Genomic DNA, 55374 nt, shown 5'->3' with positions numbered 1-55374 from the left:
CGACAGCGGTGGCAGCAGTGGTGGCGATGGTCGTCGCGGGAGCGGGCGCCCTGGCGCCCGTGCCCGGCACGGCAGGGGCTGCCCAGGCGGCCGCCGGTCCGTGCGCGGCGTGGATGGACCGCGGCAAGACCGCGGACCAGCGCGCCGACGCCCTGGTGGCGGCGATGGACCTGCCGCAGAAGCTCCACATGCTCACCTTCGACGACCCGCCGTGGTTCCTCTACTACGGCACGGCCGGCCACGTCGGCGCGACGCCGGAGCTGTGCATCCCCGACCTTGTCCTCAGCGACGCCGGGTCCGGCGTGGCGGGCCTGCAGATCGCGACCACGACGTTCCCCTCCGGCGTCGCGCAGGCCTCCACCTGGGACCCCGTGCTTCAGCGTCGGCTCGGCCGCGCGATCGGCAAGGAGGCGCACCAGAAGGGCATCAACGTGATGCTCGCGCCCGGGATGAACATCGCGCGGACGTCGTTCGGCGGCCGCAACTTCGAGTACTTCGGCGAGGACCCGCACCTCGCGGCGCGCACCGCGGTCTCGGTGATCAGGGGCATCCAGGACAACCCGGTGCTGGCCGATGCCAAGCACTTCGCGGTCAACAATCAGGAGACCGACCGGATGACCGTGGACGCACGCGTCGGCGAGCGGGCGATGCGGGAGATCTACCTTCCCGCGTTCGAGGCCGCGGTCAAGGAGGCCCGGGTCGGCTCGGTCATGTGCGCCTACAACCGCGTCAACGGTCCCTACGCCTGCCAGAACGACGCGCTCCTCACCAAGGTGCTCCGCGACGACTGGGGCTTCGACGGGTTCGTGGTCTCCGACTGGGGCGCGGTGCACTCCACCGCCCGCTCGGCGATGGCCGGGCTGGACCTGGAGATGAACGCCGTCGAGAGCCCGCTGCCGACCGGCGGCATCTACGGCGCGGGCAACCGGTTCTTCGGCGCCGACCATCTCCGCGCCGCGCTCCGCAGCGGTGCGCTGACGCGCGCGCGACTGGACGACATGGTCCGCAACATCGTGCGACCGATGTTCGAGCACGGGCTCTTCGACCGGCCGGTGCGCCCCGGTCTGCTGCCGTTCATCCGGGACGTCAGCTCGCCGGCCCACCTCTCCCTCGCCCGCCGGGTGGCTGCCGAGGGCACTGTCCTGCTCAAGAACCGCAGCGCCCTGCTCCCGCTCGACCGGGCCGGCGGGCGCACCAGCGCCGTGATCGGCTGGGCCGCCAACCCGGTCGGCGCGGCCAACGCCACAGCTGGGGGCGGCTCGTCGCACGGCTCGGGCCTGCCGCCGCGCGTCGTCTCGCCGCTGCAAGGCATCCTCGCGCAGGCGGCACGGAACGGTGACCGCGTCGTGTACGTCGAGGGCTCGACCGGCCTCGACGCCCGGCTCGCGGCCGCGGCGGCCGACGTGGCGGTCGTCGTCGCCACCGACGGCGCGACCGAGGGCTCCGACCGGCCGGACCTCGGCCTGCGGCCCAGCGTGTGCCTCACGGTCTTCTGCAGCGCGATCCCCATCGAGCAGGAGCGGATGATCGAGGCGGCCACCGCCGCCAACCCGCGGACCGTCGTCGTCCTCGACGTCGGCGGCCCGGTGCGGATGCCGTGGCTGGCGAAGGCCGGCGCCGTCCTGGTCCCGTGGTACGGCGGCCTCGAGCACGGCAACGCCCTGGCCGACGTGCTCTACGGCGTCCGCGAGCCCGGCGGCCGGCTGCCCCAGACCTTCCCGACCGCCGAGCGGCAGGTGCCGTTCACGCGGGCGCAGTACCCCGGCAAGGCCGGCCGGGCGACGTACTCCGAGGGCCTGCTGGTCGGCTACCGCTGGTTCGACGCCAAGCGGAAGGAGCCGATGTTCCCCTTCGGCTACGGCCTCGGCTACACGCGCTTCCGCTACTCCGGCCTCGCCGTGCGTCGCGACGGCGCCGGCGCGGTCGTCTCGTTCCGGGTGACCAACACCGGCGGGCGGGCCGGCGCCGACGTCCCGCAGGTGTACGTCGCCGCACCGGCCGGCCGCGGGGAGCCGCCGCGCCAGCTCAAGGGGTTCCGCAAGGTGCGCCTGGCCGCGGGCCGGTCGACGCAGGTGCGGGTGCGCCTGGACCGCCGCGCGTTCGCCCGCTGGGACAGCCGCCGCGACCGGTGGGCGGTCGACCCGGGCCGCTACGGCGTGCTCGTCGGGCCGCACTCCCGCGACCTCCGCCTGCGCGACTCGGTGCGGATGGGCTGAGGCCGCGACTACCCTCGCCAGGGACTCGGGACCGGAGGTGGTCGGCGTGGCTCGTCGCTGGACGGGACGGACGTGGGTGGCGGCGGTGGCCGCCGTGCTGGTGGTGACGCTGGTCGTGGTGGTGTGGGTGCGCGACCACCGTCGCGACGAGGAGTGGGCGCACGGCGGCGACGACGTGCAGGTCGGCGCCCAGGTGGCGGCCGCCCGCGGCCGGGCCTTCGCGGACGCGGTGGAGGCGGCCGGCGGACCGCGGCGGCCGGCCCTGCCGGGGCCGCAGGGCGTCGCCGTGCGGGTGGAGTGGTCGGGCTCGCCCGACCCCGACGGCTGGTACGAGTTCATCCTCCTCGACGGCCGCCTCGAGCCGGCCCGCCCGGTCCCGGCGGACAGCGCCTGGGCGCCGGGGGAGGAGACGGGTGCGAACTGGTCGGGTGCCTACGACGCGCTGGCCGAGCACTACCCGTGGCTGGCCCTGACGGCCGACCGGCGCGTGCCGGGTGGCTGGACCTCGGACGCCGACGCGCTCGGGCTCCGGGCTCGGACCATCGGCGCCGGCACGCTCGTCTACCGCCTGCCCCGGGCCGCGCTGCCCACATCGGCACCGGAGCGCGACCTGCGTCTGGCGATGGTCCACGTCGACGCCGACGGCGAGGTCAGGTGGGCGAAGGAGGTCCCGCTCGAGCCCCTGCCCGCGACAGCCGCTCCGCCGTCCGCCTGACCTCGTCGCGCAGCTCCCGCGGGCCGACCACCTCGAAGTCCGCACCGAACCGGGTCACGAGCGCGACCAGTCCGGCCCAGGACCACGACCCGACGACGAGTCGGCAGCGGTCGGGGCCGAGCGCCTCGACCATGCCGTCGGAGGCGAACGGGACGACCTCCGCTGCCGGGAGCGCGAGCACCACCTCGCCGCGACACGGCCAGTCCCCGGCGGAGCCCGTCGACCCGCGGAGCCGCCCGGTCAGGTACGTCGCCACGTCGGCGTCGCCGGGCAGGTCACGCGGCGTGAAGCGCGGGCCGGTCGGGGTGCGCGGCGCGATGCGGTCGACGCGGAAGACCCGCCAGTCGTCGCGGTCGAGGTCGAAGCCGACGAGGTACCACCGGCCCGCCCGCGTCACCACGTGGTGCGGCTCGACCCGGCGGGGCGGGGCGTCGGGGTCGCGCGGGCCGTCCGCACCGGCGTCGACCGGGCGGTGGTCGAACCGCAGCACCTCGCGGTCGCGCACCGCCGTGGTCAGCACGGCGATCACCGCAGGGTCCGCTGCGTCTCCCGAGGGGCGGCCCACCGTCGACACCTGCACCGCGTCGACCCGGTGCCGCAGCCGCGAGGGCATCACCTGCCGGACGGTCGCGAGCGCCCGGGCGGCGTCGTCCGCGACGGCCGCGCCGGACGCGGTGGCGGTCTGCAGCGCGACCGCGAGCGCGACCGCCTGCCCGTCGTCGAGCAGGAGCGGCGGCAGGTCGGGGCCGGCGCCGAGCCGGTAGCCGCCGTCGGGCCCGCGCGCCGTCTCGATCCGGTAGCCGAGGTCGCGCAGCCGCTCGACGTCACGGCGTACCGTCCGCTCGCTCACCTCCAGCCGCCGCGCCAGCGCCGGGCCCGGCCAGTCCCGGCGCGCCTGGAGCAGGGACAGGAGCGAGAGCAGCCGGCCGGTGGTGGACACGAGGACAGCCTGGTGCACGGAGCGGACAGGACCTGACCTGATCGACCGGTTGAGTCGCGTCGTGGCGGACCGACCGGCCCGCCAGCATCCTCGAAGGAGAACCCATGTCGATCAGCACCACCACCCACGTCAACCTGCGCGGCGAGGCCCGGGCCGCGCTGGAGCTCTACCGCTCGGTCTTCGGCGGCGAGCTGACTGTCGTGACCTACCGCGACGCCTCCGCCGTGCAGGACGAGGCGGAGGCCGACCGGGTCATGTGGGGCCAGGTGGTCTCCGACGCCGGCTTCCGTGTGATGGCGTACGACGTCCCGTCCGCGCTGCCGTGGGAGCAGGGCCAGGGGTCCTACTTCGTGTCCGTCCGCGGCGACGACGTCGACGAGGTCACCGGCTACTGGGAGCGGCTCGCCGAGCACGGGACCGTCGTGGTGCCGCTCGCGCCGGCGGGCTGGGCGCGGCTCTACGGCATGGTCCGCGACCCGTTCGGCGTCACGTGGGTGCTCGACGTCGCGGCGACATACCAGCCCGCCTGAGCCGTCCCCGGCCGGTCTCCTACGCTCCGGCCCATGGATGCGGTGGTCTACCGGACGTACGGCGAGCGGCCGACCGTCGAGGACGTGGCGGAGCCGGCCTGCCCGGCCGACGGGGTCGTGGTGCAGGTGACCGCGACCGGCGTGTGCCGGTCGGACTGGCACGCCTGGCAGGGCCACGACCCCGTGCCGCTGCCGATGGTGCCGGGCCACGAGCTCGCCGGCACGGTCGCGGAGGTCGGGCCGCAGGTCCGCGGCTGGTCGGTCGGCGACCGCGTGACCGTGCCGTTCGTCGTCGCGTGCGGACGCTGCGCGTGGTGCGCGGCGGGGGAGCACCAGGTGTGCCCGGACCAGCAGCAGCCGGGGTTCACGTACGCCGGGTCGTGGGCCGAGCGGGTCGCCGTGCCGGCCGCGGACACCAACCTGGTCCGGGTGCCCGACGAGCTGGACCTCGCGGCGGCCGCGGCGCTCGGGTGCCGGTTCGCGACGTCGTACCGCGCCCTGCGGGCGCACGGCGACCTGCGCGCCGGTCAGCACCTCGCCGTGCACGGCTGCGGCGGCGTCGGCCTCTCGGCGGTGATGATCGGCGTCGCGCTGGGCGCATCGGTCGTGGCGACCGACCTCGACCCCGCAGCCCGGGAGGCCGCCCGGGCGCTCGGGGCCGAGGTGGTCGACCCGGCCGCGGTCCCGGTCGCCGACGCCGTCCGCGGCCTCACCGGGGGCGGGGCGCACGTCTCGATCGACGCCGTCGGGTCGCCGACGACCGCGGCGGCCTCGGTCCGCTCGCTGCGCCGCCGTGGCCGGCACGTGCAGGTCGGCCTCCTGCTCGGCGAGCACGCCGCGCCGCCGCTGCCGATGGACGTCGTGGTCGCCCAGGAGCTCGCGGTGCTGGGCTCGCACGGGATGTCGGCGGCGGAGTACCCCGCCATGCTCGACCTCGTCACCGCCGGCACGCTCGACCCCGCCGCGCTCGTCACCCGCCGGATCGGCCTGGCCGAGGCCCCCGACGCGCTCGCGGCGCTGGGCACGCCGGGCGCGGCCGGGCCGGGCATCACGGTCATCCTGCCCGGGGGTGTCCCCGGCGCCGTCTAGGGTGCCGCCGTGGCAGTGGACACCTCGACCTCGATGATCTCCGCGCGCGGCCTGCGCAAGTCCTTCGGCGACTTCGAGGCGGTGCGCGGGATCGACGTCGACGTGCGCCGTGGCGAGGCGTTCGGCTTCCTCGGCCCGAACGGCGCGGGCAAGTCCTCGACGATGCGGATGGTCGCCGCCGTCTCGCCGGTCAGCGGCGGCGAGCTGCGGATCCTCGGCATGGACCCGGCCGTCGACGGGCCGGCGATCCGCAGCAGGCTCGGGGTCTGCCCGCAGGAGGACACCCTCGACACCGAGCTGAACGTCCGCGACAACCTCTACATCTACGGCCGCTACTTCGGGATGCCGAAGAAGGAGGTGCGCGAGCGGGTCGACGAGCTGCTGGAGTTCGTGCAGCTGACCGACAAGGCCGACGCGAAGGTCGAGGACCTCTCCGGCGGCATGAAGCGCCGGCTCACCATCGCCCGCTCGCTGGTCAACCGCCCCGACCTGCTGCTCCTCGACGAGCCGACGACCGGCCTGGACCCGCAGGCCCGGCACGTGCTGTGGGACCGGCTGTTCCGGCTCAAGCAGGCCGGCGTCACGCTCGTCATCACCACGCACTACATGGACGAGGCCGAGCAGCTCTGCGACCGGCTGGTCGTCATGGACAAGGGCCGGATCGCGGCCGAGGGGTCGCCGCTGGACCTGATCCGCGAGCACTCCACCCGGGAGGTGGCCGAGCTGCGGTTCGGCGTCGCGGCCGAGGGCGGCTCGCACGAGGCGGTCGCGGAGAAGGTCGCGGACCTCGGCGAACGGGTCGAGGTGCTGCCCGACCGGTTGCTCGTCTACAGCGCCGACGGTGAGGAGGTCGTGGCGAAGACGCTCGAGCGCGGGCTGCGGCCAGTGGCGACGCTGGTGCGACGCTCCACGCTGGAGGACGTGTTCCTGCGGCTCACCGGCCGGACGTTGGTGGACTGAGGTGCCCGTGACGCCCCGGACCGACCCCGACGCCCGCGGCGACCTGCCGCTGTGGACCGGCATCGCGCGGCAGGCCGACTACTGGTGGACGGTCTACAAGCGCACCTGGCGCTCCTCGGTGGTCAGCTCGTTCCTCGCCCCGCTGTTCTACGTCGTCGCGATGGGCGTCATCCTCGGCGGCTTCATCGAGGGCGACCCCGACCAGCTCGAGGGCGCCTCGTCGTACCTCGCCTTCGTCGTCCCCGGCCTCATCGCCGCCCACGCCATGCAGACCGCCGTGGGGGAGACGACGTACCCCGTCATGGGGTTGATCAAGTGGCAGAAGGTCTACGACTCGATGCTCGCGACCCCGCTCCAGGTCGGCCACCTCGTCGGGGCGACGCTCGGCTTCGTGTTGTTCCGGCTGGTCACGACGTGCGCGGTCTTCACCGCGGTGCTGGCGCCGTTCGGCGTCTACGAGTCGTGGTGGGGGCCGTTCCTCGCCTTCCTCGCCCAGGTGCTGACCGGCATGGCCTTCGCCGGGCTCGTCTACGGCTTCACGGCGCGGCTGCAGTCGGAGTCGGCGTTCGGGCTCCTCTTCCGGCTCGGCGTCTTCCCGCTGTTCCTCTTCTCCGGCGCGTTCTTCCCCGTCGACAACCTCGGCGCCGTCGGGTCGTGGGTCGCCCGGCTCACGCCGCTGTGGCACGGGGTGAACCTCTCGCGGATGCTCGCCCTCGACAACGTCACCTGGTGGCTGGCCGGCGTGAACGTCGCCGTGCTGCTCGTGCTGTGCGTCCTCGGGTGGTCCTGGTCGGTCACCGGGCTGCGGAAGCGGCTGGTCTCGTGAGCGACGTCTTCACCCCGCGCGAGCCGCTCCCGCCGCCGACCGCCTGGCAGGCGCTGCGGCTGCTCGTCCTGCGCAACTACATCGTCTACCGCGAGCACTGGAAGCTCTTCCTCACCGGTTTCCTCGAGCCGGTCTTCTACCTGTTCTCCATCGGCATCGGCGTCGGCCAGCTCATCGACTCCTTCACCTTCAACGGCCAGGAGGTGCCGTACGCCGCGTTCGTCGCGCCCGCGATGCTCGCCGCGTCCGCGTTCAACGGCGCGCTGCTGGACAGCACCTACAACGTCTTCTTCAAGCTGAAGTACGACAAGCTCTACGACCAGGTCCTCGCGACCCCGCTGACCACCTCCGACATCGCCCGCTCCGAGATCGTCTGGGGCCAGCTGCGCGGCGGCAGCTACTCCGCGGCGTTCCTGCTCGTCATGCTCGCGATGGGGCTCATCGACTCCTGGTGGGCGCTGCTCGCGCTGCCGGCCGCGCTGCTCATCGGCTTCGCGTTCAGCGCGGTGTGCATGGCCCTGACGACCTTCATGAAGAGCTGGCAGGACTTCGACAAGATCACCCTCGTCCAGGTGCCGCTGTTCCTCTTCTCGGCCACGTTCTTCCCGATCACCGCGTTCGACGGCTGGCTGCGCTGGGTGGTCGAGTGCACGCCGCTCTACCGCGGGGTCGTGCTGTGCCGCGAGCTCACCACCGGCGCGCTGTCGTGGTCCTCGGCCGTCTCGGTGGTCTACCTCGTCGTCATGGGGCTCGTCGGGCTGTACGTCGTCCGCCGCCGGCTGGACTCGCTGCTGCTCACCTGACCTCGCCCGGGTCGGTCGACGGGTGGTCGGGTCGGCCCGGGTCGTGGCGGCGACTACGGCGCAAATTGCGCGGTTGTGTCGCGGTCGACGGTGGTCGAGGCGCTGCTCCGGCGCAATTGCGCGGTTGTGTCGCGCGGGTGGCCCCGACCCCGCCGGTCAGAGCCGGCACTGCCAGAGCTCGGTGTCGATCCAGCGGTCGTGCTTGCGGCCGACCTCGCGGAGCACGCCGACCGGCTCGAAGCCGCTGCGGCGGTGCAGGGCCTGGCTGGCGGGGTTGGGCAGCGCGACGACGGCGAGGACGGTGCGGATGCCGTCGGCGCGGAGCAGGTCGAGCAGGCGCGCGTAGAGGGTCGTGCCGACGCCGCGCCCCTGGGCGGCCGGGTCGAGGTGGACCGACGCCTCGCGGGTGCGGGCGTAGGCGGGTCGCGGGCGGTACGGCGACGACGCGGCGTACCCGAGCACGACGCCGGCCTCCTCCGCCACGAGCAGGTGGTCGCCCGGGCCGAGGGCGGCCAGTCGCTGCTCCCAGTACGCCGTGCCCTGCGGCTCGAGGTCGAACGTCGCGACGCCGCTCAGCACCTGGTGGTCATAGATCGATCGCGGCGACCGCCGGCAGGTCGGCGGCGACGGCGGGACGGACCAGGACGGGCGCGGGCATGGCGGCATCCTGACGGACGACGGCAGGAAGTCGGCGGCGGGCGGCCGGCACGCACGGGAGGATGCGGGCATGACCACACCCAGCCCCGCACCCGAGGCACCCGAGGCACCTGACGCACCGGAGCCGGACAGCAAGGACTGGACGTGGGTGCTGGCGCGACCCTGCCCCGACTGCGGGTACGACGCCGCCTCGATCGACCGCGGGCGGCTCGGCGCGCTGGTGCGCGAGGACGCCGTCGCGTGGGAGCAGGTGCTGGCCGGGCCGGGGACCACCGAGCGGCCCGACCCCGCGACCTGGTCGCCCACCGAGTACGCCTGCCACGTCCGCGACGTGCACCGCGTCTTCGCCGAGCGCGTCGCACTCATGCTGGCGGAGGAGACGCCGACCTTCGAGAACTGGGACCAGGACGCCACCGCCGCGGCGGACCGCTACGACCTCCAGCGGCCCGAGGCGGTCCTGCCGCAGCTGGTCGGGGCCGCGGAGCGGGTCGCGGCGGCGTACGACGCCGTCCCCGACGACGCCTGGGAGCGCCGAGGGCTGCGCAGCAACGGCAGCGCGTTCACGGTCGACACGCTGGCGCGCTACCACCTGCACGACCTGGTCCACCACCGATGGGACGTCAGGTTGAGCCGCCGGTGAGAATGGGTGCATGCGACACACCGAGTTCTGGGCGCGGCTCGAGCGCGCGGTGGGACGCGGCTACTACGAGGTGTGGGCCGACCAGTTCGTGATGTCCGAGCTCGGCGGCCGGACCGCCCGCGAGGCGCTCGACGCGGGCGTCTCGCCCAAGCAGGTCTGGGCCGCGGTCTGGTCCGCGCTGGAGCTCCCCGCCACCGAGAGGTGACCGACGCGTGACCGAGAAGTGAGCCCGCGCGCGTCCCATCGCCCCGGACCGGGCACCGTGGCGCCATGACCCGCGCAGACGTCGCCGTGATCGGCGGCACCGGCTTCTACTCGTTCCTCGACGACCCCGAGGAGGTGGCCGTCGAGACGCCCTACGGCGCGCCGTCCTCGCCCCTGGCGGTCGGGACCGTCGCGGGCCGGCGGGTGGCGTTCCTGCCCCGGCACGGGGCGGACCACGCCCACCCGCCGCACGGCATCAACTACCGCGCCAACGCCTGGGCGCTGCGCTCGCTCGGCGTGCGCCAGGTGCTCGCCCCCTGCGCGGTCGGCGGCCTGCGCGACACCGTCGCGCCCGGCGACGTCGTGGTGCCCGACCAGCTCGTGGACCGGACCCACCGGCGGATCGGCAGCTTCGTGGAGTCCGGTGCGGTGCACCTGCCCTTCGCCGACCCCTACTGCGGGCGGCTGCGGGAGACGGTGGTGAGCGCCGGCGACGGGATCGCCGACGGCGGCACGATGGTGGTCGTCGAGGGGCCGCGGTTCTCCACCCGCGCCGAGTCGCAGCACTACGCTGCGCAGGGCTGGGACCTGATCAACATGACCGGCGCGCCCGAGGCGGCGCTCGCCCGGGAGATGCGGCAGTGCTACGCCGCGATCGCGCTGGTCACCGACATGGACGCCGGCGTCGAGCACGGGTCGGGCGTCGGCCAGGAGGAGGTCTTCGCGCGGTTCCGCGAGAACCTCGAGCGCCTCAAGGGCCTGCTCGCCGACGTCGTCGCCGCGCTGCCCGACCCCGATGGCTGCTCGTGCAGCGGCTGGGCCGACGGCATCAACCTGACCTACGAGGTGCCGTGATGCGGGTCCTGCTCACCGGCTCGGCCGGGTTCATCGGCGCAGCGATCGGCCGACAGCTCGAGGAGCGCGGCGACGAAGTCGTGCGCGTCGACGTCATGCTCGACAACGCGCACGGGTCGGCCGAGCCGCCGGCCGGCACCCACGCCCTGGACGTGCGGGACGCGGGGGACTGGCCCGACCTGCTCGACGGGATCGACGTCGTCTGCCACCAGGCCGCGCTCGTCGGGGCCGGCGTCACGGTCGCCGACCTGCCGCACTACGCCGCCCACAACGACCTCGGCACCGCCGCGCTGCTCGCCGCCATGCACGAGGCGGGCATCGACCGGCTCGTGCTCGCCTCCTCGATGGTCGTCTACGGCGAGGGTCGCTACGCCTGCCCCGAGCACGGCGACCAGGTGCCGCCGCCACGCCGCCGCGAGGCGCTCGACGCCGGCGACTTCGAGAACCACTGCGCCACCTGCGGCCGTCCGCTGTCCTGGGAGACCGTCGACGAGTCCGCGCGCCTGGACCCGCGCAGCACGTACGCCGCCAGCAAGCTCGCCCAGGAGCACTACTCCGCCGCGTGGGTCCGGCAGGCCGACGCGGCCGCCGTGGCCCTGCGCTACCACAACGTCTACGGGCCCGGCATGCCGCGGGACACGCCGTACTCCGGCGTCGCGGCGATGTTCCGCTCCTCCCTCGAGCGCGGGGAGGCGCCGCAGGTCTTCGAGGACGGCGGCCAGGTCCGCGACTTCGTCCATGTCGACGACGTCGCGCGCGCCAACCTCGCCGCGATCGACGCCGTGGCCGGCGCGGCCGGCGGCTCCTTCGCGGCGTACAACGTCTGCTCCGGCGAGCCGGTCACCATCCTCGACGTCGCCCGGCTGGTCGCCGACGGCACGGGCGAGGCCTCCGGCCGGCGGATCGAGCCCGAGGTCACCGGCGGCTACCGCCTCGGCGACGTGCGGCACGTCGTCGCCTCGCCCGAGCGCGCCCGCGCCGAGCTCGGCTTCAGCGCCCAGGTGCGTCCCCAGGACGGCCTGCCGGCGTTCGCGACGGCTCCGTTGCGGGCGTAGCAGTCTGCCGGCGGAGGGCTGCAGGGGTCACCGGTCAACCGGTGACCCCTGCACATATCGGGGTAGATCTCCCCCGATATGTGCAGGACTGCCCCGAGATGTCTTCCGGGGAGCGGTCACCAGCTCGTGTAGAGCAGGTGCTGCACGACCAGCGCGAAGACCAGCTGCAGCCCGAGCCCCCAGCGCCGCCACCGCTCGGGAAGCAGCGCGGTCGTCAGCATCAGCCACGGCACGAACGGCAGCCAGATCCGCTCGACCTCGGCCTTGCTCATCCGCGACAGGTCGGCCGCGGCGATCGCCAGGAGGGCGGCACCCGCGAGCAGCACGACGACCCGCTCGTGCCGGAACGCGTCGCGGCCCAGCAACGCGAGGCCGGAGCCCAGCAGGGGGCCGGTGCAGACGAGCAGGGCGGCGAGGTTGCCCCACATCCAGTACGCCGCCGGGCGGTCGGCTGCGATGCCCTCCCAGTAGCGGTCGTGGAGCACCGGGTAGGCCTCCCACCACGCGAACCCGGCCGCCGCGAACCCCAGCACCACCACCAGTGCCGCGCCCGCCGCCACCGGTAGCGGCTGCCACGCGCGGCCGAGCACCAGCACCGCGACCGCGAGGAACCCGAGCAGCCCGAGCCCGTAGGACAGCATCACGCAGCAACCGAGCAGCAGCCCGGCCAGCGCCGACCAGGCGACCCCGGCGCGAGTCGAGCCGCCCGAGCCGCCCGAGCCGCGCCAGCGGGTCGCGCCCAGCGCCAGGCACAGCAGCCCGGCGGCCGCAACGGCGCCGAAGAGCGCGTCGGCCGAGACCGCCATGAAGACCGCGGCCGGCGCCAGCACGAGGAACGGCGCAGCCCGCCGGGCCGCCGCCTCCGCGCCGAGCACGCGCAGGGTCGCGAGCACCAGGGGAGCGGTGGTGGCGGCGAGCACCACGACGACCAGGGCCGCGGCCAGGTCGCCGCCGAGCCCGACCCGCACCAGCCCGACGAAGAACAGCAGCGCCAGCGGCGGGTGGCCGGCGACGTGGGTGGGCCAGTTGTCGGGCGCCGCGGAGTAGGGGATCCGGTCGACGTAGGTGCGCAGCAGCTCGCCGACGTCGTCGACCTCGCGGGCGGTCGGGAGGTACTCCACGTCGCTGCCCAGCACCCGGGTCAGCCCCGACTCGCCGTCCACCAGCGCGAGCGCGAGCATCCACCCCAGCCCCGCGGCGTACGCCGTGACGAGCAGGCGGCGCCACGGCAGCCGCTCGGCCAGCCCGGCGGCGTACCGCCACCCGAGCAGCGCCAGCACGACCGCGGGCAGGGTGCCCGGGCCGGCCCACTTCGGCTCCCACAGGCCGTGCAGCGGCGGGATCGCGAGGTCCGACATCGAGCGCGGTGCGCGGGGCCAGACCTGCCAGTCGGCGAATTGGGGTACTGCGAAGGCGACGGCGACCAGCAGCGCCGCGGCGAGCAGGCCGAGGCCGGCGCGGCGGGTCGCGGTCATGACCAGACCTTACGGAGTGCGTGTGACAGACGGTGCGACAGAGGGCGGCCCGCCCACGGTCGGCGGCAGCCCGGTGTGCGACCTCGTGCTGCCCTGCCGCGACGAAGCACCGGCCCTGGCCGCGCTGCTGCCGCGGGTCCCGTCGGAGTTCGCCGTGGTCGTGGTGGACAACGGCTCCACCGACGGCACCGCCGACGTCGCCCGCCGGCTGGGGGCGCGGGTCGTGACCGAGCCGGTGCCGGGGTACGGGGCGGCCGTGCACTCCGGCCTGCTCGCCGCCACCCGCGACCACGTGGCGTTCATGGACGGCGACGGCTCCTTCGACCCCGAGGAGCTGCTGCCGCTGCTCGAGGACGTGCGGTCGGGGCGGTACGACATGGCGGTCGGCCGCCGCCGTCCCGTGCGCCGCGGCGTGTGGCCGTGGCACGCGCGCGCCGGCAACGCGCTGATCCTGGCCTGGCTGCGCCGCCGCATCCACACCGACGTCCACGACATCGCACCCATCCGGGTCTCGCGCCGCGACGAACTCCTCGCGTTGGACATCCAGGACCGCCGCTTCGGCTACCCCGTCGAGCTGCTGCAGAAGGTGGCGCTCGCGGGCTGGCGCGTGTCCGAGCGCGACGTCTCCTACCACCCCCGCGCCGAGGGCACGCGCTCGAAGGTGTCCGGCTCGGTGCGGGGCACCGTGCGCGCCGCACGGGACTTCTGGAAGGTGCTGGACAGATGACCCGCGTCCTCGTCGTCGCCAAGGCGCCCGTGCCCGGGCTGGTCAAGACGCGGCTGGCCCGCGACATCGGCCCGGAGCGAGCCGCGGAGGTCGCGGCCGCGTCGCTGCTCGACACGCTGGCGGCCTGTGCTGACGCCGTCGGGCCGCAGCAGTGCCACCTCTCGCTCGCCGGTGACCTCGACGACGCCGTGCACGGTGAGCGGATCCGGCGCCGGCTGGCGGGCTGGTGGGTCACCCAGCAGGTCGGCGACGGCTTCGCCGAGCGGCTCGCGCACGCGCACGCCGAGGGGCCGGGACCGGTCGTGCAGGTCGGCATGGACACCCCGCAGGTCACCCCCGCCCTGCTCCTGGACGTCGCTGCCGGGCTGGCCGAGCACCCGGGCGTCCTCGGCCCGGCCGAGGACGGCGGCTGGTGGGTGCTGGCGCTCCGCGACCCCGCGGTCGCCCGGGTGCTGGCCGGTGTCGAGATGTCCACGCCGTCGACGTACGACGACACGCGGGCCGCGCTGGCAGACGCCGGAGTGCCGGTGGGGAGCGCGCCGGTGCTGCGCGACGTCGACACGCTCGCCGACGCGGAGGCGGTCGCCGGCGCGGCGCCGGAGACGCACTTCACCCACACCTGGCGGGCGGTGACCGCATGACCCTCTCCGACAAGCCCCTCACCACGGAGTCGTTCTCGACCGTGTTCTCCTCCGCCCTGCGCGGCCAGCCCTGCGCGGTGGTCGGGCTGAGCGACGTGCCCGAGCCGCTGCCGGTCGCGTCGTGGACCGCCGAGGCCGACGCCGACGACCTCGCGATCCTGGCCCACTGCGACGGCCCGACCCTCGACATCGGCTGCGGGCCCGGTCGGCTGGCCGCGGCCCTCGCCGGCCTCGGGCACGTCGTGCTCGGCATCGACGTCGTCCACGAGGCCGTCGGGCAGACCCGCGAGCGCGGCGTCGACGCCCTCCGCCGCGACGTGCTCGCCGACAAGCTCCCGGGGGAGGGCCTGTGGCGCACCGCGCTGCTGGCGGACGGCAACATCGGCATCGGCGGCGACCCGGAGGCGCTGCTCGCCCGCGCCGCAGGGCTGCTCGGTCCGGGCGGTCGCGTCGTGGTGGAGCTGGCTCCGCCCGGGGTCCGGCGGAGCTCGGCCTGGGCTCGTCTCCAGTGCGACGACGCGCTCAGCCGGCCCTTCCGCTGGGCGGTGCTGGGCATCGACGACATCGAGCCCGTCGCCGGGGCCGTCGGTCTGGACGTCCACGAGACCGCCGAGCACGGAGGCCGCTGGGTGGCGGTGCTGACGCCTCGACGGCCATCCGCGTCGTCGGCGCCGTGAGGGCGCCAGCACCCGAGGACTTCACCTCGCGGCTGCACGGCCCGGCGCTCGCCGCCCGGGTCGGCCCGGCCCTCGGTGTCTGCTTCGGCATCTGCTTCCTCACCGGACTGCTCAGCCACTACGCCCAGCAGCCCTCCCAGCCCGTGCCGTTCCCGCCCGGTCCCGCGTGGGGCTACCGGTTCACCCAGGGCCTGCACGTCGTCACCGGTACGGTCGCGGTGCCGCTGCTGCTGGTGAAGCTGTGGACGGTCTACCCCCGGCTCTTCGACCGGCCGGCGCGGCTCGACGTCCGGCACCTGCTCGTGACCGCGCTCGAGCGGCTCTCGGTGCTCGTGCTGGTCGCCTCCGCGGTCTTCATGCTGGCGACCGGGCTGGCGAACTCCGCCCAGTGGTACCCCTGGTCCTTCTCCTTCCGCACCACCCACTACGCCGTCGCCTGGGTGGCCGCCGGCTCGCTCGTGCTGCACGTCGGCATCAAGCTGGCGATCGTGCGCGACGAGCTGCGCCGGCCGCTCGAGCACGAGGCGCGCCCATCGGTCCTGACCCGGCGCGGCCTGCTCCGCTCGACCTGGCTGGCCGCCGGCGTCGCCGCTCTCGCCACCGCCGGGCAGGCCGTCCCGTGGCTGCGGGAGGTCTCGGTGCTCGGCGTCCGCTCCGGCGACGGACCGCAGGGGCTGCCGGTCAACAAGTCCGCCGCGGCCGCTGGGGTCACGGCGTCCGCGACCGCGCCCGGCTGGGCGCTCACCGTCACCCACGGCGACCGGTCGGTGCGGCTGACCCGCGAGGACCTGCTGGCGCTCGAGCAGCGCACCGAGGACCTGCCGATCGCCTGCGTCGAGGGGTGGAGCGCGTCGGGCACCTGGACCGGCGTGCGGGTGCGCGACCTGCTCGACCGGGTCGGCGCGCCGCGGGGGAGCGACGTGGTCGTCCGGTCGCTCCAGGAGTCCGGCCCGTTCCGCACCACGGTCCTCCAGGCCGGCTTCGCCGACGACGACCGCACGCTGGTCGCGCTGGCGCTCGGCGGCGAGCCGTTGGCCCTCGACCACGGCTACCCCGCCCGGTTGATCGCCCCGAACCGCCCCGGGGTCCTCCAGACCAAGTGGCTCGACCGGCTGGAGGTGTCGGCGTGACCGCGCGGGTCGCGCTCGGCGCGCTAGGCGTCGCGCTGACGGCGTACGGCGGGTGGTTGCTGGTGACCCGGGAGTCCGACCTGCTCGACGTCGCCACCTGGCTGGTCGCGGGGGCGGTCCTGCACGACGCGGTGCTGGTGCCGACGGTGCTCGTGCTCGGCGTGGTCGCGACCCGGTGGCTGCCGTGGGCGGCGCGCGGGCCGGCCGCCGCCGGGCTGGTCGTGCTCGGCTCGGTCACGCTGCTCGCGGTGCCGGTGCTGGGGCGGTTCGGCGCGCGGGCGGACAACCCCACGCTGCTCGACCGCGACTACACCGCCGGGTGGCTCGTGCTGGCGGGGCTGGTGCTGGCGGGGGTGGTCACTGCGACGCTGGTGCGCAGCCGGTTGGGGGCGCGGCGTGTCGAGCGGGGTTCGAACACGCGTTCGGGCTAGGTTGTGTGCACAGGCACGACGCGGAGCGAGGCCGTCCACAGCTCGCGACACGCTGACCAGGCGTTGTCGGTGGCTCGCTCTAGCGTCGGAGACGTGCCTGCAACCCGACGAGAGACGAGGAAGACCCCCATGGCTGGTGGAGACAACCGCGACAAGGCGCTGGACACCGCGCTCGCCAACATCGAGCGGCAGTTCGGCAAGGGCTCGGTGATGCGGCTCGGCGACGAGACGCGCGCCCCGCTCGAGGTGATCCCGACCGGGGCCATCGCCCTGGACGTCGCCCTCGGCCTCGGCGGCCTGCCGCGCGGCCGTGTGGTGGAGATCTACGGCCCGGAGTCCTCCGGCAAGACGACCGTCGCCCTGCACGCGGTGGCCAGCGCCCAGCGCGCCGGCGGCATCGTGGCGTTCATCGACGCCGAGCACGCGCTCGACCCGGAGTACGCCAAGAACCTCGGCGTCGACACCGACGCCCTGCTCGTCTCCCAGCCCGACTCCGGTGAGCAGGCGCTGGAGATCGCCGACATGCTGATCCGCTCGGGCGCGCTCGACCTGATCGTCATCGACTCGGTGGCCGCGCTCGTGCCCCGCGCCGAGATCGAGGGCGAGATGGGCGACAGCCACGTCGGCCTGCAGGCCCGCCTGATGAGCCAGGCGCTCCGGAAGATGACCGGTGCGCTCAACAACTCCAAGACCACCGCGATCTTCATCAACCAGCTGCGCGAGAAGATCGGCGTGATGTTCGGCTCGCCGGAGACCACGACCGGTGGTCGCGCGCTGAAGTTCTACTCCTCGGTCCGCCTCGACGTGCGTCGCATCGAGACCCTCAAGGACGGCACCGACATGGTCGGCAACCGGACCCGGGTCAAGGTCGTGAAGAACAAGGTCGCCCCGCCGTTCAAGCAGGCCGAGTTCGACATCATGTACGGCAAGGGGATCAGCCGCGAGGGTGGCCTCATCGACGTCGGCGTCGAGGCGGGCCTGGTCCGCAAGGCCGGCGCTTGGTACACCTACGAGGGCGACCAGCTCGGCCAGGGCAAGGAGAACGCGCGGAACTTCCTGCGCGACAACCCCGACCTCGCCAACGAGCTGGAGAAGAAGATCCTCGAGAAGCTCGGTGTCGGCCCGACCGTCGACGCCGAGGCCGACCTCCCGGCCGCGCCGGTGGGCGTCGAGGACTTCTGAGCGGGACGCTGAGGAGGGCTGGTGCCCGACTTCCGCGACGACCGGCCACCCCCGTCGTGGCTCGGTGACGTCTCCGACGGGGTGGACGCGTGGACCCAGCGCGCGTCCGCCCCGGAATCCCGGCCCGTCGACTCCCGGCCGTTCGAGGAGGTCGCGCGGCGACCGTCTCGAGACCCGGCGAGCAAGCGGGCCAGGCGCACCACCGGCACCCGCCGCGGCCGCGGCCGCCGCGACCCGGACGGGCCACCGCCCGAGGACCCCGTAGCCGCCGGCCCGCCAGCCGACCCGGAGGCGGTGGCCCGCAAGATCCTGCTCGACCAGCTGACCGGCCAGGCCCGCTCCCGCCAGCAGCTGGCCGACAAGCTCGAGGCCAAGGACGTGCCGGCCGACCTCGCGAACCGGCTGCTCGACCGGTTCGAGGAGGTCGGGCTGATCGACGACGAGGCCTTCGCCCGGTCCTGGATCGCCAGCCGCGGCTCGGCGGGCTCCGGCGGCGGCCGCCTGCTGGCCAAGCGCGCCCTGGCGCAGGAGCTGCGCCGCAAGGGCGTGGCCGACGAGGTCGCCCGCGAGGCGCTGGACGACATCGACCCGGCCGACGAGGAGGCCGCGGCGCGCGCGCTGGTCCGCCGCAAGCTCCGCTCGCTGGCCCGCGTCGACGACGTCACCGCCACCCGACGGCTGGTCGGCATGCTCGCCCGCAAGGGGTACGGCGGCGGGCTGGCCTACGCCGTCGTCCGCGACGAGCTCGCGCAAGCCGGCCGCGACGAGCCGGACGAGCTGCCCGACCTCGACTGACCGGCCGGCCGGCGATCGGGCCGGAAGCCGAACGGGCCGGGCACCGGCCGATGCCGGGTGCCCGGCCCGTCAGGCCGGTGTTGCTGCTGGGGGCCGGTCTGGTGACCAGACGCCGCTCAGTAGCGGTAGGTCGTGCCCTTGATCTTGGTGGCGGCGAAGCCCTTGCTGCCCTTGAAGGTGATCTGCCAACGGAACTTCGCGCCGCGGCGACCCGGCGCCGGCAGGACGACGCGGAAGCGGCCCTTGTTGCTCGAGGCGGCGGTGCGGAACTTCTTCCACTTCTTGCCGACCTTCTTCTTCACGATGATCTTGACCTTCGCCTTCGGGCTGAGCTTGCCCTCGAAGCCGGTCTTGCGGCCGCTGATGCCGTTGATGTCGACGTCGCGCTGGGCCTTCACCGAGCTCTGGGCCGACGCCGGGGCGTACTCGGCGTTGCCGGCGTAGAGCACCCGGTAGGAACCCGTGCCGAGGACCTTGACGGTCTTGTAGAGGTAGGCGGAGGTCGAGGTCGCGATGGTCTTCCAGGTCTTGTTGCCCTTCAGCTTGCGCTGGACGGTCAGGCCGCCGTCGTAGACCTGCTCGCCGGCGGCGTCGGCGACGTTGATGGACAGCGAGATGGTGTCGCTCTTGTAGACCGCGGCACCCTTCCCGGAGTACTTGTTCACGTGAAGCCAGGAGCGGCCCTCGGAGCCGCTGACGATCTGGGTGGCGGTCGCCGCCGCTGCGGGAGCGGAGGTGGCGACGACGGCGGCGGTCGGAGCGATGAGGCCGGTCGTGACGACGGCGGCGAGGAGGCGACGTACGCGCAAGGCGGTGTCCTGTTCTGTTCTTCGTGTCGTGGGTGGGGGCGGCGTCCCGAGCCGCTCGCCACTCCTACCTCCGCCCCGCGCCCCCCAAACCCCACCAGCCCGCCTGGTCCCACGACGGCCGCTGTCGTCTACGCTGCGCCGGTGCTGCCCGTGGTTCCGGTGACCCGCTACGTCACGCCGCTGCGTGAGGGCGGGAGCCTGCCGGGGATCGTGGAGGCCGAGGACCTCGGCACCTACGTCATCAAGTTCCGCGGCGCCGGCCAGGGCGTCCGGGTGCTCGTCGCCGAGGTCGTCGTGGCCGAGCTCGCCCGCCGGATCGGCCTGCGGACGCCGCGCCTGGTCGTGCTCGACCTCGACGCGGAGATCGCGCGGTACGAGGCCGACGAGGAGGTGCAGGACCTGCTCGTGGCGAGCGTCGGCCTGAACCTCGGGGTCGACTTCCTGCCCGGCTCGTTCGGCTTCGACGGCGAGGTGGGCGGGGCCGGCGGCGACGACGCGGCGAAGGTGCTCTGGCTCGACGCGTTCTGCGCGAACGTCGACCGCAGCTGGCGCAACCCCAACCTCCTCGTCTGGCACGGCGAGCTGTGGGTGATCGACCACGGTGCGTCACTGTACTTCCACCACGGCTGGCCGGGCGGGGCGCTGGAGAAGGACGGCGCGGCCGAGCGGTTCGCCGCACAGCCGTGGCGGATGGACGACCACGTGCTGGCCGCGCACGCCGACCGGCTGCCCGCCGCCGACGCCGAGATCGCGGGGCTGCTCGGCCCCGACGACCTGCCCGAGGTGCTCGCGCTGGTGCCGGACGCCTGGCTCGAGCCGGTGCCGGGGGCGGAGACGCCCGAGCAGGTGCGGGCGGCGTACGTCGCGTTCCTGTCCGCCCGGCTGGGCACGCGCGCGTGGCTGCCCGGCGCCGGGGGAGCGGCCCGATGAGCCGGCTCGCCTACCAGTACGTCGTCCTGCGCTGCGTCCCGCGCGTGGACCGCGAGGAGTTCCTCAACGTCGGGGTCGTCGTCTACTGCCAGGCCGCCGACTTCCTCCAGGTCGCCTGGCAGGTCGACGACGACCGGTTGCGGGCGCTGGACCCGCGCATCGACGTGGCCCAGGTGCGGGACGCCCTGCGGTTCGTCGAGGGCGTCTGCGCCGGGGACGAGCGCGGGGGAGCGGCAGCCGGCCACCCGATCGGCCAACGGTTCGGCTTCCTCAAGGCGCCCAAGAGCACGGTGATCCAGCCGGGACCGGTGCACGGTGGCGTCACCCCCGACCCCGACCAGCAGCTCGCGCACCTGCTGGGCTGCCTCGTCGGCTGAGGGCAGGCTCCCGTGCTCAGTCACCTGCGCATCGAGATCGAGCGCGGCGTGCCGAACTACCCCGAGGTCCACCTGCTCGTGGACGGGGAGCGCGTGCTCGAGGTGGACGGCAACAGCGCGGCCAACGACCCCGCCGACATCCTGGACACCGGCGCGCTGGTGCCGACCGACCCGCCGACGCGGGTGGCGTTCTACGGCTGCGGCTGCGGCACGTTCGGCTGCTCGGTGGTCGCCGGGCTGGTACGCCGGCGGGGCGACACGATCAGCTGGAGCGACTTCCGCACCATCACCGGCGCCTACCACTCCGCCCTGCCGGAGCCCGGGGACCGGCCCGACCCGCTGGGTCCGGTCGCGGCGTTCCCCGATGCCGACGTCTTCCACCGCTCCCACGACCTGCCGACGATCCGGTTCGATGCCGGTCAGTACCTCGCTGCGGTCGAGGCCGCGACCGCGGACCGGTCCTGGGAGACACGGCCCCGGGCGGTCCTGCGCCACCTGCGCGCGCTCCGCCCGGACCTCCACGCCTACGCGCCGAGGGCCGGCGACGCGGTCCACCTGTCCTTCCACGCGGGAAGCATGATGGACGGGGTCGACGTGCCGGTCCCGGCCGGCCCGCCCGAGCAGCTCGCGGCGGCGCTCGTCGGGCTCCTCGAGGCGGGGATCCACCCGCGGCGCATCGCCGTGCCCGGGGTCTGGACAGCGGCCCACCACTGACGGGCCTCTGCGGTCCTTCTCACCCGGGGTGTGGCGTGGGAGGGTGCAGGCGTGCTCAGGACCCTCGTCGCGGCCGCCGCGACCACCGCTCTTCTCGCCGTGGCAGCGAGCCCCGCCCACGCCGCGCGGATCGAGATCGACGACCCGAAGGGCGACACGCCGGGCGGCAAGCGGCTCGACGTCGTCGGCGTGCGGATCCACAACGAGGACGACCGCGTCGTCGTGCGGGTCGCCTTCGCTGCGGAGCGCAACGGGGACCTCATCGTCAGCATCGACCCCCGCGGCGCGCGCGGCCTGCGCCTCGTCGCCGAGAAGCGTGGTGAGCCGGGAGGTGACGGCACGATCGACCAGTACCTCGTGCCCGGCGCCTTCACCGACACCACCACGGGGCCGAGCCCGGTCACCTGCACCAGCTACCGCCTGCGGTGGAACGGGGACGTCGCCCGGATGGTCATGCCGTCGGACTGCCTGCACGACGGCGACTACGGCGCGATCCGCGTGGCCGTGCTGACCGAGAACGGCGCGGGCGACTCCGACTACGCACCGGGCGACCGGGGCGCGACCCGGTGGATCGCCCGCGGCTGACCCGCGCGGGAGGGGCTGCGCGGGCGGTTCCCTGCTAGGCGAGCTCCAGACCGCCGGTGAGGGCGGCCCAGGCCCGCTCCAGCTCGGCGAGGTACGGCCGGTGGTCGAGGTCCTGGGCCCGCAGCCAGTCGTCGTCGGCGAAGGTGGAGGCGTACCGCTCGGAGCGGTCGCACATCAGCGTGACGACGCTGCCGGCGCCCTGGGTGGTGCGGACCTCGAGCGCGAGCTGGAGCGCGCCGTAGAGGTTGGTCCCCGTCGACGGTCCCGCCTGCATCCCGAACCGCTCGGCGAGGAAGCGCATCCCCGCCGCCGACGCCGCGTCCGGCACGCCCAGCATCCGGTCGACCACCCCCGGCACGAACGACGGCTCCACGCGCGGGCGCCCGATGCCCTCGACCCGGGAGCCCACGGCTGCGGCGGCGCCGGCCGGATCCCCGGCGTACGACGGCAGGAACGCCGACCCCTCCGGGTCGACCACCGCGACCTGCGTGGGCAACCCGCGGTAGCGGACGTAGCGACCGATCGTCGCGCTGGTGCCGCCGGTGCCTGCCCCGACGACGATCCAGTCCGGGACCGGACGCTCCTCGCGGGCGAGCTGGGAGAAGATCGACTCCGCGATGTTGTTGTTGCCGCGCCAGTCGGTGGCCCGCTCGGCGTTGGTGAACTGGTCGAGGTAGTGCCCGCCGCACTCCTCGGCGAGCCGCTGCGCGGTGGCGTACACCTCGCCCGCGTCGTCGACGAGCTCGCAACGGCCGCCCTCGCGCTCGATCAGCGCGATCTTCCCGGGGCTGGTCGTCCGGGTCATGACGGCGACGAAGGGCAGTCCGAGCAGGCGGGCGAAGTACGCCTCGCTGATCGCGGTCGACCCGCTCGAGGCGTCGACGAGCGTGGTGCGCGGGCCGATGTCACCGTTGCACAGGCCGTAGAGCACCAGCGACCGCGCGAGCCGGTGCTTGAGGCTGCCGGTCGGGTGGGTCGACTCGTCCTTGAGGTAGACCCCGACCGGTGCGCTCGCGGGCGCCGGCAGCCGCAGCAGGTGCGTGTCGGCGCTGCGGTGCGCGTCGGCGTCGAGCCGTCCGACCGCCCAGCTGACCCAGGCCCGCGCGGAGGTGTCGCAGCGGACGACGCTGTGCAGTCCTGGCAGACCGGGCAGCCCGGTCAGGGAGGGGGTGCCGGCCGGCGGGGTGGCGTCCATGTCCCGAAGGGTAGGGCCGACCCCGGCCGGTCAGGTCAGACGGGGACGAGCTCGACGGCGCCGACGGCGTACCGAGCGAGGACCGTGCGGGCGACCTCGGGGTGGGCGCCGAGCGGCTCGGAGACAGCGACGGCGCCGGCCTCGAGGGCGAGCTCGGAGACCCGGTCCGGCAGGAAGCCGGGCGCGAGGAAGAGCGACGCGACCGCGATGTGGCGGCGGCCCTCGGCCCGGAACGCGCGGACGGCCTCGCCGGCGGCCGGCGGGGCGGCCGAGGCGAAGGCGGCCGTGACCGGCAGCTTGTGGTGCGCGCCCCAGAGCCGGGCCAGGCGGGCGACCGACTGGTTGGCCAGCGCGTCGGAGGTGCCGGCGGCGGCCAGGACGAGCGCGTCGAGCTCGCGGACCCGGGCGGCGCGGAGCGCGTCGCGCATCCGCTCGTCGAGCACCTCGAGGAAGCGCGGCTCGAGCCCGAGCACGTCGGTGGCGCGGACCTTGAGGCCGGGGTGCCGCTCGGTGACCTCCGCGATCGCGCGGGGGACGTCGACGGTCGCGTGGTAGGCCTCGGTGAGCAGCAGCGGCACGACGACGATCTCGTCGTGGCCGGCGCGGACGAGCTTGTCGACGACCTTGCCGAACGTCGGCTTCGACAGCTCGAGGAACGCCGGCTCGATCCGCAGGTCCGGGCGCATGGCGCGGACCTCGCCGACGAGGGCGGTGATGGTGGCGGCGGAGCGCGGGTCGCGGCTGCCGTGGGCCAGCGCGACGAGGGCGGGAGCGGTCATGACGACGGCCTCCTTCGAGACGGTGCGGCGACGGGGGAACGACCGACCACGCTGTCGGGGGTCCGGGAGTTGAGGGAGCGGCGGCGGGTGGTCACGTGTGGATCCCGCACTCGGTCTTGGTGGTGCCGGCCCAGCGGCCGCTGCGCGGGTCCTCGCCGGGCGCGACCCGGCGGGTGCACGGGGCGCAGCCGATGGAGGGGTAGCCGTCGTAGACGAGCGGGTTGACGAGCACGCCGTTCTCGGCGATGTAGCGGTCCATCTGCTCGTCGCTCCAGCGTGCGAGGGGGGAGACCTTGACCTTGCCCTTCCTGGCGTCCCACCCGATGACCGGCGCGATCACCCGGTTGTGGGTCTCCGCGCGGCGCAGGCCGGTCGCCCAGGCGTCGTACCCACTCAACGCGTCGGCCAGGGGCTGGACCTTGCGCAGCTTGCAGCACAGGTCCGGGTCGGTCCGGTAGAGGTCCTCGCCGTGCGCCGCGTCCTGCTCGGCCACGCTCTGCACCGGCGTGATGGTCAGCAGGTTGACGTCCATCGTCGCTGCGACCGCGTCCCGGGTGCCGATGGTCTCGACGAAGTGGTAGCCGGTGTCGAGGAAGACCACGTCGATCCCGGGCACCACGGTCGAGGCCAGGTGCGCGAGCGCGGCGTCGCCCATCGAGGAGGTGATGCAGAACCGCTCGCCGAAGGTCGCGGCGGCCCACTCGATGATCACCTCGGCCGGCGCCAGCTCCAGCTCGGCGCCCCAGTGGGAGACCAGCTCGCGCAGCTCCTCGGGCGTGCGGCCCTCGGTCTGGATGCCGCGCGAGTTGCGGGCCGTGGTGGTCGTGACGCTCACGAGACCACCCCCGGGGTGCCGGGGCGGACCAGGCCGAGCATCCTCAGCGAGAAGGCGCGCAGGCAGCCACGGCACTCCCAGGTGCCGTGCGGGCTGCTGACCTCGCCGGTCTCGGAGACGACCTCGTGCGGGCGCAGGTCCTCCTCGCCGCAGAACGGGCAGTGGTACGGCGTTCCTGCGCGCTCGCTCATGACGCGCTCGCCGCCAGCTGGCGCTCGCCGCGCAGCAGCTCCTCGTCGGCGCGGTGCACCCAGGCCGAGAAGGTCTCGCCCTCGGTGCGGTCCGCGAGGAAGTTGGTGACCACCACGGTGATGTAGTCGTCCAGCCCGGCGCTGGTGACCTTGTGCGCCCGCAGCTTGCGGCCGAAGTTGGCCTCGAGCCCGGTCGCGCCACCGAGGTGCACCTGGAAGCCCTCGACCTGCTCGCCGTCGTGCATCACCAGCTGGCCCTTGAGCCCGATGTCGCCGACCTGGGTCCGCGCGCAGGCGTTGGGGCAGCCGTTGACGTTGACGGTGATCGGCGTGTCCAGCTCCGGGAAGCGCTCCTCGAGGGAGTCGACGAGACGGCGCGCGCGCTCCTTGGTGTCGACGATCGCGAGCTTGCAGAACTCGATGCCGGTGCAAGCCATCGTGTTGCGCCGCCAGTTCGACGGCCGGGCCGACAGCCCGATGACGTCGAGCGCCTCGACGACCTGCTCGACCGCGGCCGGCTCGACGCCGATCAGCACGATCTTCTGGTACGGCGTCAGGCGGGCGCCCGCGATGCCGTGCGCGTCCATCAGGTCGGCCAGCTGCGCGAGCATCGTGCCGGAGACCCGGCCGGCGGTGGGCGCGACGCCGACGTACTTCTTGCCGTCCTTCTGGTCGTGCACGCCGATGTGGTCGCGGTGGCCGACCGGCGAGACGGGCGACGGGTTGGAGACGAGCTCACGCTGGAGGTACTCGGTCTCGAGCACCTCGCGGAACTTCTCCACGCCCCAGTCGGCGACGAGGAACTTCAGCCGCGCCCGCGAGCGGAGCCGGCGGTAGCCGTAGTCGCGGAAGATCGAGGCCACGCCCTCCCACACGTCCGGCACGTCGTCGAGGGGGATCCACACGCCGAGCTTCTGCGCGAGCATCGGGTTGGTCGAGAGGCCGCCGCCGACCCAGAGGTCGAAGCCAGGACCGTGCTCGGGGTGGACGGTGCCGACGAAGGAGACGTCGTTGGTCTCCGGGGACACGTCGTGCGAGGGGTGGCCGGTCACGGCGGTCTTGAACTTGCGCGGCAGGTTCGAGAAGTCGGGGTTGCCGATGTAGCGGCGGAAGATCTCGTCGAGGGCGGGGGAGCCGTCGATGATCTCGTCGGTGGCGACGCCGGCGACCGGCGAGCCGAGGAACGGCCGCGGCGAGTCGCCGCAGGCCTCGAGCGAGCTCAGGCCGGCCTCGTCCAGCCGGTCCCAGATCGTCGGGACGTCCTCGACCCGGATCCAGTGGTACTGGATGTTGGCGCGGTCGGTGACGTCGGCGGTGTCGCGGGCGAAGTCCTGGCCGATGGTGCCGAGCGCGCGGACGGCGGCGGGGGAGAGGAGCTTGCCGTCGGAGCGGACGCGCAGCATGAAGTAGCGGTCGTCCAGCTCCTCCTCGGGCACCGTCGCGGTCTTGCCGCCGTCGAAGCCCGGCGCACGCTGGGTGTAGAGCCCCATCCAGCGGAAGCGGCCGCGGAGGTCGGCAGGGTCGATCGAGTCGAAGCCGCGCTTGGCGTAGATGTTGATGATCCGCCCGCGGACGTTCAGCGGGTTGTCGTCCTTCTTGGACTGCTCGTTCTTGTTGAGCGGCTCCCGGTAGCCCAGGGCCCACTGGCCCTCACCGCGCTTCGGTCGGGGCTTGGGCGCAGGGCGGGCGGGGGTCTCGGTCACGGGTGTGTCCTTCGCGCTGGGGTGCGGCGCGGCCCTCGGAGGGCGGCGCGGCGGGAGGTCTGCGGGCTTCGGTGTCGTCAGCGCTGGCGACACATCGAGCTGCGCGTGCGGCCGAGGTCCACGTGGCGGCGGACCACGAGGAAGGCGTGCGTTGCAGCGGAGACCATGTCAAGGAGTCTCAGTGGCCGGACGGGCGTCCCACAAGGCGAGTTCTCATGATGTGAGATGCGTGTCCATGATGTGGTCACGCGACCGCGGCGTTCCGCGGGCGCCGCCGGCAGGTGCGGCCCACGTCACATCCCGCAGGTGTGCCCGCCGGCGCGGTCGCCGCCGGCGTACCTCACTAGGGTGGACCTCATGAGCGACGACTCCCGCCTGACCAGCAGCGCGTACTCGCAGGCCCTCGAGGTCATCGCGGCGGTCGAGCCGCGGATCGCCGAGGCCACCCGGCAGGAGCTCGCAGACCAGCGGGCCTCGCTGAAGCTGATCGCCAGCGAGAACTACGCCTCGCCGGCCGTGCTGATGACGATGGGCACCTGGTTCAGCGACAAGTACGCCGAGGGCACGGTCGGCCACCGCTTCTACGCCGGCTGCCAGAACGTCGACACCGTCGAGTCGCTCGCCGCCGAGCACGCCCGCGAGCTGTTCGGCGCGGAGTACGCCTACGTCCAGCCGCACTCCGGCATCGACGCCAACCTGGTCGCCTTCTGGTCGATCCTCGCTCACCGGGTCGAGTCTCCGGCGCTGCAGAAGCTCGGTGCCAAGAACGTCAGCGAGCTGACCGAGGCCGACTGGGAGTCGCTGCGCAAGGAGCTCGGCAACCAGCGGCTGCTCGGCATGTCGCTCGACGCCGGCGGCCACCTCACCCACGGCTTCCGCCCGAACATCAGCGGCAAGATGTTCCACCAGCAGCAGTACGGCACCGACCCGGAGACCGGCCTGCTGGACTACGACGCGGTCGCCGCGAAGGCTCGCGAGTTCAAGCCGCTCGTGCTGGTCGCCGGCTACTCGGCGTACCCCCGTCGCGTGGACTTCGCCAAGATGCGCGAGATCGCCGACGAGGTCGGCGCGACGCTGATGGTCGACATGGCCCACTTCGCCGGCCTCGTCGCCGGCAAGGTCTTCACCGGCAACGAGGACCCGGTGCCGCACGCCCACGTCGTCACCACGACCACCCACAAGTCGCTGCGCGGCCCGCGCGGCGGCATGGTGCTCGCGACCGAGGAGTACGCCCCGAGCGTCGATCGCGGCTGCCCGATGGTGCTCGGCGGCCCGCTCTCCCACGTGATGGCCGCCAAGGCCGTCGCGCTGGCCGAGGCCCGCCAGGACTCGTTCCGCACCTACGCCCAGCAGGTCGCTGACAACGCCAAGTCGCTCGCCGAGGGGTTCCTGACCCGCGGCGCGAACCTCGTCACCGGCGGCACCGACAACCACCTCGTCCTGCTCGACGTCTCCTCCTTCGGCCTCACCGGCCGCCAGGCCGAGTCGGCGCTGCTCGACGCCGGCGTGGTCACCAACCGCAACTCGGTGCCGAACGACCCGAACGGCGCCTGGTACACCTCCGGCATCCGCCTCGGCACGCCCGCGCTGACCACCCGCGGCTTCGGCCACGACGAGTTCGACCGCGTCGCCGAGCTCATCGTCGACGTGCTCGGCAACACCCAGCCGGGCACCACCAAGGCCGGCGGCCCGTCGAAGGCGTCCTACGCCCTCGGCGACGGCGTGGCCGACAAGGTCAAGGCCGCCTCCGCCGAGATGCTCGACAAGCACCCGCTCTACCCGGGGCTCGAGCTGTCCTGACCCGGGTACAGCCGGGGCCGGCCGGCGGGCGCGACACGACCCGCAGCGACCTCCGACGAAACCGCGACCCGGGGGCCGCTAGACCAACCCGACGGCGGCCGCCATCACCGGCACGACCAGCACGATGAGGACCGCGCCGAGGACGTCGAAGGAGACGCCGGTGCGGATCATCGTGGTGATGGGGACGGTGCCGGAGCCGTAGACGATGGCGTTCTGCGGCGTCGAGACCGGCAGCATGAAGCCGAACGACGCCGCGAACGTCGCCGCCAGGGCGGGCACCAACGGGTTGACGTCGGCGGCCATCGCGATCGGGATGATGATCGGCACGACCACCGCCGCGGACGCGGTGTTGCTGGTCGTCTCCGAGACGATGATCGCGAGCACGACCGCGAAGACCGTGATCAGCAGGACGCTGGAGAGGCCGAGCAGGTCGGACGCTCCGGTGCCGAGGGTCTCGGCGAGGCCGGTGGACTCCAGGAGGCTGCCGAAGACGATGCCGGTGCCGAAGAGCACGACGGTGCCCCAGTCGATCTTGGCCGCGTCGCTCCACCGCAGGGTGAACTCGCGCTCCTCCCACTTGGTCGGGAGCAGGAAGAGCAGCGAGGCGCCGAGGATCGCGACGATGCCCTCGTCGAGCCGGCCGCTGACGGTCTCGTAGGTGCTCGACTCGGTGCCGGTCACCAGCGCCACCACGCCGGGCAGGACCCACAGGGTCACGGTGACGGCGAAGGCGATGAGCGTGTTGCGCTCGGCCACCGAGAACCTCCCGAGCGCCGCCTTCTCCTCGCGGACGTAGTCGGCCACGCCCTCCAGCCGCCGGGTCTCGGGCCGGTTGAGCAGCAGGATCACCACCGCGAGCGCCACGAACATGAGCGCGCAGATCGGCAGCGCCATGAGGACCCAGTCGAGGAACGAGATCCGCTCGCCGGTCGCCTCCTCGATCAGGCCGCGCCCGATGAGGTTCGGCGGCGAGCCGACCGGGGTGAGCAGGCCGCCGACGCTGGCGCCGTACGCCAGCATGAGCATGAGCGCGGCACCGACCCGCAGCCGCAGCGGGTCGAAGTCCTCGGCGACCTCGCCGCGCGACTGCAGCAGCTTCGCGATGACCGCCAGGATGCCGATGGCGGTCGGCAGCAGCATCGCCACCGTCGCGGTGTTGGAGACGAACGCCGACAGCAGGCACGTGATCGCGCCGAACGCGACCACCACCCGCACCGTCGAGCTGCCGACGCCACGCAGGTTGAGCACGAACATCGCGAACCGCCGCGCCAGCCCGTGCTTGAGCATCGCCTGGGCGAGGATGAACGCGCCGATGAACGTGAAGACCGTCGAGGACCCGAACGGCACCAACGCCTCGTCGGCGCTGACGACGCCCAGCATGACGATCGCCGCGATGCCGATGAACCCGCCGACGGGGATCGGCACCGGCTCGGTCACCCACAGGACGATGACGCCGAGCAGCACCGCCGCCAGTGTGTGCTGCTGGTCCTCCAGCCCGACCGGCAGCAGCAGGAAGACGATCGTCACGAGCGGCGCGAGCACCAGGCCGGTCGTGCGGCGGACCTTCTCGAACCGCTCCTCACGCTCGGAGAGCTGCTGCTCGCCGAGGCTGCGGTACGTCGCGTTGTCGAGGAAGGCGCGGTCGACGTCGGTGCGTCCCGTCCCGCCGGCTCGCCCGCCGGCTCCCTCTCGGGCTTGCTCCCCGGCTTGCTCGCCGGGTCGTCCCTGATCTGTCGTCATCGCGCACCTCCGGACCGGGAGGCCGGACGGTGTGGTCGCGGCCACATTTCGGGTGCCCGCCGCGGGGCGGCGGCTAACGCGCGGTCGCGGAACGGGTCAGACGACCGGCGTGGTCCGCTCGACGATCGCGCGGAGGTCGCCACCGGCGAGCGCGCCGTAGGTGCCGTCGTACGACGAGCCGAGGCGGGAGGCGCAGAAGACGTCGGCGACCTCGGGCGGGCCGAAGCGGACGAGCAGCGAGCCCTGGAGGACCGCGGCCATCCGGCCGGCGAGCCGGCGGGCGCCGACCTCGAGCTGTGCCGGGTCACCCATCAGCGAGCCGAGCATCGCCAGCACGTCGTCGATGGCGCGGTCGAGGCGGGCGTCGCCACCGCGGGCGCGGCCGACCTCGGTGATCCAGGCGTCGAGCACCTCCGGCTCGCGGCCGAGCGCGCGCAGGACGTCGAGGGCGTTGACGTTGCCCGAGCCCTCCCAGACCGAGTTCAGCGGGGCCTCGCGGTAGAGCAGCGGCATGACCGACTCCTCGACGTACCCGTTGCCGCCGAGGCACTCCAGCGCCTCGCCGACCATGGCGGGGGTGCGCTTGCAGACCCAGAACTTCGCGAGCGGCAGCGCGATCCGGCGCAGCGCCGCCTCGTGCGGGTCGTGCAGCCGGTCGACGGCGGTCGCGAGGCGGAGGGCCAGTGCGGTAGCGGCCTCGGACTCGACGGCGAGGTCGGCCAGGACGTTCTGCATCAGCGGCTTCTCGGCGAGCGTCGAGCCGAAGGCCGAGCGGTGGGCGGCGTGCCAGGACGCCTCGGAGACCGCGCGGCGCATCAGGCCGGTCGAGCCGAGCACGCAGTCGAGGCGGGTGGCTGCGACCATCTCGATGATGGTGCGCACACCGCGGCCCTCGTCGCCGAGGCGGTGCGCGACGGTGCCGTCCATCTCCAGCTCGGAGGAGGCGTTGGAGCGGTTGCCGAGCTTGTCCTTGAGCCGGACGACGTCGAGCTGGTTGCGGGTGCCGTCGGCGAGCACGCGCGGCACGACGAAGCAGGTGACGCCTCCGTCGGTCTGGGCCAGCACGAGGAAGACGTCGTTCATCGGCGCGGAGGTGAACCACTTGTGGCCGTGCAGCGTGTAGGTGCCGTCGGTCGCGGTCGGGCGCGCCTGGGTGATGTTGGCGCGGACGTCGGACCCGCCCTGCTTCTCGGTCATCCCCATGCCGGCCAGGGCGCCGAGCTTCTCGGCCGGGTTGCGGACGCCGGGGTCGTACGTCGTGGACGCGAGCAGCGGCGTCCACTCCTTGGCGATCGCGTCGTCGGCGCGGAGCGCCGGCACGGCGGCGTACGTCATCGAGATCGGGCAGCCGTGGCCCGGCTCGGTGTGCGACCAGGCCATGAAGCCGGCCGCGCGGCGCAGGTGCGCGTGCTCCGCGCCGGCGTCCTGCTGCTCCCACGGCGCCGCGCCGAGGCCGTGGCCCACCGCACGCTTCATCAGCCAGTGCCACGAGGGGTGGAAGACGACCTCGTCGATCCGGTTGCCGTAGCGGTCGTACGGCGTCAGCCGCGGGGAGTGCTCGTTGGCGAGCTGGCCGTGCTCGCGGGCCTCGGCCGAGCCGGCCTCGGCGCCGAGCGCGACCAGGTCCTCGAGGACCTCCGGCGAGCCGTGACGCAGGACCGCCTCGGCGAGCGCCCGGTCGGCCGTGACGACGTTGTGACCGACCAGCGGCGGCGCCTGGTTCGTGGTGACCCGGATCTCGGTGCGCATGCGGATACCGTAAGACCATGAGCCCGGCGTCCGGGCCTCGGTCGGCGGGGCAGCGGGAGGGTCGGGGTCGACCTGACCCGATGGCCGCCGTGGTCGCCTGGCTGACCCGGGTCCGGCACACGGTGTGGCGCCTGATCGTCACCACGGTCGGTGCCTGCATGCGCTATCGCGTCACGGGTCTCGCGGCCGAGGGCGCGTTCTTCGCGGTGCTGTCGGTGCCGCCGCTGATCTTCGCGATGGCGGGCGCGATCGGCTACGTCACCGAGCAGTTCAGCCCGACGCAGGTCGAGGACGTGCGCCAGGCGGTCATCGACCTGTCCTCGCGGCTGCTCACCGACCGCGCCGTCGACGGCGTGATCGTGCCGACGATGAACGACGTGCTGCGCGGCGGCCGGTTCGACGTGATCTCGCTGGGCTTCGTGCTGGCGCTGTGGTCGGGCTCGCGGGCGCTCAACGTCTTCGTCGACACCATCACGATCATGCACGGGCTCGGCGGCCACCGCGGGATCATCAAGACCCGCGCGCTGTCGTTCGTCCTCTACGTGCTGGCGCTGATCACCGGCATGTTCTCGATCCCGCTGATGGTGGCCGGTCCGTCCCTGGTGCGCGACGCGCTGCCGGACTCCCTGGACTTCCTGCTGTCCTTCTACTGGCCGGTCGTCTCGATCGTCTGCATCTGCTTCCTGGCCACGCTCTACCACGTGTCGGTGCCGGTGCGGACGAACTGGAGCTTCAACCTGCCCGGCGCGACGTTCTCGCTCGTCGCCTGGATCCTCGGGTCCTACGTGCTGCGCTGGGTGCTCACCGTCACCGCGGCGGACTCCAAGTCGATCTACGGCCCGCTGGCGGCGCCGATCGCGGTGCTGCTGTGGCTCTACATCGTGGCGATCGCCGTGCTCATCGGTGCGGCCGTGAACGCGGCGTTCGACACCGTCTTCCCGCAGAACGCCACCACGCGGGCGCGCCTGGAGCTCGTGGCCCGGCTGCGTCACCTGGGTGGGAAGGACCGGTAGGTTCCTCGCGTGCCGAGCGACATGGACCCGAACTCCGGGCAACCCCTGCCGGTGCAGGGCCGGGGCCTGGTCTCGCTCCCGGAGCGGGTGCGCTCGCCGTGGTGGGAGCTCGGCCGCCGGCTGCTGGCCGCTCTCGCGATCCTCGTCGGCACGGTGCTGCTGGTCTACCTCGACCGCAAGGGCTACCGCGACGGCAACGACCCCACGAACACCATCAGCCTGACCGACGCGATCTACTACACGACGGTCACCCTGTCGACGACCGGGTACGGCGACATCGCACCGGTCACCGACGGAGCGCGGCTGATCAACGCCTTCGTCATCACCCCCGCCCGCATCGCGTTCCTGGTGCTGCTCATCGGCACCACCCTGGAGGTCCTCGCCTCGCAGGGCCGCGAGATGTTCCGCGTCGCCCGTTGGAGGAAGCACATGGGTCACCACGTCGTCGTCGTCGGCTACGGCACGAAGGGGCGCAGCGCCGTCGACACGCTCGTCAACAACGGGCTGACCCGGGAGAGCATCGTCGTCGTCGACCCGAGCCCGGTCGCGCTGCAGGACGCCCACGCCGACGGCCTCGCGGTCGTCACCGGTGACGCGACCCGCCGCGACGTGCTGAGGCGGGCAGGCGCGGCGGAGGCCGACCAGGTCATCATCACCAGCGACAGCGACGCCTCGAACGTGCTGGCCACGCTCACGGTGCGCCAGCTCAACCCGGACTGCTGGATCGTGGTGTCGGCCCGCGAGCACGAGAACGCGCCGCTGATGAAGCAGTCCGGCGCGAACTCCGTCATCACCTCCTCCGACGCGGTCGGCCGGCTGCTCGGACTCTCGTCGCTCTCGCCCTCGCTCGGCTCGGTGATGGAGGACCTGCTCACCTACGGCGAGGGGCTCGAGGTGGCCGAGCGCGACCTGCTCGTCAACGAGGTCGGCAAGCAGCCTCAGTCCCTGCCGGACCAGGTCATCGCCGTCGTGCGCGACGAGAAGGTCCACCGCTACTTCGACCCGGTCGTCACCCTGCTCGCCCGCGGCGACCGGCTGATCGTCGTCCGGCCCGCCAAGGAGCTGCCGTGGGCGCCGCGCCCGGGCACGCACAACGAGGACGTCGCCGAGGGCGACTGAGCGAGCGCACCTGGTCGAGCACCTGGTCGAACACGTGTTCGATCCTGGCCTATCATTCCGGCATGTCCGGACCGTCGCGCCACTGCTGGGTCGCCGACGGCTCCGGCGGCGGTGCGAAGCGGCCCGGACTGCTCGTCGAGTGGCGGCAGACGCCGTCGGGGTGGGAGGGCCGGGTCGTGTACGGCGCCCTGCTCCGCCCGGGCGTCTGGGGCCTGGTCGAGGAGTGGCTGCCGTCGGCCCGGCTGACACCGCTGTGAGCGGCCGCTCCCCGGGAGCGACACGGGGAGGACGGGAGCGAACGGGAACGAAAGAGCCGAGCCGCTGGCGTCTCGGGTCACCAGCGGCTCGGCAGGACCGAGACTAGCGCGCGTCGCCGCCGATCGTCCCGAGAACCGCGAAAACGTCCGGTCGGTCCCGCGGCATGGCCCGACCGGGCCATGGGGGCTCCGTCCGGACACCCGTGGGCGCTGCCGGTGCCGCGCCGACACGATGGGAGCGCTGCTCCGGTGGTTCATGGGGAGGGCGGGGCCGTGGGTCCCGGAACGCCATCATCACGTGAATGGCGTCCCGGGCGACCCGCCTCGGTCCAGACCACCCGCACCGTGTGGCGTACGCCGCGGCAGGACGGCGTACCCCTCCTGGTTGCGCGTCGTTGGTCCCGGCAGCACACCAGCTCCCGGCACGGAAAACGGGAGTGCGCGAGCTCCTGCTCCGCGGTGCTGGGCGTCGGGGAGGGAGCTCAACCACCTCCGCGTCATCGTTGGAGATGGGCCGACCCGGGAACGCCGCTGCTCCCGGGTCGGTTCCGTTTCGCCCGGACGCCCGACGGGCACTGCGCCGGCATGGCCACCTACAACTCCGACCTCCAGGCTGCCGTCGACGCGACCTCCATCGCCAAGGACTCCGGCGTGAGCGAAGACCTCGCGACCTACCTGCGCGAGCAGCTCGCCGAGCGGGAGATCGAGACCTCCGACGACGAGTGGATCGCGCGGACCGTCGCGGCGATCGAGAAGGACCCGAACTACATGATCGAGGACGAGCCCTCCGACTTCGAGTCGACCGACATCCCGCAGGACGAGTGAGCGCGGCGGGCCCCCGGGCCCGCGAGCACGTGGACGAACGCCCCGACGCCGTGACGGCGCCGGGGCGTTCTGCGTGTGCCGCTGGCGCAGACCTCGACCGGGTGGTGAGCGGGCCGGGCTACGTCCCGGTCGTCGTGGCCGTCTCCGGCGCGCCCACGGCACGCCCGTGGCGGTCGCAGGACGCGCCTGTCGATAGCCTGCGGGCGCCGTGAACGGCCGGTGACCACCACGAGGCCGCGCCGTGACCGGTGGGTGTCGTGTTGGCGGCGCTCCGATGGCCACCAGCTCGTCGATCCTGGGAGTACACGATGTTCAGCCGAGCCCGTCGTCGCAGGTCCCCACAGGTCGCGCCCGCGCGACCGGTCCACGTCAACGGGATGGTCGAGGCGTTCACCGAGGACGACGTGCGCGGGTGGGTGTCGGTCCCGGCCGACAGCCCGCCCACCGAGGTCGAGCTGCGGCTGGGCTCGATGACGGTGAGCAGGACGACGGCCACGCCGGACGGCGCGCTGTCGGCGAACCGGAAGAACGCCAAGCTCTCGCCCACGCCCTCGCTGCCTCCGCCGAAGGGGGACCGGCGCCACAGCAGGCAGCAGATCCGCACGTTCACCTTCGCGATCACCCAGCTGTGGGAGTACGCCCCCCAGGGGACCCCGCTGCGTGTCGTGACCGGTTCGCAGGTCCTCCCCATCCACGGGCACGGCATGTTCCTCCGGGCTCCCCGGTCCGGGGGGAGGACGCCGCAGGACCTGCAGCAGCGCTTCGACGAGGGACATGTCCTGGGGCGCACGGGCCTGGTGCAGGTCGCCAAGGGCCTCGACCAGGGATGGCAGTCCGCCGTCGCCTCGCTCTACGAGTCCATGCGCGCCGTGCTCGCCGACGAGTTCGGCTACGAGCTCTTCATCACCTACGGGACGTTGCTGGGGGCCGTCCGCGAGGGCGGCTTCCTCGCGCACGACAACGACTACGACGCAAGCTTCGTGAGCTCGGCGACCACCGGTCCCGAGGCGGCGGACGAGATGGTGCGGATCGCGAAGGTGCTGATCGCGCGGGGGTACCGCGTGGGCGCGATGGGCGGCGGGCTGCACGTGGTCGACCCGGCCCGTCCCGACCACCGCATCGACATCTTCCACGTCTACTTCGACGCCGACGGCGTGCTGCAGCACCCGTTCGGCTATGCGGGCAGCACGCAGGTCACCGCCGCGGACTGGAAGGGCACCCGCGAGATCGAGCTCGCCGGGCGCACGGCGCTGGTCCCGGTCTGCGCGGAGGAGCTGCTCGCCACCTTCTACGGCGACGACTGGCGTCTGCCCAAGACGGGCTTCTCGTGGAACGTCGAGAAGCGCGGCAACGACCGGACCGGCGTGATGAGCCCGCGTCGGGTCACCGACGTCTACTGGGCCGACTACTACGCCCACCACGGCCACGCCGAGGCGTCGTCGTTCGCCCGCTTCGTGCACGACCGCCTGGGCCCGGAGCCGGTCACCGTGGTCGACATCGGCTGCGGCGACGGCCGGGACTCGATCTACTTCGCCTCGCAGGGGCGGGAGGTCCTCGGCCTGGACCGGGCCGGCGTCGCGATCGACCATGCGCGGGAGAAGGCGAGCCAGGCGGGCCTGGACCGGGCGCGCTTCGAGGTGTGCGACCTCGCCGACGGGGCCGCGCTCGCCGAGGTGCTCGGCGAGGAGGGTGGTCGTCCCCGGGTCTTCTACAGCCGCTTCCTGCTCCACGCGATCGACGCCCGGACGCAGGACGCGCTCCTGGACGCGGTCGGCGCCCGTTCCCGCTCGGGCGACTCGTTCGTCGCCGAGTTCCGCACCGACAAGGACGAGAAGCTCGCAAAGGCCCACCCCCAGCACTTCCGCCGCTACCAGAGCGCTGCGGACCTGCTGGCCGACCTGCGCGGGCGGGGCTGGGTGGTCGACTACGGCCTCGAGTCGTCCGGCCTGGCGCCGTGGGGCGACGAGGACCCCGTCCTGTGCCGGGTGGTCGCTCGTCGGCCCTGACGGACCACGACCACGAGGCGGTGGTCTCGCGGTCGCGGTGGCGGTGCTCGACGGGAGCGCCGCCGCCGGCCGGGGGAGCGGGAGCTCCTCCCGGAGAACCAGCGAACCCCCTGGCCGAGAAGGCCAGGGGGTTCGATCTGGTGGGCGATACTGGGTTTGAACCAGTGACCTCTTCCGTGTCAAGGAAGCGCGCTACCACTGCGCCAATCGCCCAAGTCTGCAGTTTGTGCTCGAGGTGGGTACGGGATTTGAACCCGTGTAGACGGATTTGCAGTCCGTTGCCTCGCCTCTCGGCCAACCCACCGTGCTGGTCCTTCCATGGAAGGACCGGTGGAAAGACCTCTGCGAGCGGACGACGAGGCTCGAACTCGCGACCTCAACCTTGGCAAGGTTGCGCTCTACCAACTGAGCTACGTCCGCTTGCTTCCGGCCGGGGCCGGCGTGCGAGAAGAACATTAGCCGAACGCCAGGGGGGCGCAAAATCGGGGTCCGGTCGGCGTTTCGGAGAGGCTTCCGAGGCGGTCCCGCCTCCCTAGAGTGGCGTCATGCACGCCTGGATGGACGGCCGTCTCCTGCCCGACGCGAGCGCTCCGGCGGTGGGGGTGAGCGACCACGGCTTCACCGTCGGGGACGGGGTGTTCGAGGCGGTGAAGGTCGTCGAGGGGCAGCCGTTCGCGCTCGGCCGCCACCTCGAGCGGCTCGAGCGCAGCGCTGCCGGGCTGGGCCTCCCGGCACTCGACAGCGACGCGGTACGCCGTGGGGTCGACGCCGTGCTGGGCGTCGAGCACCTGCCGCTCGGCCGGCTGCGCATCACCTACACGGGCGGGCCGGCCCCGCTGGGCTCCGGTCGCGGCGACGCGCAGCCGACGCTGGTCGTCGTCGCCGACGGCATGGGGCCGGCCGAGCCGGCGACCCGCGTCGCCACCGTTCCCTGGCCCCGCAACGAGCGGGGGGCCCTCGCCGGCCTCAAGACGACGTCGTACGCCGAGAACGTGGTGGCGCTCGCCGAGGCCAAGCGTCGCGGGGCGAGCGAGGCGGTCTTCGCCAACCTGGCCGGCAACCTGTGCGAGGGCACCGGCTCGAACGTCTTCTACGTCGTGGAGGGCGAGCTGCGGACCCCGACGCTCGCGAGCGGCTGCCTGGCCGGCGTCACCCGCGGGCTGGTGCTCGAGTGGTTCGGCGGCCGGGAGGTCGACGAGCCGATCGGCGTCATCGAGCACGCGAGCGAGGTCTTCCTCGTCTCGACCACCCGCGACGTCCAGGCAGTCAGCCACTGGGACGACCGCGAGCTCCCGGCGCCCGGCCCCGTCACCACCGACGCCGCCCGCGTGTGGCGCGAGCGCGAGCCGGAGCTGCTCGGCGCCTGATCCCGAGCGCGGCGGCGGGTCGGTCGTGTGCCTGTGGACGCGTGCGCGCGCGTGCGGAGGCACACGACCCCGGGACCGGGGTGCAGCCGGGGCGCCGGTTGGGAGCGCGCCCGCGGCATGGGCTACAGTTTCGGCCGCACCGCAGGGTGCGAGACGGGCGATTGGCGCAGTGGTAGCGCGCTTCGTTCACACCGAAGAGGTCACTGGTTCGAACCCAGTATCGCCCACCGTCACCGAGGACCCCGGCCCGCGACAGCGGTGCCGGGGTCTTCTGCTTCCCGGGCACGGACCGGCTGCACGAGCACCGATATCGGCGCGAGGCGGCGGGCGAGCGGTCGATAGCATCGAGCGTCCGGCCGGACGGCCGGGATCCCCAACCCTCCAGGAGAGATCGTGTCCGACATGAGAGTCGTCCTCGTCCACGCCGAGGCGCGTGAGGACCGGACGACCACGACGGGCACCAAGGCCTGGGAGCTCTTCGCGGAGAACCCGAGCGTCATCGCCGCGCGGGTCAACGGCGAGCTGCGCGACCTCTCGCACGAGCTTGCCGACGGCGACGAGGTCGAGGGCGTCGCGATCGACAGCCCCGACGGGCTCGACGTGCTGCGCCACTCCACCGCGCACGTGATGGCGCAGGCCGTGCAGGAGCTGTTCCCGGAGGCCAGGCTCGGCATCGGTCCGCCGGTGACCGACGGCTTCTACTACGACTTCGACGTCGAGACTCCGTTCGTGCCGGAGGACCTCGACAAGATCGAGTCCCGGATGCGCAAGATCATCAAGGAGGGCCAGAAGTTCTCGCGCCGCGTCACCACCGACGCGGACGCGATCAACGAGCTGGCCGACGAGCCCTACAAGATCGAGCTGATCGGGCTCAAGGGCTCCGGCAAGTCCGACGACGCAGCCGAGGGGGCCAGCGTCGAGGTCGGGGCGGGCGAGCTGACGATCTACGACAACATCCGCCGCAACGGCGACGTCGCGTGGAGCGACCTGTGCCGCGGCCCGCACCTGCCGACCACCAAGCGGATCCCGGCGTTCAAGCTGATGCGCACCGCCGCGGCGTACTGGCGCGGCGACGAGAAGAACAAGCAGCTCCAGCGCGTCTACGGCACCGCCTGGCCCTCGAAGGAGGACCTCGAGGCCTACCTCCACCGCCTCGAGGAGGCCGAGCGCCGCGATCACCGCAAGCTCGGCCGTGACCTCGACCTGTTCAGCTTCCCCGACGAGCTCGGCTCCGGCCTGCCGGTCTTCCACCCCAAGGGTGGCGTGATCAAGCGGGAGATGGAGGACTACGTCCGCCGCCGGCACATCGAGGAGGGCTTCGAGTACGTCGGCACCCCGCACATCAGCAAGGACGGGCTGTTCCACACCTCGGGCCACCTGCCGTACTACGCCGACACGATGTTCCCGCCGATGGAGCTCGAGGGCGCGAAGTACCAGCTCAAGGCGATGAACTGCCCGATGCACAACCTCATCTACGCCTCGCGCGGCCGGTCCTACCGCGAGCTGCCGCTGCGGCTCTTCGAGTTCGGCCACGTCTACCGCTACGAGAAGTCCGGCGTCGTGCACGGCCTGACCCGCGTCCGCGGCTTCGCCCAGGACGACTCGCACTCCTACGTCACCCCCGACCAGGCGGCCGGCGAGATCAAGCACCTGCTCGACTTCGTGCTCGGCCTGCTGCGCGACTTCGGCCTCGACGACTTCTACCTGGAGATGTCGACGCGCGACGACTCCAAGCCCGACAAGTTCATCGGCTCCGACGAGCAGTGGGAGACCGCGACCCGTGTGCTGCGCGAGGTCTGCGAGGAGTCCGGTCTCGAGCTCGTTCCCGACCCGGGCGGCGCGGCGTTCTACGGCCCCAAGGTGTCGGTGCAGGCGCGCGACGCGATCGGCCGCACCTGGCAGATGTCGACGATCCAGTACGACTTCAACCAGCCGCACCGCTTCGGGCTGGAGTACAACGGAGCGGACGGCCAGAAGCACGAGCCGGTGATGATCCACTCGGCGAAGTTCGGTTCCATCGAGCGGTTCCTCGGCGTGCTCGTCGAGCACTACGCCGGCGCGTTCCCCCCGTGGCTCGCCCCGGTCCAGGTCCAGGCGATCCCGATCGCCGAGCGGCATGAGGACTACCTGTGGGACGTCGCCAAGCGGATGCGCACCGAGGGCCTGCGCGTCGAGGTCGACGACTCCACCGACCGGATGCAGAAGAAGATCCGCAACGCGCAGCTGCAGAAGGTGCCGTTCATGATGATCGCCGGCGATGACGACCTCGCCGCCGGCGCGGTCTCGTTCCGCTACCGCGACGGCCGCCAGGACAACGGCGTGCCGATCGAGGAGGCCATCGCCCGCGTCCGCGAGGCCGTCGCCGCCCGCACCCAGGTCTGAGCGGAGGGCGGGCGCCGTGCGACGTACGCCGGTAGCGGTCGCGCTGCTGGTGGCCGCGACCCTGGCGCTCGCCTCGTGCGGCAGCTCCGATCGGCTCGACCCCGACCCCGACGACGCGCCGCCGCCGTCCTCGGCCGGTGGGGCGGCGGGGGAGCCAGGAGGGTCGGGAGACCCCGGGACCGGCGGCGGCCCGACGTCGGTGCCGGTGCTGCCGGACGACCTCGAGGACGCGGCGGCCCTGGCCGACCTGGCGGCGCTGGCCGAGCAGGAGGCGGGGCGGGCGCCGCGGGCCCTGGACGGGCCGATCGTGGGCGGCGACATCAGCTGGCCCCAGTGCCCGCGGGGGATGGGCATCCCCGAGCGGCGGACGCTGGGCCTGCCGATGCCCCTGCCCACGGCGCGCTTCGTGGTCATGGGGCTCACCAACGGGCCGGCGTTCTTCCCCAACCCCTGCCTGGCCGAGCAGGTCGCCTGGGTCCGCGAGCGGGGCCTGCTCGCCGGGGCCTACGCGGTGGCGAGCTACCCCGACGAGCGCACGCTGGCGGCGTACGCCGACGAGGGGCCGTTCGACGGCGGCGAGGAGCACGACGAGCTGCGCAACGTGGGCTACCAGCAGGCCCTGTTCAACATCACCGAGATGCGCCGCGCGGGGCTGCCCGCGCCGATGGTCTGGGTCGACGTGGAGCCGGTGCGCGACTGGGAGTGGTCGGCCGACCTCGAGGCGAACGCCGCCGTGGTCGAGGGGCTGCAGCGCGCCTACCTCGACCAGGGCTACGAGATCGGCATCTACTCCACGCCGTCGCTGTGGGCCGCTGCCGTCGGTGACCTCGCGTTGGGCGTGCCGGAGTGGCGGGCGGCCGGACCGACGTCGCGGGCCGAGGCGCTCGAGCGGTGCGGCGCCGACTGGGTCGTGCAGGGCGGCCCCGCGGCGATGGGCCAGTGGGTGCAGGGCGGTCGCGACCTCAACGTCACGTGCCCGGGCGCCGAGGCCGAGGTGCTGGGGTGGTTCCACCCGTTCTGAGGTCCATCGGACGCAGTACCCGCGACACGCGTCGCACACACCCATTTACATCGGACGCGATGTCGCACTAATGTGCTCGCCATGACCGCGACGGACCTGCAGACCGACCTCACCGGCCGCTCGTACGACGACACCCTCCGCACGCTGTCGGAGGCGTCGGTCGAGCAGCACTTCGACGCGTTCCGCGACATCGCGTGGGACGACCCGGCGTACGCCGTGGACCCGGCGGACCCGCGCTGGGTGCTGCCCGCGGGCGACGTGCTCGGGCGCCACCCCTGGTACCGGTCGCTGCCGCTGGAGCGCCAGGTCGAGATCGGTCTCTACCGCCAGGCCAACGTCACCAAGGTCGGCCTGCAGTTCGAGCAGATCCTCATCAGCGGCTTGATGAACTACGCGTTCGGCCTGCGCAACGGCAGCCCCGAGTTCCGGTACTCCACGCACGAGGCGACCGAGGAGTGCCACCACACCCAGATGTTCCAGGAGTTCGTGAACCGCTCCGGGCAGGACGTCGCGGGCGGCACCTGGGCGTTCCGGGCGGTGGCGCCGTTCCTGCCGCTGTTCGCGAAGTGGGTCCCGTTCGGCTTCTTCTACGGCGTGCTTGCCGGCGAGGAGCCGATCGACCACGTGCAGAAGGCGGTGCTGCGCGCCGGGGACGACACGCACCCGCTGCTGCGGCGGATCATGCAGATCCACGTCGCCGAGGAGGCACGCCACATCGGCTTCGCCCACACCTACCTCGAGCACCGCGCGCCGCGCCTGCGCCGGGTCGAGCGGCTCGTGCTCTCGCTCGTCGTGCCGCTGATCATGCGGTGGCTCTGCGACCAGATCCTCCGCCCGGGCCGCAAGGCCCGCCGCGACATGGGCATCCCGCGCTCGGTCGTGCGCGACGTGTGGTGGCGCGCGCCGGAGTCGCGGAAGTTCCTGCGCGACCTCTTCGCCGACGTGCGGATGCTCGCCGAGCGCACCGGGATGATGAACCCCGTCTCCCGCCTGCTGTGGCGGGCGATGGGCATTGACGGGCGCAGCTCGCGCTTCCGCAGCCAGCCGGCCTCGGCCGCCTCCTGACCGCGCCGAGCCCAGCGCCGAGCCCAGAGCCGAGTCCAGACCCGTGCCGTACGTCGTCACCCAGTCCTGCTGCGCCGACGCCTCCTGCGTCGTCGCCTGCCCGGTCAACTGCATCCACCCCGCGCCCGGCGAACCCGGGTTCGCCACCGCCGAGATGCTGTACGTCGACCCGCGCTCGTGCGTCGGCTGCGGCGCGTGCACGACGGCGTGCCCGGTCGGGGCGATCGTGCCGGACACCGCGCTGACCCCGGAGCAGGAGCCGTTCCGCGAGGTCAACGCGGCCTACTACGACGTCTTCCCCCATGCCGACCGCACCCCGCTGGCGCTGGTTCCCCCTCAGCGCCGGCTGCGGCGGCCCCGGCCGGTCCGCGTCGCCGTCGTCGGCGCCGGACCGGCCGGGCTCTACACGGCCGACGAGCTGCTGTGCCATCCCGAGGTCACCGTCGACGTGCTCGACCGGCTGCCCACGCCGTACGGGCTGCTCCGCGCCGGGGTCGCGCCCGACCACCGCCACACCAAGGAGGCCGAGCGGCTGTTCCGCGCGATCGAGGAGCAGCCCGGGTTCCGCTACCTGCTCGGCGTCGATGTGGGCCGCGACGTCACCCGCGCGGAGCTCGACGAGCACTACGACGCGGTCGTGTGGACCGTCGGCGCGTCGGCCGACCGCCGCCTGGACGTGCCTGGGGAGGACCTGCCCGGCTCGTGCTCGGCGACCGCACTGGTGGGTTGGTACAACGGCCACCCCGACCACCGCGACCTCGAGGTGCACCTCGACCACGAGCGGGTCGTGGTCGTCGGCAACGGCAACGTCGCGCTCGACGTCGCACGGGTGCTGACCGCCGACCCCGACGCCCTCGCCGCCACCGACGTCGCCGACCACGCGCTGGCCGCCCTGCGCACCAGCGCCGTGCGCGAGGTGGTCGTCCTCGGTCGCCGCGGCCCGGACCAGGCGTCGTTCACGACGCCCGAGCTGATCGGCCTCGCCGGCCTGCGCGACGTCGACGTCGTCGCCGACCTCGGCGGTGCGGAGGTCACCGGCGAGGGCGTCCGCGCCCGGGTGCTGCGCGAGCTCGCGGCCCGCCGGCCCGACCCCCGCGGGCGCCGGATCGTCCTGCGCTTCCTGACCTCACCGGTGCGGGTCGGGGGCACCGGCCGGGTCGGGGGCGTGGAGGTCGTGCGCAACGAGCTGGTCCCCGACGCCGCCGGCGTGCCGCGCGCGAAGGCGACTGGCGAGACCGAGCTGCTCGAGGCCGGGATGGTGCTGCGCTCGGTCGGCTACCGCGGCATGCCGGTCGCCGGCCTGCCGCACGACCCGGTCACGGGCACCGTGCCGAACGACGCGGGCCGCGTCGAGCCGGGCACGTACGTCGCCGGGTGGGCCAAGCGCGGACCGACCGGGTTCCTCGGCACCAACAAGACCTGCGCGCAGGAGACCGTCGAGGCGCTGCTCGACGACCTCGACGCGGGGTTGCTGGACGCGCCCGAGACCCGCGACGGAGACCTGGCCGCGGTGCTCGCGCGCCGCGGCGTACCCGTCGTGGACCTGGCGGGCTGGCGCGCCATCGACCGCGAGGAGCGGCGCCGCGGCGAGGCCGCGGGCCGTCCCCGGGTCAAGATCACCGACCCCGCGGAGGCGCGTGAGGTCGCGCTGCGGCGCGGGAGACGCCGGCGAGCGGTCAGCGCTTCTTGGCGGTGACCTGCTCCATGGAGCTCGCGTTGTCGGAGGCGGCCTTGGCGCGCTTCTCGCCCCGCTTCTCCTTGATCGACTTGCCGGACTTCTTCGACATTCCTTGGCGCGGCGACTTGTCGCTCATGGGAGATCCCTTGGTGGAGGGCCTGGATGGCCCCGTCCGTCGACACTACCCCTCCGCGAGGTCACGGGCGGCCGGATAGCCTGACCCCCGTCGAGCGGGGGTCGCGCGGCCGCGACCCGGGGACGGAACGAGGACGAGATGGCGACGAGTGAGGACGCCCGCCCGGACGGGCGCCAGGCGCGCTGGGACCGCCACAACCAGCAGCGGCGCCAGCAGATCCTCGACGCCGCGATCGCGGTCATCGAGGACGGCGAGCCGGGCGCCGAGTTCCACGTCCAGCAGATCGCCGAGCGGGCGGGCCTCAACCGCACGGTCGTCTACCGCCACTTCGCCGACCGCTCCGACCTCGACCGGGCGGTGCAGGCCGAGATCCTCGACGGGCTGTGGTCCGAGCTGCTCCCCGAGATCGGTCTCGACGGCACGATCCCGCAGATCGTCGAGCGGATCGTGGCGACGTACGTCGGGTGGGCGGTCGCGCACCCGGCCCTGCACCGCGTCGCGGAGCAGGGCGAGGGGACCGGCCCGCTGCAGGAGGGGCTGACCCAGATCGCGGGGCAGGTCTGCGAGGTGATCACCACCGCGGTGGAGATGCTCGGCCTGGACCTCGGCGACGACGAGCGCGCGGCCATCGACCCGCTGGTCTTCGGCCTGGTCGGCGCGGTCTTCGGCGCCGTACGCCGGTGGATGGCGCGGCCCGAGCGGGTGCCGGCCGCACCGAAGCTGGTCGAGCTGGTGACCGGGTCGGTCTGGTACATCCTCGCCGGCCACGCCCGCGCGCTCGGCTTCGAGCTCGACCCGCAGCAGAGCGTCGAGGACCTGGTCGCGGCGGCCCGGGCGCAGGCGACCCCGTGAGCGGAGAGGACCGAGCGGACGTGGACACGCTGCACCAGGACGGCATCGGCCGCTCCGACGAGCTGGACCGGCTCTGGACCCCGCACCGGATGGCCTACATCCGGGGCGAGAACAAGCCGGCCGACGCCTCGTCGGGGGAGTGCCCGTTCTGCCGGATCCCGTCGCTGGGCGACGACGAGGGACTGGTGGTGCACCGCGGCGAGCTGTCGTTCGTCGTGCTCAACCTCTACCCCTACGCGCCTGGGCACCTGATGGTCTGCCCCTACCGCCACATCGCCGACTACACCGAGACCACCGACGAGGAGGCCGCGGAGATCGCCGACCTGACCCGCGACGCGATGCGCGTCGTGCGGCAGGTCTCCGGCGCGGGCGGCTTCAACATCGGCATGAACCAGGGCCACATCGCCGGCGCCGGCATCGCCGCCCACCTGCACCAGCACGTGGTGCCGCGCTGGCCCGGCGACCAGAACTTCATGCCGATCATCGGTCGCACCAAGACCCTCCCCGAGCTGCTCGGCGACACCCGCGCGCTGCTCGCCGACGCGTGGCCGACGGCGTGACCGCGCTCCCGACGCCGGAGGACGACGCCCGGCTCGCCGCCGACCTGGTGCGGGAGGCCGGCACGCTCGCTCGCCGGATGCGGGCCGAGGGACTCCGGCTCGACTACAAGACGTCGATCTCCGACGTCGTGACCGCGGCCGACCGGGCCGCCGAGGAGCTGGTGACCGGCCGGCTCCGCGCCGAGCGCCCGGGCGACGCCGTGCTGGGCGAGGAGCACGGGCACGTCGCCGACAGCACGACCGGCCGCTCCTGGGTCGTCGACCCCGTCGACGGCACCTACAACTTCGTCAACGACCTGCCGTGGTGGTGCTCCGCGGTCGGTCTGCGCGACACCGAGGACCTGCTGGTCGGGGCGGTCCACGACCCGATGGGCGAGGCGACGTACGTCGGCGGGCCGGCGCTGCCGAGCACCTGCGACGGCCGGCCGCTGGCGCCGCTCGCCGACCGGCCGCTCGCGGAGATCAGCGTCGCGACGTACCTCCACCCGCCCTTCCTCGAGGGCGAGGTCGGTGCCGCGTGGCGCCGCGCGGCCGGTGGTGCCGCGGCGCTGCGGTGGCTCGGCTCGATGAGCATGGACCAGGTCGGCGTCGCGACCGGCCGGGTGGGGCTGGTCTTCCAGCACTCCGTCGCGCCCTGGGACGAGCTGCCGGGCGCGGCGATCATCCGGGGCGTCGGGGGAGTGACGCGGCACGTCGAGGTCGCCGGCAAGGACTGGTACGTCGCCGGGCCGCCGACCGCCGTGGGCGAGGTCTGCGCGCGGCTGCTCGACCGCTAGCCTGCTGCCGCCATGCTGGAACGTTTCCGCGCCTTCTGGACGAAGGTCCTCGCCCCCGTCGCCCACCTGCTCATCAGGCTGGGGGTCAGTGCCGACGCCGTGACCCTCGTCGGGACGCTCGGGGTGTGCGCCGGCGCGCTGGTGTTCTACCCGCAGGGGGAGCTGCTCATCGGCACCCTCGTCATCACCGCGTTCGTCTTCAGCGACCTGCTCGACGGCTACATGGCGCGCTCGACCGGGCGCTCGAGCAGCTTCGGCGCGTTCCTCGACTCGACCCTCGACCGGATCGGCGACGGTGCGATCTTCGGCGGGCTCGCCCTGTACTTCGCGTGGGAGGGCGACAGCCGGCTCTACCTCGTGCTCTCGCTCGTCTGCCTGGTCATGGGCAGCGTCACCTCCTACGCCCGCTCGCGCGCAGAGAGCCTCGGCTACACCGCCAAGGTGGGCATCGCCGAGCGCGCGGACCGGCTCGTCGCGATCCTGGTGATGACCGGCCTCGGTGCGATCTTCGACCTCCCGGTCCTCATGCACGTCGCACTGTGGGCGCTCGCGTTCGCCTCGACGATCACCGTCGTGCAGCGCATCTGGGTGGTGCGCCGCCAGGCGCTCGCAGCACTGGCGGACGGAAGCGCGTCCGCCGGGTAAAGCGCCCTACGCTCCTCGCATGACCGAGAGCCACGCCTCCACCACCGACGGCCCCATCACCGGCACCACGCGCGTCAAGCGCGGCATGGCGGAGATGCTCAAGGGCGGCGTCATCATGGACGTCGTCACCCCCGACCAGGCCAAGATCGCCGAGGACGCCGGCGCCGTCGCGGTCATGGCGCTCGAGCGGGTGCCGGCCGACATCAGGGCCCAGGGCGGCGTCTCGCGGATGTCGGACCCGGACATGATCGACGGGATCATCGAGGCCGTCTCGATCCCGGTCATGGCGAAGGCGCGGATCGGCCACTTCGCCGAGGCGCAGGTGCTGCAGGCCCTCGGGGTGGACTACGTCGACGAGTCCGAGGTGCTGACGCCCGCCGACTACGCGAACCACATCGACAAGTGGGCGTTCACCGTGCCGTTCGTGTGCGGGGCGACCAACCTCGGCGAGGCGCTGCGGCGGATCACCGAGGGCGCGGCGATGATCCGCTCCAAGGGCGAGGCCGGCACCGGCGACGTGTCGAACGCGGTCACCCACATGCGGACCATCCGTGGCGAGATCCGCCGGCTCGCGGCGCTGGAGAGCGACGAGCTGTACGTCGCGGCGAAGGAGCTCCAGGCGCCGTACGACCTGGTCAAGGAGGTCGCCGAGACCGGCAAGCTGCCCGTCGTGCTGTTCACCGCCGGCGGCATCGCCACGCCCGCCGACGCGGCGATGATGATGCAGCTCGGTGCCGAGGGCGTCTTCGTCGGCTCGGGGATCTTCAAGTCCGGCAACCCCGCGCAGCGGGCCGAGGCGATCGTCAAGGCCACGACCTTCCACGACGACCCCGACATGGTCGCGAAGGTCTCCCGCGGCCTGGGCGAGGCGATGGTCGGCATCAACGTCGAGGAGATCCCGCAGCCGCACCGCCTCGCCGAGCGCGGCTGGTGACCTCCTGAGCGACGTGCAGGACACCTGGCTCGGCCAGGTTCTGGGGGTCCTCGCGCTGCTGCTGCTCGTCGCGTCCATCGCGTGGTGGGCGCGGTGGCTGCACCGCCGGCTCGCGGTCGTCAGCGGCGCTCCGCGATGGGCCCGGCGGCTCTCGCTCGTCGTGGTCGTCGGCGGGCTGCTGCTGTACGCCGCCACGAACGTCGCCTACCGCACGATCGACCCCGCCCCGATCCGGCCGGTGCTGTGGCTCGGGCTGTCCTGGCTGGGGCTCGCCTGGTACCTCACGTTCGGCTGCGTGCTGCTCGCCCTCGCCTCGCTGGTGCTCCGGCTGCTCGGTTGCCGCGTGGCCCGCGAACGGCTGCTCCGCGTCGGCACCCCGGTCGTCGTCGTCCTCGCCCTGGTGGTGATGGCCGTCGGCGCCGTCGTCGCGCAGCGGCCGCGCGTCACGGCGTACGACGTGGGGTCGGCGGCGCTGCCCACCGGCTGGGACGGCGCGCGGGTCGTGCTGCTGACCGACCTGCACGTCGGTGTCGTCCACGGCGGGGCCTGGACCCGCCGCGTCGTGGACCTCGTCAACGAGCAGGACCCGGACCTGGTCGTGCTCGGCGGCGACCTCGTCGACGGTCGCGAGCGCTACACCGGTCCCGACCTCGACCCCCTCGCCGACCTGGACGCGCCGCTCGGCGTCGTCGCCGTGTCCGGCAACCACGAGATCGAGACCGGCGACGCCCCGGCGTACCTCGACCGGCTCGAGACCCTCGGCATCGACGTCCTGCGCAACGAGCACGTCGTCCTCCAGCGCGGGGGAGACCCCGTCGTCGTCGCCGGCGTCCACGACGAGATCGGCACCGGTGCCCTCGAGCCGGACCCGGCCGCCGCGCTCGCCGGCACGCGGCCGGAGGACTACGTCGTCTACGTCGCCCACGAGCCGCGCCAGCTCGTCGCCTCGGCCGGCGTCGACCTGCAGCTCTCCGGCCACACCCACGGCGGGCAGATCTGGCCGTTCGGCTGGTTCGTGCCGCTCCAGCAGCCCACGCTCGCCGGGGTGGACGTCGTCGACGGCGTCACCGTCGTGACCTCCCGCGGCGTCGGCACCTCCGGCCCGCCCGTCCGCACCGGCGCCGCCCCCGAGATCACCGTCGTCACCCTGCGCTCACGCTGAGCCGGGCCGGGTCGGGGTGCCCGCCGGATGCGCGGAGAGCCCGTCCGGCGCCTATCGTCCACCCGTGCCACCCACCATCGGCGTGCTCGCCCTGCAGGGCGACGTGCGCGAGCACGTCCGGACCCTGACCGACCTGGGTGTCGACGCGATCACGGTCCGCCGCGGGAGCGAGCTCGACGAGGCCGACGGGATCGTCCTGCCGGGCGGTGAGTCGACGACGATGGCGAAGCTGCTGCGCACGTTCGGCCTCATGGACCCGCTGCGGAAGCGGATCGCCGACGGCATGCCCGTCTTCGGCACGTGCGCGGGGATGATCCTGCTCGCCGATCGGGTGCGCGACGGCGCGGCCGGCCAGGAGACGGTCGGCGGGCTCGACGTGACGGTGCGGCGCAACGCGTTCGGGCGCCAGGTCGACTCGTTCGAGACCGACCTGCCGGTGACCGGGATCGACGAGCCAGTGCACGCCGTGTTCATCCGCGCGCCGTGGGTCGAGGAGCTCGGGCCGGGGGTCGAGGTGCTCGCCGAGGCGGCCGGCCACCCCGTCGCCGTGCGCCAGGGCCACCTGCTCGCCACGAGCTTCCACCCGGAGGTCGACGGCGACGGCCGGGTGCACGGACTCTTCGTCGACCTGGTGCGCAGGTCGGTGCGCTGACCTCGTCGGCCGACCGGCCCGGGCGCCGCTAGGATCGACGGTCGGTGCGGGGGACCGCACCAGCACACGACCGGCGCGGGAAGAGGGACGCATGTCTGGCCACTCCAAGTGGGCGACCACGAAGCACAAGAAGGCCGCCATCGACGCCAAGCGCGGCAAGATGTTCGCCAAGCTGATCAAGAACGTCGAGGTCGCGGCCCGCATGGGCGGCGGCGACCCCTCGGGCAACCCGACGCTCTACGACGCGATCCAGAAGGCCAAGAAGTCCTCGGTCCCCAACGACAACATCGACCGCGCGGTCAAGCGCGGCTCCGGTGCCGAGACCGGCGGCGCGGACTACACGACGATCACCTACGAGGTGTACGGCGCGTCCGGCGTCGGCCTGCTGGTCGAGTGCCTCACCGACAACAAGAACCGCGCCGCGATGGAGGTCCGCACCGCGGTCACCCGCAACGGCGGCACCATGGCCGACCCCGGCTCGGTCTCGCGGCTGTTCAACCGCAAGGGCGTCGTGCTGGTCGCCAAGGCGCAGGAGGGCGGCAAGGAGGTCTCCGAGGACGACGTCCTCGAGGCCACCCTCGACGCCGGTGCCGAGGAGGTCAACGACCTCGGTGACCAGTTCCAGGTCATCTCCGAGGCCACCGACCTCGTCGCCGTCCGCACCGCGCTCCAGGCCGCCGGCGTCGACTACGACTCCGCCGACGTCCAGTTCGTCGCCACGATGGACATCCCGGTCGACGCGACCGCCGCGGGCAAGGTCTTCAAGCTCATCGACGCCCTCGAGGACCTCGACGACGTGCAGGACGTCTTCAGCAACGTCGACGTCCCCGCCGACGTGATGGCCGAGCTCGAGGCCGCGGACGCCTGAGCGCCGGTACGCCGCGGGCGTGTCCTGACGGCGTACGTCGCACCCGGCGGCTAGCGTTCCTCCCGAACAGACGTTCGACGGAAGGCTGGCCATGCGCGTGCTCGGGATCGATCCCGGCCTGACCCGCTGCGGGATGGGCGTGGTCGACGGCTCGGTCGGCCGGCCGCTCACCCTCGTCGACGTCAACGTGCTGCGCACCAGCGCCGACCGGCCCGTGGCCGAGCGGCTGGTCACCATCGAGAGGGGCGTCGACGCCTGGCTCGACGAGCACCGGCCCGACGCGGTCGCGATCGAGCGGGTCTTCGCCCGCTCCGACGTCAGCACCGTGATGGGCACCGCGCAGGCGAGTGGGATCGCGATGGTCTGCGCCGCCCGCCGCGGGCTCCCGGTCGCGCTGCACACGCCGAGCGAGGTCAAGGCGGCGGTCTCCGGCAACGGTCGCGCCGACAAGGCGCAGGTCGGCGCGATGGTCACCCGCATCCTGCGCCTGGACGCGATGCCCAAGCCGGCCGACGCCGCGGACGCCCTGGCGCTCGCTATCACCCACATCTGGCGCGGGGGAGCGCAGGCCCGCATCGACGCCGCCCTGGCGGCAGCAACCACGAGGAGCAGACGTTGATCGCCTTCGTCCGCGGCCAGGTCGCCGGGGTCTCCCTCACCAGCGCCGTGCTCGAGGTCGGCGGCGTCGGCCTCGAGCTGATGTGCACGCCGGGCACCATCGCCGGCCTGCGCACCGGGCAGAGCGCCACACTGGCCACCAGCATGGTGGTGCGCGAGGACTCGATGACCCTCTACGGCTTCGCTGACGAGGACGAGAAGAGCGTCTTCGAGCTCGTGCAGACCGCCTCCGGCGTCGGCCCCAAGGTCGCCCAGGCGATGGTGGCGGTGCTGAGCCCCGACGACGTGCGCCGCGCCATCAGCAGCGACGACGTCAAGACGCTGACCCGCGTGCCCGGCATCGGCCAGAAGGGTGCGCAACGGATCATCCTCGAGCTCAAGGACCGGATCGGCCCGCCGACCGGAACCACCACCGTGCCCGCCCCTGCCGGGAGCGAGCCGTGGCGCGAGCAGGTGCATCAGGGTCTCGTCGGGCTCGGCTGGTCCGCGAAGGACGCCGAGAAGGCGATCGACGCCGTGGCGCCCGAAGCCGGTGGCGCTCCTGACGTCGCGACCCTGCTGCGCGCGGCCCTCCGCACCCTCAGCAAGGCCTGAGCGCCGTGCCCTTCCACGAGGACGAGCTGGCCGCGGCCGAGGAGACCCACCTCCGGTCGATCACGGCCGCCGAGGCCGACGGCGACGAGCGCGCCGTCGAGGCGGCGCTGCGCCCGCGCACCCTCGACGAGGTGGTCGGCCAGGCGCGCGTCCGCGACCAGCTCGGCCTGGTGCTCGAGGCCGCCCGCCGGCGCGGCCGGGCGCCCGACCACGTGCTGCTCAGCGGTCCGCCGGGCCTCGGCAAGACCACACTCGCGATGATCATCGCCGCCGAGATGTCCGTCCCGCTGCGGCTGACGAGCGGCCCGGCGATCACCCACGCCGGCGACCTCGCGGCGATCCTCTCGGGGATGAACGAGGGCGAGGTGCTCTTCGTCGACGAGATCCACCGCATGTCCCGGCCGGCCGAGGAGATGCTCTACATGGCGATGGAGGACTTCCGGGTCGACGTCGTCATCGGCAAGGGGCCGGGCGCGACCGCGATCCCGCTCGACCTGCCGCCGTTCACGCTGGTCGGCGCCACCACCCGGGCCGGGCTGCTGCCGGGCCCGCTGCGCGACCGGTTCGGCTTCACCGCCCACCTGGAGTTCTACGAGCCGCACGAGCTGGACCTCATCGTGCACCGCTCCGCCGGCCTGCTGGGCGTGGAGCTGACCGACGAGGGCAGCGCGGAGATCGCGTCCCGCTCGCGCGGCACGCCGCGCATCGCCAACCGGCTGCTGCGCCGGGTCCGCGACTACGCCCAGGTCCGCGCCGACGGCGTCGTCACCCGCACCGTCGCCGAGGCGGCGCTGGACCTCTACGAGGTCGACCAGCTCGGCCTGGACCGGCTCGACCGCGCCGTGCTCGACGCCCTGTGCCGCCGCTTCGGCGGTGGACCGGTCGGCGTCTCGACGCTCGCGGTCGCCGTGGGGGAGGAGCGGGAGACGGTCGAGGAGGTCGCCGAGCCGTTCCTCGTCCGCAACGGCTTCCTGGCACGTACGCCGCGTGGCCGGGTGGCGACGCCGGCCGCCTGGGAGCACCTCGGGCTGAGCGCTCCGCCGGCCGCCGCGAGCGACCCGGCCGGGGAGCCGACCCTGTTCGAGGAGTGACGGGCCGGGTCTCCTGGGATTCGTCCGGGCGGGGAAGCCCGTAGGTATGCTTGCCCGTCGGCCGCCCCGGGACTCGCCCGGATGAGTGGCCTCCCTGTCATCGCTCGAGAGGTTCGTCCGTGGAGCTCGCCTCCCTGTTGCCGCTGGTCGGCATCGCCCTCCTCTTCTGGCTCCTGATCATCAGGCCGGCTTCCCGGCGCCAGAAGGAACTCGTCCGCATGCAGTCGTCGTTGGGGGTGGGTGACGAGGTCGTCCTGACCTCGGGCTTCCTCGGCACGGTGCGCGAGCTCACCGACGACACCGCGCGTGTCGAGATCGCCGAGGGCGTCGTCGTGACCGTCGCTCGCGGCGCGATCGGCACCGTCGCACAGCCAGGGCCCGCCGCAGCCGGCGGGCCGGAGGAGATCTGACATGGCACGCAAGCCCCGCCCCGGACGCACCCTCGTGGTGTTCTTCCTCGGCATGGCGCTGCTCTACGGGCTCGTGGTGCTCGCCGGCACCTGGAAGCCCGCACTGGGCCTGGACCTCCAGGGCGGCACGCGCATCACGCTCGTGGCCACCGACGACGACCCGGCCGACGACAGCCTCGAGCAGGCCCGCCAGATCATCGACGACCGTGTGAACGGTTCCGGTGTCGCGGAGGCCGACGTGGTCACCGAGGGCGACAACATCATCGTCGTCGAGATCCCGGGCAGCTCCCGACGAGACCTCCTCGAGACCGTGAAGCGCCAGGCGCAGCTGCGGTTCCGCCTGGTGGCGTGCTCGGAGGTCAACCCCGGTCCCTGCGCCGCCGGCGGCGGCCAGGGCCCCACGGTCGACCCGGGCGCGAACGGCCTGCCGGACGGTTCCTCGGTGCAGATCGACCCCGGCGCCGGCGGTGACCAGGGCGGCAACGGCCAGGGCAACAACGGTGGCAACGGCGGCGAGGGCGACCAGCAGGGCACCAACAACCGCCCGCCGGTCGGCTTCGCCACGAAGGCCCTGGCCACCGCGGACGCGACCGCCAGCCCGAGCGCCGAGCCGTCCGAGGACGGCACCGACAACGGCAACGGGAACGGCACCGACGAGGGCACCGAGGCCCCGTCCGGGTCGCCGAGCCCGACGGTGATCCCTGCCCCGGACGGCGGCAAGGACGCCGCCGACCCGCTGACCTGGGTCGACGCGCCGAACGAGGCGGCGATCAGGGCGTACAACGAGTTCACCTGCCCGGCGGACGGCACGATGCCGCCGGTGGAGGACAACCCGGACAAGCCGCTCGTCTCCTGCGAGACGTTCGAGGACGGCACGGTCGTGAAGTACCTGCTCTCGCCCTCGGCGATCGAGGGCACGCAGCTCACCGACGCCTCGGCGCAGATCCCGCAGCAGCAGGTGCAGTGGGTCGTCGCGCTGGAGTTCAACGGCTCCGGCACCAGGACCTTCGCCGACATCTCCCGCAAGCTCGTGAACAACGGCGGGCAGTTCGCGGTCGTGCTCGACGGCGAGGTGCTCTCCGCCCCGACGATGAACGGCCTGATCACCAACGGCCAGGCGCAGATCGAGGGCAACTTCACCGAGGCCTCCGCGCAGAGCCTCGCGACCAGCCTGAAGTTCGGCGCGCTGCCGATCGCGTTCCAGGACGACGTGTCGTCCGAGACGATCGGCCCCTCGCTCGCCGGTGACCAGCTCTCCGCGGGTCTCTGGGCCGGCGGCCTCGGCCTGGCCCTGGTGATGCTCTACTGCCTGGTCTACTACCGCGGCCTCGGCATCGTCGTCCTCGGCTCGCTGGCGGTCGCCGCGCTCATCACCTACGCGTTGGTGC

Annotated in this window: 58 protein-coding genes and 4 tRNA genes (1 of these 62 running past the window's edge); 47 read left to right on the top strand and 15 right to left on the bottom strand. The window is 73.3% G+C overall.

Annotated elements, in window-relative coordinates; all coding sequences use genetic code 11:
- Positions 1 to 8: 8 nt before the first annotated feature.
- Both H7344_RS06485 and H7344_RS06480 read left to right on the top strand, forming a co-directional pair.
- A complete protein-coding gene (locus tag H7344_RS06485; protein WP_186345201.1) occupies positions 9 to 2216 on the top strand; it encodes a glycoside hydrolase family 3 C-terminal domain-containing protein in 2208 nt (735 codons plus the stop codon).
- Positions 2217 to 2262: 46 nt separating this feature from the next.
- Positions 2263 to 2931, top strand: a complete 669-nt coding sequence (locus tag H7344_RS06480) for a hypothetical protein (protein ID WP_186345200.1) — start codon at positions 2263 to 2265, stop codon at positions 2929 to 2931.
- Here the strand turns inward: H7344_RS06480 and H7344_RS06475 are convergent.
- Positions 2867 to 3871 (bottom strand): helix-turn-helix transcriptional regulator, encoded by a 1005-nt coding sequence (locus tag H7344_RS06475; RefSeq protein WP_229707072.1) that lies wholly within the window; start codon positions 3869 to 3871, stop codon positions 2867 to 2869. The two genes, H7344_RS06480 and H7344_RS06475, sit on opposite strands and share 65 nt — an antisense overlap.
- A gap of 104 nt (positions 3872 to 3975) precedes the next feature.
- On the opposite strand from H7344_RS06475, the gene H7344_RS06470 reads away from it, so the two are divergent.
- Genes H7344_RS06470 through H7344_RS06450 form a run of 5 tightly spaced genes read left to right on the top strand, consistent with a single transcriptional unit; the run spans position 3976 to position 8079 of the window.
- Positions 3976 to 4401, top strand: coding sequence for a VOC family protein (locus H7344_RS06470; RefSeq protein WP_186345198.1), 426 nt, complete (start codon positions 3976 to 3978; stop codon positions 4399 to 4401).
- A gap of 33 nt (positions 4402 to 4434) precedes the next feature.
- Positions 4435 to 5490, top strand: a complete 1056-nt coding sequence (locus tag H7344_RS06465; RefSeq protein WP_186345197.1) for a zinc-dependent alcohol dehydrogenase family protein — start codon at positions 4435 to 4437, stop codon at positions 5488 to 5490.
- 9 nt (positions 5491 to 5499) lie between these two features.
- Positions 5500 to 6450 (top strand): ABC transporter ATP-binding protein, encoded by a 951-nt coding sequence (locus tag H7344_RS06460; RefSeq protein ID WP_444544111.1) that lies wholly within the window; start codon positions 5500 to 5502, stop codon positions 6448 to 6450.
- A gap of 7 nt (positions 6451 to 6457) precedes the next feature.
- Positions 6458 to 7276 carry an ABC transporter permease gene (locus H7344_RS06455; protein WP_229707073.1) on the top strand — a complete coding sequence of 273 codons (819 nt, stop codon included), beginning with the start codon at positions 6458 to 6460 and terminating at the stop codon, positions 7274 to 7276.
- Positions 7273 to 8079: an ABC transporter permease gene (locus H7344_RS06450; RefSeq protein ID WP_186345196.1), complete on the top strand. Its 807-nt coding sequence runs from the start codon at positions 7273 to 7275 to the stop codon at positions 8077 to 8079. The genes H7344_RS06455 and H7344_RS06450 overlap by 4 nt, the downstream gene beginning before the upstream one ends.
- A gap of 156 nt (positions 8080 to 8235) precedes the next feature.
- On the opposite strand, the gene H7344_RS06445 is transcribed toward H7344_RS06450, so the two are convergent.
- The gene (locus H7344_RS06445; protein WP_222130331.1) at positions 8236 to 8658 is read right to left on the bottom strand and encodes a GNAT family N-acetyltransferase; all 423 of its coding nucleotides are present in this window, start codon (positions 8656 to 8658) and stop codon (positions 8236 to 8238) included.
- A 148-nt stretch (positions 8659 to 8806) separates the two neighbouring features.
- On the opposite strand from H7344_RS06445, the gene H7344_RS06440 reads away from it, so the two are divergent.
- From H7344_RS06440 to H7344_RS06425, 4 genes are all read left to right on the top strand, one after another.
- A complete protein-coding gene (locus tag H7344_RS06440) occupies positions 8807 to 9376 on the top strand; it encodes a DinB family protein (RefSeq protein WP_186345195.1) in 570 nt (189 codons plus the stop codon).
- Positions 9377 to 9386: 10 nt separating this feature from the next.
- Positions 9387 to 9581, top strand: coding sequence for a DUF3046 domain-containing protein (locus H7344_RS06435; protein WP_186345194.1), 195 nt, complete (start codon positions 9387 to 9389; stop codon positions 9579 to 9581).
- 65 nt (positions 9582 to 9646) lie between these two features.
- A complete protein-coding gene (locus H7344_RS06430; RefSeq protein WP_186345193.1) occupies positions 9647 to 10435 on the top strand; it encodes an S-methyl-5'-thioadenosine phosphorylase in 789 nt (262 codons plus the stop codon).
- The gene (locus H7344_RS06425; RefSeq protein WP_186345192.1) at positions 10435 to 11490 is read left to right on the top strand and encodes an NAD-dependent epimerase/dehydratase family protein; all 1056 of its coding nucleotides are present in this window, start codon (positions 10435 to 10437) and stop codon (positions 11488 to 11490) included. The genes H7344_RS06430 and H7344_RS06425 overlap by 1 nt, the downstream gene beginning before the upstream one ends.
- A 116-nt stretch (positions 11491 to 11606) precedes the next feature.
- Here the strand turns inward: H7344_RS06425 and H7344_RS06420 are convergent, their stop codons facing one another.
- Positions 11607 to 12965 carry a hypothetical protein gene (locus H7344_RS06420; protein WP_186345191.1) on the bottom strand — a complete coding sequence of 453 codons (1359 nt, stop codon included), beginning with the start codon at positions 12963 to 12965 and terminating at the stop codon, positions 11607 to 11609.
- A gap of 73 nt (positions 12966 to 13038) precedes the next feature.
- On the opposite strand from H7344_RS06420, the gene H7344_RS06415 reads away from it, so the two are divergent.
- From H7344_RS06415 to H7344_RS21090, 7 genes are all read left to right on the top strand, one after another.
- Positions 13039 to 13692, top strand: a complete 654-nt coding sequence (locus H7344_RS06415; protein WP_268238546.1) for a glycosyltransferase family 2 protein — start codon at positions 13039 to 13041, stop codon at positions 13690 to 13692.
- Positions 13689 to 14333 (top strand): TIGR04282 family arsenosugar biosynthesis glycosyltransferase, encoded by a 645-nt coding sequence (locus H7344_RS06410; RefSeq protein ID WP_186345189.1) that lies wholly within the window; start codon positions 13689 to 13691, stop codon positions 14331 to 14333. Before H7344_RS06415 ends, H7344_RS06410 begins: the two co-directional genes overlap by 4 nt.
- Positions 14330 to 15010 carry a class I SAM-dependent methyltransferase gene (locus H7344_RS06405; RefSeq protein ID WP_186345188.1) on the top strand — a complete coding sequence of 227 codons (681 nt, stop codon included), beginning with the start codon at positions 14330 to 14332 and terminating at the stop codon, positions 15008 to 15010. The genes H7344_RS06410 and H7344_RS06405 overlap by 4 nt, the downstream gene beginning before the upstream one ends.
- Positions 15007 to 16140 (top strand): molybdopterin-dependent oxidoreductase, encoded by a 1134-nt coding sequence (locus H7344_RS06400; RefSeq protein WP_186345187.1) that lies wholly within the window; start codon positions 15007 to 15009, stop codon positions 16138 to 16140. Before H7344_RS06405 ends, H7344_RS06400 begins: the two co-directional genes overlap by 4 nt.
- Positions 16137 to 16571 carry a hypothetical protein gene (locus H7344_RS06395; RefSeq protein ID WP_186345186.1) on the top strand — a complete coding sequence of 145 codons (435 nt, stop codon included), beginning with the start codon at positions 16137 to 16139 and terminating at the stop codon, positions 16569 to 16571. Before H7344_RS06400 ends, H7344_RS06395 begins: the two co-directional genes overlap by 4 nt.
- A 129-nt stretch (positions 16572 to 16700) precedes the next feature.
- Positions 16701 to 17753 (top strand): recombinase RecA, encoded by a 1053-nt coding sequence (recA, locus tag H7344_RS06390; RefSeq protein ID WP_186345185.1) that lies wholly within the window; start codon positions 16701 to 16703, stop codon positions 17751 to 17753.
- 21 nt (positions 17754 to 17774) lie between these two features.
- Positions 17775 to 18548, top strand: coding sequence for a regulatory protein RecX (locus H7344_RS21090; protein ID WP_186345184.1), 774 nt, complete (start codon positions 17775 to 17777; stop codon positions 18546 to 18548).
- A 116-nt stretch (positions 18549 to 18664) separates the two neighbouring features.
- Here the strand turns inward: H7344_RS21090 and H7344_RS06380 are convergent, their stop codons facing one another.
- Positions 18665 to 19357, bottom strand: a complete 693-nt coding sequence (locus H7344_RS06380; protein ID WP_186345183.1) for a hypothetical protein — start codon at positions 19355 to 19357, stop codon at positions 18665 to 18667.
- Positions 19358 to 19498: 141 nt separating this feature from the next.
- Here H7344_RS06380 and H7344_RS06375 point away from each other — a divergent pair, with 141 nt between their 5' ends.
- From H7344_RS06375 to H7344_RS06360, 4 genes are read left to right on the top strand one after another with little or no spacing between them, the layout of a single operon-like run.
- Positions 19499 to 20287 (top strand): HipA family kinase, encoded by a 789-nt coding sequence (locus tag H7344_RS06375; protein ID WP_186345182.1) that lies wholly within the window; start codon positions 19499 to 19501, stop codon positions 20285 to 20287.
- On the top strand, positions 20284 to 20664 hold the full coding sequence (locus H7344_RS06370) for a DUF3037 domain-containing protein (protein WP_186345181.1): 381 nt from the start codon (positions 20284 to 20286) through the stop codon (positions 20662 to 20664). The genes H7344_RS06375 and H7344_RS06370 overlap by 4 nt, the downstream gene beginning before the upstream one ends.
- Positions 20665 to 20676: 12 nt before the next feature.
- Entirely contained in the window at positions 20677 to 21378 is a 702-nt protein-coding gene (locus H7344_RS06365) for a hypothetical protein (RefSeq protein WP_186345180.1), read from the top strand.
- A 51-nt stretch (positions 21379 to 21429) separates the two neighbouring features.
- Complete coding sequence (locus tag H7344_RS06360) at positions 21430 to 21963, top strand: hypothetical protein (RefSeq protein ID WP_186345179.1); 534 nt, start codon at positions 21430 to 21432, stop codon at positions 21961 to 21963.
- 34 nt (positions 21964 to 21997) lie between these two features.
- On the opposite strand, the gene H7344_RS06355 is transcribed toward H7344_RS06360, so the two are convergent.
- The 5 genes from H7344_RS06355 to H7344_RS06335 all read right to left on the bottom strand — a co-directional run bounded on the left by H7344_RS06355 (position 21998) and on the right by H7344_RS06335 (position 26666).
- Positions 21998 to 23158 carry a PLP-dependent cysteine synthase family protein gene (locus H7344_RS06355; protein WP_186345178.1) on the bottom strand — a complete coding sequence of 387 codons (1161 nt, stop codon included), beginning with the start codon at positions 23156 to 23158 and terminating at the stop codon, positions 21998 to 22000.
- Between the two features lie 35 nt (positions 23159 to 23193).
- Positions 23194 to 23937 (bottom strand): sirohydrochlorin chelatase, encoded by a 744-nt coding sequence (locus tag H7344_RS06350; RefSeq protein ID WP_186345177.1) that lies wholly within the window; start codon positions 23935 to 23937, stop codon positions 23194 to 23196.
- Positions 23938 to 24028: 91 nt separating this feature from the next.
- Positions 24029 to 24772, bottom strand: coding sequence for a phosphoadenylyl-sulfate reductase (locus H7344_RS06345; RefSeq protein WP_186345176.1), 744 nt, complete (start codon positions 24770 to 24772; stop codon positions 24029 to 24031).
- Positions 24769 to 24963 carry an eL43 family ribosomal protein gene (locus tag H7344_RS06340; protein ID WP_186345175.1) on the bottom strand — a complete coding sequence of 65 codons (195 nt, stop codon included), beginning with the start codon at positions 24961 to 24963 and terminating at the stop codon, positions 24769 to 24771. The genes H7344_RS06345 and H7344_RS06340 overlap by 4 nt, the downstream gene beginning before the upstream one ends.
- Positions 24960 to 26666 (bottom strand): nitrite/sulfite reductase, encoded by a 1707-nt coding sequence (locus tag H7344_RS06335; protein WP_186345174.1) that lies wholly within the window; start codon positions 26664 to 26666, stop codon positions 24960 to 24962. Before H7344_RS06335 ends, H7344_RS06340 begins: the two co-directional genes overlap by 4 nt.
- Positions 26667 to 27023: 357 nt before the next feature.
- Between H7344_RS06335 and H7344_RS06330 the strand changes: the two genes are divergently transcribed.
- Positions 27024 to 28466 (top strand): glycine hydroxymethyltransferase, encoded by a 1443-nt coding sequence (locus H7344_RS06330; protein ID WP_186345173.1) that lies wholly within the window; start codon positions 27024 to 27026, stop codon positions 28464 to 28466.
- Between the two features lie 78 nt (positions 28467 to 28544).
- Here the strand turns inward: H7344_RS06330 and H7344_RS06325 are convergent, their stop codons facing one another.
- On the bottom strand, positions 28545 to 30206 hold the full coding sequence (locus H7344_RS06325; protein ID WP_186345172.1) for an SLC13 family permease: 1662 nt from the start codon (positions 30204 to 30206) through the stop codon (positions 28545 to 28547).
- Between the two features lie 96 nt (positions 30207 to 30302).
- Positions 30303 to 31955: an acyl-CoA dehydrogenase family protein gene (locus H7344_RS06320; protein ID WP_186345171.1), complete on the bottom strand. Its 1653-nt coding sequence runs from the start codon at positions 31953 to 31955 to the stop codon at positions 30303 to 30305.
- A gap of 80 nt (positions 31956 to 32035) precedes the next feature.
- Between H7344_RS06320 and H7344_RS06315 the strand changes: the two genes are divergently transcribed.
- From H7344_RS06315 to H7344_RS06295, 5 genes are all read left to right on the top strand, one after another.
- Positions 32036 to 32968: a YihY/virulence factor BrkB family protein gene (locus tag H7344_RS06315; RefSeq protein WP_229707074.1), complete on the top strand. Its 933-nt coding sequence runs from the start codon at positions 32036 to 32038 to the stop codon at positions 32966 to 32968.
- A gap of 21 nt (positions 32969 to 32989) precedes the next feature.
- Complete coding sequence (locus H7344_RS06310) at positions 32990 to 34087, top strand: potassium channel family protein (RefSeq protein ID WP_186345456.1); 1098 nt, start codon at positions 32990 to 32992, stop codon at positions 34085 to 34087.
- 62 nt (positions 34088 to 34149) lie between these two features.
- Entirely contained in the window at positions 34150 to 34344 is a 195-nt protein-coding gene (locus tag H7344_RS06305; RefSeq protein WP_166189012.1) for a hypothetical protein, read from the top strand.
- Between the two features lie 585 nt (positions 34345 to 34929).
- The gene (locus H7344_RS06300; RefSeq protein ID WP_186345170.1) at positions 34930 to 35169 is read left to right on the top strand and encodes a hypothetical protein; all 240 of its coding nucleotides are present in this window, start codon (positions 34930 to 34932) and stop codon (positions 35167 to 35169) included.
- Between the two features lie 308 nt (positions 35170 to 35477).
- The gene (locus H7344_RS06295) at positions 35478 to 37175 is read left to right on the top strand and encodes a class I SAM-dependent methyltransferase (protein WP_186345169.1); all 1698 of its coding nucleotides are present in this window, start codon (positions 35478 to 35480) and stop codon (positions 37173 to 37175) included.
- 138 nt (positions 37176 to 37313) lie between these two features.
- On the opposite strand, the gene H7344_RS06290 is transcribed toward H7344_RS06295, so the two are convergent.
- The 3 genes from H7344_RS06290 to H7344_RS06280 all read right to left on the bottom strand — a co-directional run bounded on the left by H7344_RS06290 (position 37314) and on the right by H7344_RS06280 (position 37595).
- Positions 37314 to 37388, bottom strand: a tRNA-Val gene (locus H7344_RS06290).
- A 20-nt stretch (positions 37389 to 37408) separates the two neighbouring features.
- Positions 37409 to 37479 (bottom strand) — tRNA-Cys (locus H7344_RS06285).
- Between the two features lie 43 nt (positions 37480 to 37522).
- Positions 37523 to 37595, bottom strand: a tRNA-Gly gene (locus H7344_RS06280).
- Between the two features lie 125 nt (positions 37596 to 37720).
- Between H7344_RS06280 and H7344_RS06275 the strand changes: the two genes are divergently transcribed.
- The 6 genes from H7344_RS06275 to H7344_RS06250 all read left to right on the top strand — a co-directional run bounded on the left by H7344_RS06275 (position 37721) and on the right by H7344_RS06250 (position 44706).
- Positions 37721 to 38542, top strand: coding sequence for an aminotransferase class IV (locus H7344_RS06275; protein WP_186345168.1), 822 nt, complete (start codon positions 37721 to 37723; stop codon positions 38540 to 38542).
- Between the two features lie 155 nt (positions 38543 to 38697).
- A tRNA-Val gene (locus H7344_RS06270) sits at positions 38698 to 38769 on the top strand.
- Positions 38770 to 38944: 175 nt separating this feature from the next.
- A complete protein-coding gene (thrS, locus tag H7344_RS06265; RefSeq protein WP_186345455.1) occupies positions 38945 to 40924 on the top strand; it encodes a threonine--tRNA ligase in 1980 nt (659 codons plus the stop codon).
- A 16-nt stretch (positions 40925 to 40940) separates the two neighbouring features.
- Positions 40941 to 41945: a glycoside hydrolase family 25 domain-containing protein gene (locus H7344_RS06260; protein ID WP_186345167.1), complete on the top strand. Its 1005-nt coding sequence runs from the start codon at positions 40941 to 40943 to the stop codon at positions 41943 to 41945.
- An 81-nt stretch (positions 41946 to 42026) separates the two neighbouring features.
- Complete coding sequence (locus H7344_RS06255) at positions 42027 to 43010, top strand: AurF N-oxygenase family protein (protein WP_186345166.1); 984 nt, start codon at positions 42027 to 42029, stop codon at positions 43008 to 43010.
- A 43-nt stretch (positions 43011 to 43053) separates the two neighbouring features.
- Positions 43054 to 44706 (top strand): FAD-dependent oxidoreductase, encoded by a 1653-nt coding sequence (locus H7344_RS06250; RefSeq protein WP_229707075.1) that lies wholly within the window; start codon positions 43054 to 43056, stop codon positions 44704 to 44706.
- Here the strand turns inward: H7344_RS06250 and H7344_RS06245 are convergent.
- Positions 44687 to 44824 carry a hypothetical protein gene (locus tag H7344_RS06245; protein WP_186345165.1) on the bottom strand — a complete coding sequence of 46 codons (138 nt, stop codon included), beginning with the start codon at positions 44822 to 44824 and terminating at the stop codon, positions 44687 to 44689. The genes H7344_RS06250 and H7344_RS06245 overlap by 20 nt on opposite strands.
- Before the next feature lie 138 nt (positions 44825 to 44962).
- Between H7344_RS06245 and H7344_RS06240 the strand changes: the two genes are divergently transcribed.
- From H7344_RS06240 to secD, 13 genes are all read left to right on the top strand, one after another.
- The gene (locus H7344_RS06240; protein WP_186345164.1) at positions 44963 to 45676 is read left to right on the top strand and encodes a TetR/AcrR family transcriptional regulator; all 714 of its coding nucleotides are present in this window, start codon (positions 44963 to 44965) and stop codon (positions 45674 to 45676) included.
- A 20-nt stretch (positions 45677 to 45696) separates the two neighbouring features.
- On the top strand, positions 45697 to 46236 hold the full coding sequence (locus H7344_RS06235) for an HIT family protein (RefSeq protein ID WP_229707076.1): 540 nt from the start codon (positions 45697 to 45699) through the stop codon (positions 46234 to 46236).
- The gene (locus H7344_RS06230; protein ID WP_186345163.1) at positions 46233 to 47012 is read left to right on the top strand and encodes an inositol monophosphatase family protein; all 780 of its coding nucleotides are present in this window, start codon (positions 46233 to 46235) and stop codon (positions 47010 to 47012) included. The genes H7344_RS06235 and H7344_RS06230 overlap by 4 nt, the downstream gene beginning before the upstream one ends.
- A gap of 12 nt (positions 47013 to 47024) precedes the next feature.
- Positions 47025 to 47657 (top strand): phosphatidylinositol phosphate synthase, encoded by a 633-nt coding sequence (pgsA, locus tag H7344_RS06225; RefSeq protein WP_186345162.1) that lies wholly within the window; start codon positions 47025 to 47027, stop codon positions 47655 to 47657.
- A gap of 19 nt (positions 47658 to 47676) precedes the next feature.
- Entirely contained in the window at positions 47677 to 48591 is a 915-nt protein-coding gene (pdxS, locus tag H7344_RS06220) for a pyridoxal 5'-phosphate synthase lyase subunit PdxS (RefSeq protein ID WP_186345161.1), read from the top strand.
- Between the two features lie 13 nt (positions 48592 to 48604).
- Complete coding sequence (locus tag H7344_RS06215) at positions 48605 to 49753, top strand: metallophosphoesterase (protein ID WP_222130330.1); 1149 nt, start codon at positions 48605 to 48607, stop codon at positions 49751 to 49753.
- Between the two features lie 64 nt (positions 49754 to 49817).
- Positions 49818 to 50405 carry a pyridoxal 5'-phosphate synthase glutaminase subunit PdxT gene (gene pdxT / locus H7344_RS06210; protein ID WP_186345160.1) on the top strand — a complete coding sequence of 196 codons (588 nt, stop codon included), beginning with the start codon at positions 49818 to 49820 and terminating at the stop codon, positions 50403 to 50405.
- Positions 50406 to 50496: 91 nt separating this feature from the next.
- The gene (locus H7344_RS06205; RefSeq protein ID WP_186345159.1) at positions 50497 to 51273 is read left to right on the top strand and encodes a YebC/PmpR family DNA-binding transcriptional regulator; all 777 of its coding nucleotides are present in this window, start codon (positions 50497 to 50499) and stop codon (positions 51271 to 51273) included.
- Positions 51274 to 51364: 91 nt separating this feature from the next.
- Complete coding sequence (gene ruvC, locus H7344_RS06200; protein ID WP_186345158.1) at positions 51365 to 51892, top strand: crossover junction endodeoxyribonuclease RuvC; 528 nt, start codon at positions 51365 to 51367, stop codon at positions 51890 to 51892.
- Positions 51889 to 52485 carry a Holliday junction branch migration protein RuvA gene (ruvA, locus tag H7344_RS06195; RefSeq protein ID WP_166188967.1) on the top strand — a complete coding sequence of 199 codons (597 nt, stop codon included), beginning with the start codon at positions 51889 to 51891 and terminating at the stop codon, positions 52483 to 52485. The genes ruvC and ruvA overlap by 4 nt, the downstream gene beginning before the upstream one ends.
- A gap of 5 nt (positions 52486 to 52490) precedes the next feature.
- Positions 52491 to 53576 (top strand): Holliday junction branch migration DNA helicase RuvB, encoded by a 1086-nt coding sequence (ruvB, locus tag H7344_RS06190; protein ID WP_229707077.1) that lies wholly within the window; start codon positions 52491 to 52493, stop codon positions 53574 to 53576.
- A 119-nt stretch (positions 53577 to 53695) separates the two neighbouring features.
- Positions 53696 to 53986: a preprotein translocase subunit YajC gene (gene yajC, locus H7344_RS06185; RefSeq protein WP_166188966.1), complete on the top strand. Its 291-nt coding sequence runs from the start codon at positions 53696 to 53698 to the stop codon at positions 53984 to 53986.
- Between the two features lies 1 nt (position 53987).
- Positions 53988 to 55374, top strand: the 5' portion of a protein-coding gene (gene secD / locus H7344_RS06180; RefSeq protein WP_186345157.1) for a protein translocase subunit SecD. It continues 434 nt past the right edge of the window; only the first 1387 of its 1821 coding nucleotides appear in the window; it begins with the start codon at positions 53988 to 53990; its stop codon lies beyond the right edge, outside the window.

Origin of the sequence: Nocardioides deserti, from assembly GCF_014266025.1 — a bacterium.
GTDB lineage: Bacteria > Actinomycetota > Actinomycetes > Propionibacteriales > Nocardioidaceae > Nocardioides > Nocardioides deserti.
This window is presented reverse-complemented; position numbering and strand designations above follow the sequence as displayed.

Excerpts from the sequence above, each read along its gene's own strand:
- H7344_RS06325 (WP_186345172.1), bottom strand. The coding sequence starts at position 30,206 with ATGACGACAGATCAGGGACGACCCGGCGAGCAAGCCGGGGAGCAAGCC.
- H7344_RS06465 (WP_186345197.1), top strand. The coding sequence starts at position 4,435 with ATGGATGCGGTGGTCTACCGGACGTACGGCGAGCGGCCGACCGTCGAG.
- H7344_RS06430 (WP_186345193.1), top strand. The coding sequence starts at position 9,647 with ATGACCCGCGCAGACGTCGCCGTGATCGGCGGCACCGGCTTCTACTCG.
- thrS (WP_186345455.1), top strand. The coding sequence starts at position 38,945 with ATGAGAGTCGTCCTCGTCCACGCCGAGGCGCGTGAGGACCGGACGACC.
- H7344_RS06425 (WP_186345192.1), top strand. The coding sequence starts at position 10,435 with ATGCGGGTCCTGCTCACCGGCTCGGCCGGGTTCATCGGCGCAGCGATC.
- H7344_RS06255 (WP_186345166.1), top strand. The coding sequence starts at position 42,027 with ATGACCGCGACGGACCTGCAGACCGACCTCACCGGCCGCTCGTACGAC.
- H7344_RS06295 (WP_186345169.1), top strand. The coding sequence starts at position 35,478 with ATGTTCAGCCGAGCCCGTCGTCGCAGGTCCCCACAGGTCGCGCCCGCG.
- H7344_RS06300 (WP_186345170.1), top strand. The coding sequence starts at position 34,930 with ATGGCCACCTACAACTCCGACCTCCAGGCTGCCGTCGACGCGACCTCC.
- H7344_RS06245 (WP_186345165.1), bottom strand. The coding sequence starts at position 44,824 with ATGAGCGACAAGTCGCCGCGCCAAGGAATGTCGAAGAAGTCCGGCAAG.
- recA (WP_186345185.1), top strand. The coding sequence starts at position 16,701 with ATGGCTGGTGGAGACAACCGCGACAAGGCGCTGGACACCGCGCTCGCC.
- H7344_RS06410 (WP_186345189.1), top strand. The coding sequence starts at position 13,689 with ATGACCCGCGTCCTCGTCGTCGCCAAGGCGCCCGTGCCCGGGCTGGTC.
- H7344_RS06340 (WP_186345175.1), bottom strand. The coding sequence starts at position 24,963 with ATGAGCGAGCGCGCAGGAACGCCGTACCACTGCCCGTTCTGCGGCGAG.
- ruvC (WP_186345158.1), top strand. The coding sequence starts at position 51,365 with ATGCGCGTGCTCGGGATCGATCCCGGCCTGACCCGCTGCGGGATGGGC.
- H7344_RS06420 (WP_186345191.1), bottom strand. The coding sequence starts at position 12,965 with ATGACCGCGACCCGCCGCGCCGGCCTCGGCCTGCTCGCCGCGGCGCTG.
- H7344_RS06440 (WP_186345195.1), top strand. The coding sequence starts at position 8,807 with ATGACCACACCCAGCCCCGCACCCGAGGCACCCGAGGCACCTGACGCA.
- H7344_RS06330 (WP_186345173.1), top strand. The coding sequence starts at position 27,024 with ATGAGCGACGACTCCCGCCTGACCAGCAGCGCGTACTCGCAGGCCCTC.
- H7344_RS06405 (WP_186345188.1), top strand. The coding sequence starts at position 14,330 with ATGACCCTCTCCGACAAGCCCCTCACCACGGAGTCGTTCTCGACCGTG.
- H7344_RS06355 (WP_186345178.1), bottom strand. The coding sequence starts at position 23,158 with ATGGACGCCACCCCGCCGGCCGGCACCCCCTCCCTGACCGGGCTGCCC.
- H7344_RS06370 (WP_186345181.1), top strand. The coding sequence starts at position 20,284 with ATGAGCCGGCTCGCCTACCAGTACGTCGTCCTGCGCTGCGTCCCGCGC.
- pgsA (WP_186345162.1), top strand. The coding sequence starts at position 47,025 with ATGCTGGAACGTTTCCGCGCCTTCTGGACGAAGGTCCTCGCCCCCGTC.
- H7344_RS06320 (WP_186345171.1), bottom strand. The coding sequence starts at position 31,955 with ATGCGCACCGAGATCCGGGTCACCACGAACCAGGCGCCGCCGCTGGTC.
- H7344_RS06435 (WP_186345194.1), top strand. The coding sequence starts at position 9,387 with ATGCGACACACCGAGTTCTGGGCGCGGCTCGAGCGCGCGGTGGGACGC.
- H7344_RS06205 (WP_186345159.1), top strand. The coding sequence starts at position 50,497 with ATGTCTGGCCACTCCAAGTGGGCGACCACGAAGCACAAGAAGGCCGCC.
- H7344_RS06310 (WP_186345456.1), top strand. The coding sequence starts at position 32,990 with ATGGACCCGAACTCCGGGCAACCCCTGCCGGTGCAGGGCCGGGGCCTG.
- H7344_RS06315 (WP_229707074.1), top strand. The coding sequence starts at position 32,036 with ATGGCCGCCGTGGTCGCCTGGCTGACCCGGGTCCGGCACACGGTGTGG.
- H7344_RS06240 (WP_186345164.1), top strand. The coding sequence starts at position 44,963 with ATGGCGACGAGTGAGGACGCCCGCCCGGACGGGCGCCAGGCGCGCTGG.
- pdxS (WP_186345161.1), top strand. The coding sequence starts at position 47,677 with ATGACCGAGAGCCACGCCTCCACCACCGACGGCCCCATCACCGGCACC.
- H7344_RS06470 (WP_186345198.1), top strand. The coding sequence starts at position 3,976 with ATGTCGATCAGCACCACCACCCACGTCAACCTGCGCGGCGAGGCCCGG.
- H7344_RS06350 (WP_186345177.1), bottom strand. The coding sequence starts at position 23,937 with ATGACCGCTCCCGCCCTCGTCGCGCTGGCCCACGGCAGCCGCGACCCG.
- H7344_RS06305 (WP_166189012.1), top strand. The coding sequence starts at position 34,150 with ATGTCCGGACCGTCGCGCCACTGCTGGGTCGCCGACGGCTCCGGCGGC.
- H7344_RS06275 (WP_186345168.1), top strand. The coding sequence starts at position 37,721 with ATGCACGCCTGGATGGACGGCCGTCTCCTGCCCGACGCGAGCGCTCCG.